This window comes from Streptomyces sp. NPDC029138, assembly GCF_055564375.1.
In genome coordinates, this window is record NZ_JBVHWM010000027.1 from 56716 (window position 1) to 103964 (window position 47249).

The 47249-nt window shown below is 72.9% G+C and carries 46 protein-coding genes and 3 pseudogenes (1 of these 49 running past the window's edge); 18 read left to right on the top strand and 31 right to left on the bottom strand.

What is annotated here, in order from left to right:
• Positions 1-1023, top strand: the 3' portion of a protein-coding gene (locus ACZ4WH_RS21695; protein ID WP_468182792.1) for a cholesterol oxidase substrate-binding domain-containing protein. Its footprint begins 672 nt before the window's first position; the window shows 1023 of its 1695 coding nt (coding positions 673-1695); its start codon lies off the left edge, out of view; it ends in the stop codon at positions 1021-1023.
• 15 nt (positions 1024-1038) lie between these two features.
• Here the strand turns inward: ACZ4WH_RS21695 and ACZ4WH_RS21700 are convergent, their stop codons facing one another.
• The 4 genes from ACZ4WH_RS21700 to ACZ4WH_RS21715 all read right to left on the bottom strand — a co-directional run bounded on the left by ACZ4WH_RS21700 (position 1039) and on the right by ACZ4WH_RS21715 (position 5456).
• Complete coding sequence (locus tag ACZ4WH_RS21700) at positions 1039-1623, bottom strand: TetR/AcrR family transcriptional regulator (RefSeq protein WP_468182794.1); 585 nt, start codon at positions 1621-1623, stop codon at positions 1039-1041.
• Between the two features lie 94 nt (positions 1624-1717).
• Positions 1718-3190, bottom strand: a complete 1473-nt coding sequence (locus tag ACZ4WH_RS21705) for an MFS transporter (RefSeq protein WP_468182796.1) — start codon at positions 3188-3190, stop codon at positions 1718-1720.
• 128 nt (positions 3191-3318) lie between these two features.
• Entirely contained in the window at positions 3319-4140 is an 822-nt protein-coding gene (locus ACZ4WH_RS21710; RefSeq protein WP_468182798.1) for a lipase family protein, read from the bottom strand.
• A gap of 113 nt (positions 4141-4253) precedes the next feature.
• Positions 4254-5456: an FAD-dependent monooxygenase gene (locus ACZ4WH_RS21715; protein WP_468182800.1), complete on the bottom strand. Its 1203-nt coding sequence runs from the start codon at positions 5454-5456 to the stop codon at positions 4254-4256.
• Between the two features lie 333 nt (positions 5457-5789).
• On the opposite strand from ACZ4WH_RS21715, the gene melC1 reads away from it, so the two are divergent.
• Together melC1 and melC2 are read left to right on the top strand one after the other, a co-directional pair.
• Positions 5790-6167, top strand: a complete 378-nt coding sequence (gene melC1, locus ACZ4WH_RS21720; protein ID WP_468182802.1) for an apotyrosinase chaperone MelC1 — start codon at positions 5790-5792, stop codon at positions 6165-6167.
• Between the two features lie 35 nt (positions 6168-6202).
• The gene (gene melC2 / locus ACZ4WH_RS21725; protein ID WP_468182804.1) at positions 6203-7024 is read left to right on the top strand and encodes a tyrosinase MelC2; all 822 of its coding nucleotides are present in this window, start codon (positions 6203-6205) and stop codon (positions 7022-7024) included.
• Here melC2 and ACZ4WH_RS21730 read toward each other — a convergent pair whose 3' ends face one another.
• Together ACZ4WH_RS21730 and ACZ4WH_RS21735 are read right to left on the bottom strand one after the other, a co-directional pair.
• Complete coding sequence (locus tag ACZ4WH_RS21730) at positions 7025-7744, bottom strand: ribonuclease H family protein (RefSeq protein ID WP_468182806.1); 720 nt, start codon at positions 7742-7744, stop codon at positions 7025-7027.
• Between the two features lie 34 nt (positions 7745-7778).
• Positions 7779-8573: a VOC family protein gene (locus tag ACZ4WH_RS21735; RefSeq protein WP_468182808.1), complete on the bottom strand. Its 795-nt coding sequence runs from the start codon at positions 8571-8573 to the stop codon at positions 7779-7781.
• 127 nt (positions 8574-8700) lie between these two features.
• Between ACZ4WH_RS21735 and ACZ4WH_RS21740 the strand changes: the two genes are divergently transcribed.
• The gene (locus ACZ4WH_RS21740) at positions 8701-9606 is read left to right on the top strand and encodes an aminoglycoside phosphotransferase family protein (protein WP_468182810.1); all 906 of its coding nucleotides are present in this window, start codon (positions 8701-8703) and stop codon (positions 9604-9606) included.
• A gap of 22 nt (positions 9607-9628) precedes the next feature.
• Here ACZ4WH_RS21740 and ACZ4WH_RS21745 read toward each other — a convergent pair whose 3' ends face one another.
• A complete protein-coding gene (locus ACZ4WH_RS21745; RefSeq protein ID WP_468182812.1) occupies positions 9629-10111 on the bottom strand; it encodes a VOC family protein in 483 nt (160 codons plus the stop codon).
• A gap of 268 nt (positions 10112-10379) precedes the next feature.
• Here ACZ4WH_RS21745 and ACZ4WH_RS21750 point away from each other — a divergent pair.
• Positions 10380-10581, top strand: a pseudogene (locus ACZ4WH_RS21750) (epoxide hydrolase); the annotation flags it as partial.
• 71 nt (positions 10582-10652) lie between these two features.
• Here the strand turns inward: ACZ4WH_RS21750 and ACZ4WH_RS21755 are convergent.
• The gene (locus tag ACZ4WH_RS21755; protein WP_468182814.1) at positions 10653-11045 is read right to left on the bottom strand and encodes a helix-turn-helix domain-containing protein; all 393 of its coding nucleotides are present in this window, start codon (positions 11043-11045) and stop codon (positions 10653-10655) included.
• 263 nt (positions 11046-11308) lie between these two features.
• Between ACZ4WH_RS21755 and ACZ4WH_RS21760 the strand changes: the two genes are divergently transcribed.
• On the top strand, positions 11309-12199 hold the full coding sequence (locus tag ACZ4WH_RS21760; protein WP_468182875.1) for an RNA polymerase sigma factor SigF: 891 nt from the start codon (positions 11309-11311) through the stop codon (positions 12197-12199).
• Positions 12200-12222: 23 nt separating this feature from the next.
• On the opposite strand, the gene ACZ4WH_RS21765 is transcribed toward ACZ4WH_RS21760, so the two are convergent.
• Both ACZ4WH_RS21765 and ACZ4WH_RS21770 read right to left on the bottom strand, forming a co-directional pair.
• The gene (locus ACZ4WH_RS21765; RefSeq protein WP_468182816.1) at positions 12223-12702 is read right to left on the bottom strand and encodes an ATP-binding protein; all 480 of its coding nucleotides are present in this window, start codon (positions 12700-12702) and stop codon (positions 12223-12225) included.
• A 594-nt stretch (positions 12703-13296) separates the two neighbouring features.
• Positions 13297-13707, bottom strand: coding sequence for a hypothetical protein (locus ACZ4WH_RS21770; RefSeq protein ID WP_468182818.1), 411 nt, complete (start codon positions 13705-13707; stop codon positions 13297-13299).
• Between the two features lie 346 nt (positions 13708-14053).
• Between ACZ4WH_RS21770 and ACZ4WH_RS21775 the strand changes: the two genes are divergently transcribed.
• The gene (locus tag ACZ4WH_RS21775) at positions 14054-14437 is read left to right on the top strand and encodes a nuclear transport factor 2 family protein (protein WP_468182820.1); all 384 of its coding nucleotides are present in this window, start codon (positions 14054-14056) and stop codon (positions 14435-14437) included.
• Between the two features lie 115 nt (positions 14438-14552).
• Here ACZ4WH_RS21775 and mgrA read toward each other — a convergent pair whose 3' ends face one another.
• On the bottom strand, positions 14553-15545 hold the full coding sequence (gene mgrA, locus ACZ4WH_RS21780; protein WP_468182822.1) for an L-glyceraldehyde 3-phosphate reductase: 993 nt from the start codon (positions 15543-15545) through the stop codon (positions 14553-14555).
• A 111-nt stretch (positions 15546-15656) separates the two neighbouring features.
• On the opposite strand from mgrA, the gene ACZ4WH_RS21785 reads away from it, so the two are divergent.
• Both ACZ4WH_RS21785 and ACZ4WH_RS21790 read left to right on the top strand, forming a co-directional pair.
• Positions 15657-16571, top strand: a complete 915-nt coding sequence (locus tag ACZ4WH_RS21785; protein WP_468182824.1) for a LysR family transcriptional regulator — start codon at positions 15657-15659, stop codon at positions 16569-16571.
• A gap of 182 nt (positions 16572-16753) precedes the next feature.
• A complete protein-coding gene (locus tag ACZ4WH_RS21790) occupies positions 16754-17269 on the top strand; it encodes a mycothiol transferase (RefSeq protein WP_468182825.1) in 516 nt (171 codons plus the stop codon).
• On the opposite strand, the gene ACZ4WH_RS21795 is transcribed toward ACZ4WH_RS21790, so the two are convergent.
• The 9 genes from ACZ4WH_RS21795 to ACZ4WH_RS21835 form a co-directional block, all read right to left on the bottom strand.
• Positions 17251-18321 carry an adenosine deaminase gene (locus tag ACZ4WH_RS21795; protein ID WP_468182827.1) on the bottom strand — a complete coding sequence of 357 codons (1071 nt, stop codon included), beginning with the start codon at positions 18319-18321 and terminating at the stop codon, positions 17251-17253. The genes ACZ4WH_RS21790 and ACZ4WH_RS21795 overlap by 19 nt on opposite strands.
• Before the next feature lie 46 nt (positions 18322-18367).
• The gene (locus tag ACZ4WH_RS21800; RefSeq protein ID WP_468182828.1) at positions 18368-18757 is read right to left on the bottom strand and encodes a VOC family protein; all 390 of its coding nucleotides are present in this window, start codon (positions 18755-18757) and stop codon (positions 18368-18370) included.
• Positions 18758-19506: 749 nt separating this feature from the next.
• Complete coding sequence (locus tag ACZ4WH_RS21805) at positions 19507-20445, bottom strand: M48 family metalloprotease (RefSeq protein WP_468182830.1); 939 nt, start codon at positions 20443-20445, stop codon at positions 19507-19509.
• The gene (locus ACZ4WH_RS21810) at positions 20442-20822 is read right to left on the bottom strand and encodes a BlaI/MecI/CopY family transcriptional regulator (RefSeq protein WP_132790437.1); all 381 of its coding nucleotides are present in this window, start codon (positions 20820-20822) and stop codon (positions 20442-20444) included. The genes ACZ4WH_RS21805 and ACZ4WH_RS21810 overlap by 4 nt, the downstream gene beginning before the upstream one ends.
• Positions 20823-21157: 335 nt before the next feature.
• Entirely contained in the window at positions 21158-22063 is a 906-nt protein-coding gene (locus tag ACZ4WH_RS21815; protein WP_468182833.1) for an aldo/keto reductase, read from the bottom strand.
• 33 nt (positions 22064-22096) lie between these two features.
• Complete coding sequence (locus tag ACZ4WH_RS21820; protein ID WP_468182835.1) at positions 22097-22807, bottom strand: chitinase; 711 nt, start codon at positions 22805-22807, stop codon at positions 22097-22099.
• Positions 22808-23027: 220 nt separating this feature from the next.
• Positions 23028-24350 carry an aldehyde dehydrogenase family protein gene (locus tag ACZ4WH_RS21825; RefSeq protein WP_468182837.1) on the bottom strand — a complete coding sequence of 441 codons (1323 nt, stop codon included), beginning with the start codon at positions 24348-24350 and terminating at the stop codon, positions 23028-23030.
• 121 nt (positions 24351-24471) lie between these two features.
• A complete protein-coding gene (locus ACZ4WH_RS21830) occupies positions 24472-25689 on the bottom strand; it encodes an RNA polymerase sigma factor (protein WP_468182839.1) in 1218 nt (405 codons plus the stop codon).
• A 16-nt stretch (positions 25690-25705) separates the two neighbouring features.
• Positions 25706-26056 carry a YciI family protein gene (locus ACZ4WH_RS21835; protein WP_468182841.1) on the bottom strand — a complete coding sequence of 117 codons (351 nt, stop codon included), beginning with the start codon at positions 26054-26056 and terminating at the stop codon, positions 25706-25708.
• Positions 26057-26294: 238 nt separating this feature from the next.
• Here ACZ4WH_RS21835 and ACZ4WH_RS21840 point away from each other — a divergent pair.
• Positions 26295-27116, top strand: a pseudogene (locus ACZ4WH_RS21840) (acyl-CoA dehydrogenase family protein); the annotation flags it as partial.
• Between the two features lie 496 nt (positions 27117-27612).
• A pseudogene (locus ACZ4WH_RS21845) lies at positions 27613-27807 on the top strand (acyl-CoA dehydrogenase); the annotation flags it as partial.
• 435 nt (positions 27808-28242) lie between these two features.
• Here the strand turns inward: ACZ4WH_RS21845 and ACZ4WH_RS21850 are convergent.
• The 4 genes from ACZ4WH_RS21850 to ACZ4WH_RS21865 form a co-directional block, all read right to left on the bottom strand.
• Positions 28243-29382, bottom strand: coding sequence for an LLM class flavin-dependent oxidoreductase (locus ACZ4WH_RS21850; RefSeq protein ID WP_468182843.1), 1140 nt, complete (start codon positions 29380-29382; stop codon positions 28243-28245).
• Positions 29383-29493: 111 nt separating this feature from the next.
• Positions 29494-30048, bottom strand: a complete 555-nt coding sequence (ssuE, locus tag ACZ4WH_RS21855) for an NADPH-dependent FMN reductase (protein ID WP_468182845.1) — start codon at positions 30046-30048, stop codon at positions 29494-29496.
• A 407-nt stretch (positions 30049-30455) separates the two neighbouring features.
• Positions 30456-30539, bottom strand: coding sequence for a putative leader peptide (locus ACZ4WH_RS21860; RefSeq protein WP_468182877.1), 84 nt, complete (start codon positions 30537-30539; stop codon positions 30456-30458).
• Positions 30540-30664: 125 nt separating this feature from the next.
• Complete coding sequence (locus ACZ4WH_RS21865; RefSeq protein WP_468182847.1) at positions 30665-30841, bottom strand: hypothetical protein; 177 nt, start codon at positions 30839-30841, stop codon at positions 30665-30667.
• Between the two features lie 256 nt (positions 30842-31097).
• Between ACZ4WH_RS21865 and ACZ4WH_RS21870 the strand changes: the two genes are divergently transcribed.
• Both ACZ4WH_RS21870 and ACZ4WH_RS21875 read left to right on the top strand, forming a co-directional pair.
• On the top strand, positions 31098-32474 hold the full coding sequence (locus ACZ4WH_RS21870) for a cryptochrome/photolyase family protein (RefSeq protein WP_468182849.1): 1377 nt from the start codon (positions 31098-31100) through the stop codon (positions 32472-32474).
• A 118-nt stretch (positions 32475-32592) separates the two neighbouring features.
• Positions 32593-33027 (top strand): SPW repeat protein, encoded by a 435-nt coding sequence (locus tag ACZ4WH_RS21875; protein ID WP_468182850.1) that lies wholly within the window; start codon positions 32593-32595, stop codon positions 33025-33027.
• Positions 33028-33183: 156 nt separating this feature from the next.
• Here the strand turns inward: ACZ4WH_RS21875 and ACZ4WH_RS21880 are convergent, their stop codons facing one another.
• The 3 genes from ACZ4WH_RS21880 to ACZ4WH_RS21890 all read right to left on the bottom strand — a co-directional run bounded on the left by ACZ4WH_RS21880 (position 33184) and on the right by ACZ4WH_RS21890 (position 36106).
• Complete coding sequence (locus ACZ4WH_RS21880) at positions 33184-33951, bottom strand: ArsR/SmtB family transcription factor (RefSeq protein ID WP_468182879.1); 768 nt, start codon at positions 33949-33951, stop codon at positions 33184-33186.
• Between the two features lie 116 nt (positions 33952-34067).
• The gene (locus ACZ4WH_RS21885) at positions 34068-34580 is read right to left on the bottom strand and encodes a GNAT family N-acetyltransferase (protein ID WP_468182852.1); all 513 of its coding nucleotides are present in this window, start codon (positions 34578-34580) and stop codon (positions 34068-34070) included.
• 68 nt (positions 34581-34648) lie between these two features.
• Positions 34649-36106 (bottom strand): APC family permease, encoded by a 1458-nt coding sequence (locus ACZ4WH_RS21890; protein WP_468182854.1) that lies wholly within the window; start codon positions 36104-36106, stop codon positions 34649-34651.
• Positions 36107-36222: 116 nt separating this feature from the next.
• On the opposite strand from ACZ4WH_RS21890, the gene ACZ4WH_RS21895 reads away from it, so the two are divergent.
• Together ACZ4WH_RS21895 and ACZ4WH_RS21900 are read left to right on the top strand one after the other, a co-directional pair.
• Positions 36223-37407: an ROK family protein gene (locus ACZ4WH_RS21895; RefSeq protein WP_468182856.1), complete on the top strand. Its 1185-nt coding sequence runs from the start codon at positions 36223-36225 to the stop codon at positions 37405-37407.
• A 106-nt stretch (positions 37408-37513) separates the two neighbouring features.
• Positions 37514-40228: a glycoside hydrolase family 2 protein gene (locus tag ACZ4WH_RS21900; RefSeq protein ID WP_468182858.1), complete on the top strand. Its 2715-nt coding sequence runs from the start codon at positions 37514-37516 to the stop codon at positions 40226-40228.
• Positions 40229-40274: 46 nt separating this feature from the next.
• Here ACZ4WH_RS21900 and ACZ4WH_RS21905 read toward each other — a convergent pair whose 3' ends face one another.
• Entirely contained in the window at positions 40275-41717 is a 1443-nt protein-coding gene (locus ACZ4WH_RS21905; RefSeq protein ID WP_468182860.1) for a hydrolase, read from the bottom strand.
• Between the two features lie 228 nt (positions 41718-41945).
• Here ACZ4WH_RS21905 and ACZ4WH_RS21910 point away from each other — a divergent pair, with 228 nt between their 5' ends.
• Entirely contained in the window at positions 41946-42209 is a 264-nt protein-coding gene (locus ACZ4WH_RS21910) for a GlsB/YeaQ/YmgE family stress response membrane protein (RefSeq protein ID WP_468182862.1), read from the top strand.
• A 1-nt stretch (position 42210) separates the two neighbouring features.
• Here ACZ4WH_RS21910 and ACZ4WH_RS21915 read toward each other — a convergent pair whose 3' ends face one another.
• Positions 42211-42987 (bottom strand): GNAT family N-acetyltransferase, encoded by a 777-nt coding sequence (locus ACZ4WH_RS21915; RefSeq protein ID WP_468182864.1) that lies wholly within the window; start codon positions 42985-42987, stop codon positions 42211-42213.
• Between the two features lie 74 nt (positions 42988-43061).
• Positions 43062-43433: a MerR family transcriptional regulator gene (locus ACZ4WH_RS21920; protein ID WP_468182866.1), complete on the bottom strand. Its 372-nt coding sequence runs from the start codon at positions 43431-43433 to the stop codon at positions 43062-43064.
• Between the two features lie 60 nt (positions 43434-43493).
• Between ACZ4WH_RS21920 and ACZ4WH_RS21925 the strand changes: the two genes are divergently transcribed.
• Together ACZ4WH_RS21925 and ACZ4WH_RS21930 are read left to right on the top strand one after the other, a co-directional pair.
• Positions 43494-44780 carry an MFS transporter gene (locus ACZ4WH_RS21925; protein ID WP_468182868.1) on the top strand — a complete coding sequence of 429 codons (1287 nt, stop codon included), beginning with the start codon at positions 43494-43496 and terminating at the stop codon, positions 44778-44780.
• Positions 44764-45255: a nucleoside deaminase gene (locus ACZ4WH_RS21930; protein ID WP_468182870.1), complete on the top strand. Its 492-nt coding sequence runs from the start codon at positions 44764-44766 to the stop codon at positions 45253-45255. Before ACZ4WH_RS21925 ends, ACZ4WH_RS21930 begins: the two co-directional genes overlap by 17 nt.
• 2 nt (positions 45256-45257) lie before the next feature.
• On the opposite strand, the gene ACZ4WH_RS21935 is transcribed toward ACZ4WH_RS21930, so the two are convergent.
• Entirely contained in the window at positions 45258-46112 is an 855-nt protein-coding gene (locus ACZ4WH_RS21935; protein ID WP_468182872.1) for a GNAT family N-acetyltransferase, read from the bottom strand.
• Positions 46113-47249 lie beyond the last annotated feature (1137 nt).

The window sequence follows — 47249 nt, forward strand, 5'->3', positions numbered from 1 at the left end:
GCCGCGCTGCTGACCCATCTCGGCCGGTCCCTGGTCACCGAGGTGGTGCTGCGGATCGGCCCGGACATCCCCCTGCGCTGTGTCAGCCGTACCGACGTCCCGGCCCGCGAGCTGTTCGCGGCGCCCGGCTCCGGCGGGCGCACCCTGGAGTCCTTCCTGCGGCGTTCGGGCCGGGTGGAGGCGATCTGGTTCGCCTTCACCGAGTTCCCGTGGCTGAAGGAGTGGAGCGTGGCTCCGGTCCGGCCGCCCGGCTCCCGGCACGTCACCTCGCCGTACAACTACCCGTTCTCCGACAGCGTCCCGGAGCCGGTGGCCGACCTGGTGGGGCGGCTCGTCGGCGACGGGGCCTGGTATCTGGCGCCGGCGCTCGGCGCGGCCCAGCTGGAAGCGGCCTCCCTGGGGCTCGCCGCGACGGCGTCGGCCGATCTGTGGGGGCCGTCGAAGAACACGCTGCTGTACCTGCGGCCGACCACCCTGCGGGTGACGGCGAACGGGTACGCGGTGCTCACCTCGCGGGCGGGGGTGCAGCGGGTGGTGCACGAGTTCACGGCGTACTACCGGGAGCGGCTCGCCGCCTACGCCGCACGCGGCCGTTTCCCGGTCAACGGCTCGGTGGAGATCCGGGTGACGGGCCTGGACGACCCCGCCGACAGCGGGGTCCCGGGCGCCCACGCCCCGCTGCTGTCCGCGCTGCGGCCGAACGCGGAGCACCCCGAGTGGGACACCGCGGTCTGGCTGGACGTGCTGACCCTGCCGGGCACGCCGTACGCCGAGGCGTTCCTGGACGAGCTGGAGGACTTCCTGCTCGGCGGGTACGCCGGCGGGTACGCCCTCACGCGCGTGGAGTGGTCCAAGGGCTGGGGCTACACCGAGGACGGCGTCTGGCGCGACGAGCGGGTGCTCGGCACGGTCGTGCCGGACTCCTTCGGCGCGGAGGTGTGGGGGCGGGCGGTCGCGGCCCTGGACCGGCTGGACCCGCACCGGGTGTTCGGGAACGGCTTCCTCGACCGGCTGCTGCGCTGACGCGTGCCCGGTGGCTCAGGGGCCGGGTGTCAGCTGCGCCTGTACGGCGGGCCCGTAGCGGTCGGCGAGGGCGTCGGCGTCGGTTTCGCGCAGGTGGGGGCCGCGGGCGATGCCGTACATGACGCCGAGGCCGACCAGGGCGGCGACGGCGAGTTCGGCGCGCACACCCGCGTCGGGGCCGGTGAGCCGGGCGGCGAGGCGTTCGGTCACCTGGGCGCGGAAGTTGGCGCGCAGGACGTCGCCGTGGTCGCCGTGCAGCGGGGCGAAGGCGATGCGCAGCAGCGGGTCGGCGCCCCGCTCGCGCTGGCTGGAGACGACGTGCCGGACCATGTGCCGGCCGAGGTCGTCCAGCGGGGCGTCCAGCAGGGCGTCGGCGTCGGTGTCGAAGGACATCACGCGGGCGAAGAGGGCGTCCTTGTTGCCGAAGTACTTCAGGATCAGCGGCGGGCTCACCCCGGCCCGCTCGGCGACGGCCTTGAGGGTGATGTCGGCGTGCGCGTGCCGGGCCAGGAGGTGGCGGGCGGCCTTCAGGATGGCGGCCTTGGTGGCCTCGGCGTCCCGGCGTGCGGGGGCGGGCGCCTGACCGGGTGACGTGGTCATGATCCTCCTGCTCCCTCCGGGGCCGTGGTCGTCATGCTCCCTCCGGGACCGTGGTCGTCGTGCTCCCTCGGCGCTGCCTCCGTGGCCGTGGCCCTCATGCTCCCTCCATCGCCTCGTCGCGGGCGCCCCGGGTGCCGTCCCGGGCCCGCCGGGCGCCTGCCGTGGGGCCGTCGCCGGGGATGGAGAGGGCCGCCGCGCAGGCCGCGAGGGCGATGGTGCCCGCCATGGCGAAGGCGAGCTGGTAGCCGTGCAGGCTGGGCACGGGGACGCCGCCGAGGGGGCTGCTGTGGTGGACGAGGACGGCGGCGACGGCCGCGCTGGAGACGGCCTGGCCGATGGTGCGCATGAGGACGTTGACGCCGTTGGCGGAGGCGGTCTGGGCGGCCGGTACGGCGCGCAGGATCAGGGTCGGCAGCGCCGAGTAGGCGAGCGTGGTGCCGGTGGCCACCACGGTGGCGCCCAGGATGATCATCCACAGGTCGCGGCTGTCGACGATGCGGAGCGCGTACCCGCAGGCGATGACGGCGGCGCCCAGCGCGAGCGTGATCCGGGGGCCGCGCGCGGCCGAGATCCGGGCCGACAGCGGGGAGAACAGGAGCATGGTGACGCCGCCGGGCAGCAGGCAGAGCCCGGTGGCGACGATGGACAGCCCGAGGCCGTACCCGGTGGCCTTCGGCGCCTGCACCAGCTGGGCGGTGACCAGGGAGTTGGCGTAGAAGGCGAACCCGGTCAGCAGGGCCGCCACATGGGACAGGCCCACCCGTGGCCGGGTGACCAGCCGCAGGTCGACCAGCGGCCGCGCGGTGCGCAGCTGCTGCCGGCACCACAGGGCGAGGACGACGACGGCCCCGAGGAACAGTCCGAGGACCCGGGCGCTCCCCCAGCCCCAGGTGCCGCCCTGGGAGACGCCGAGCAGCAGGCAGACCAGCCCGGCGGCGAGGCCGAGGGCGCCGGGGACGTCGAACCGGCCGGGCTCCCGCAGCGGCGACTCCTTCACGGCCCACCAGGTCGCCGTGACGCCGGCCGCGCCGAGGGCGCTGGTCAGCCAGAACATGGTGTGCCAGTCGGCGTACTGCACGACCAGCGCGGCGAGCGGCAGACCGAGCGCGGCGCCGATGCCGACGGTGGAACTCATCAGCGCCACCGCCGAGCCCCGGCGCTCCGGCGGGAGTTCGTCGCGCAGGATGCTGATGGACAGCGGGACCACGGAGGCGGCGGCGCCCTGGAGCGCGCGGGCGGCGATGAGCACGCGGATGTCGGAGGAGAGCGCGCACATCACGGAGCCGACGGTCATCAGGGCGAGCGCGGCGGTGAGCACCCGGCGCTTGCCGTACATGTCGCCGGCCCGGCCCAGCACGGGGGTGAGGACGGCGCCGGAGAGCAGGGTCGCGGTGACCGTCCAGGAGACGGTGGCGGCCGACGCGCCGGTGAGCCGGGGCAGGTCGGGCAGGAGCGGGACGACCACGGTCTGCATGACCGCCATGAGGATGCCGCCCGACGCCAGCACCGGGATGGTGAGCCGGTCGCGCAGCCGGGGCGGCGGGGATATCGGGGCTCGCTGGTCCATCGGCGCTCCTGAGGGCGGCACGGTGACGAGGTGAATACTCATTCACCTTATCGAGTGAATAGGCATTCACCAACGTTTGTTCGCCCGAATGGGGAGGGTGCGACGATCAGCCGCGGGGAGGCCGCGGCTCAGCCCAGGTTCTGTTCCAGGACCGCCAGATAGGTGCGCATGGAGTGGTCGCGGACGCCGTCGGAGGCGGGCGCGAACGGGTCCGCGGTCAGGCCCTTGGCCCGGTCGCCCAGCACCGAGAGCATCGGCATCGACTCGTGCAGCCGCCCCTTGGAGTCGAAGTAGCGCAGCGCCCGGACGTGGGTGTAGGCGGGTTCCGGCGGGAGTTGGGCGACGATGTCGTTGTTGTTGACGAAGCGGTACATCCGGCCGCCGAAGCCCTCGTGGAACGCCTCGGCCAGCAGCCGGTCGCAGGTGCGGGGCTGGCCGTAGGTGTAGACGCCGTCCGCGGCCAGGTGCGGCTCCTCCAGGTACAGCCGGGCGCCGGCCAGCATGGCGAGCGCTCCGCCGAGGCTGTGCCCGGTGAAGTAGACGGCCTGGCCGTCGGTGCGCAGCTCGGTGAGGGTGTCGTGGACGCCCGGGTAGACCGATTCCAGGGCCTGGGCGAAGCCGTGGTGGACGTAGCCGTGGCCGCCGGGGCCGGGACAGGCCGGGGTGGTGGCGTCGGAGAGCCAGTCCTTGATCCGGCCGGGCTCGGTGCCGCGGAAGGCGGTGACGATCATCCGGTCGCTCGCCAGAGTGCAGGCCTGGGCGTCCTGGAGCGGGAAGGGCGGGGTGAACCGGGTGTGGTGGTGCCGCACCTCCTCGAACCCCCACCGGGCGGCCTGTTCCTCGATGGCGGCCCGGTCCTGGTAGGCCAGGTCGGCCGCGCGGGCCAGCCAGTAGGCGCGCTGGAGGCTGTAGCCGGAGGAGGTGTGGTCGAACGCGACGGGTACGGCCATGCGGGGACTCCTTGGACCGAGGAGGGAGTTGGCTGGGGTCTTTCGTCTGGATCAGGCCGGATCAGGGAGCGGTGTCAGGGCCCCCGAACCCGGCATGATCCAAACGAGAGGCCCTAGCCCCGGCGGGCCGTGGAGCGGGCGTGCAGGGCGCGGGCGGCGCGGGGGCCGAGCCAGCGCTTGAGCCGGCGCAGCGCCTCCAGCTGTCCGGCCGCCTTGTCCAGGCCGTAGTACAGCTGGGGCGGGACGTACGGCAGCAGGGGCGAGTGGCGCTGGCCGAGCAGGGCGAACATCCGGTGCGGGGGCAGGTGGATGTAGCGGGGCAGGTTCTCGTACCACTGGGCGCTGTAGCGGGCCGCGCTCTGCACGGACAGCAGCTCCGCCTGGCGCTGGCGCTCGTAGGCGGCGAGGGCGTCGGACAGGGCGGCGTGTTCGCTCAGGGCGCCGGCGAGGCACAGGGCGTCCTCCAGGGCGAGGGTGGTGCCGGCGCCGATGGAGTAGTGGGTGGTGTGGGCCGCGTCGCCGAGCAGGACCAGGTTGCCGTCGTGCCAGGTCTGGTTGGTGAGCGTGCGGAAGGTCAGCCAGGAGGCGCCGGAGCGGGCGGTCAGGGGGTGGCCGTCGAGGATGCCGGCGAAGAGTTTCTCCAGCAGGGCGAGGCCCTCGCCCACGTCGGCCCGGTCCAGGCCGAGGCCGGTGAAGGTCTCCGGGGAGCACTCGACGACACAGGTGCTGTGGTCGCCGCTGTAGCCGTAGCCGTACGCCCAGATCCAGCCGTGGTCGGTCTCGGTGAAGGCGAAGGTGAAGGCGTCGAAGACCTTGCTGGTGCCGAGCCAGATGTAGGGGTTGCGGCCGGAGGTGACCCGGGTGCCGAAGTGACCGGCCCGGCGGGTGCGCAGGGCGCTGTGCACGCCGTCGGCCGCGACGACGAGGTCCGCGTCGGCGGGCGGTTCGGTGAGTTCGCTCTCGTACTCCAGGCGGACGCCGAGGGCGCGGGCCCGGGCGGCGAGCAGGTCGAGCAGGCGGTGCCGGCCGATGCCGAAGCCCTCGTCGCCGTGGTTCCGGGTCGTCAGGTCCCGTACGTGGGCGACGCCGTCGCTCCAGCGGACCGAGTGCTTCTCGATCGCCCGCGCCGATGCCGGGTCGTGAGCCCGCAGCCTGTCGAGGAGGCCGCGCCAGTACGTCACGCCCCAGCCGTAGGTGGAGCCCTCCGGGTTGCGTTCGTGGACGGTGATGTCATGGGAGGGGTCCTGCCGCTTGAGCAGGATGGCGAGGTACAGGCCGGCGGGCCCGCCTCCGACACAGACGACCTTCACACGCACACCCCTGCCAGTCACCGGACGTGGTCGAACGGCACCGGAGGGTAGCAGGACGGGGGGCCCGCCCGATCGCGCCAGTCTGGCGCGGTGAGCCGCACCACTCGGACGGGCGGCAGCCGGAAGGGATCACCGGAAAGCCGGCCGGCCCGGCAAGGAATTCCCCGTTCCGGGGCGGATCGGGCCACCGTCACAGCAAGATCATCTTGGTTCAATTCTGTACCGCATAGAGCCGATTGTCCGGATCACAGCCAACCGGTTCCGACTGATTTCTTCCACTCCCTGACATCCCGATAGGCATGCGTCGTCACCACCGGACCACTCCTCAGGAGGACCCGCATGCCCGACATCACCCGGCGGCGCGCGCTCACCGCGGCAACCGCCGTCGCCGCGACGGCCTCGGCCGCCACCCTCGCCGCGCCCACCGCGACGGCCGCCGGCCACCACGCGCCCGCCACTCCCGATTCCTTCGACGAGGTCTACAAGGGCCGCCGGATACAGGGCCGTCCGGCGAGCGACGGCGGACACCACCACGAACACGGCGGCGGCTACGCGGTGTTCGTCGACGGCGTGCGGCTGCACGTGATGCGGAACGCCGACGGCAGCTGGATCAGCGTCGTCAGCCACTACGACCCGGTGGCCACCCCGCGCGCCGCCGCGCGTGCCGCGGTGGACGAGCTGCAAGGCGCGCCGCTGCTGCCGTTCCCCGCCAACTGACCGCCCCCGCAAGGACTTCCGGAGCACCGCGCACCATGACCGTACGCAAGAACCAGGCCACCCTGACCGCCGACGAGAAGCGCCGGTTCGTCGCCGCCGTCCTCGAACTCAAGCGCAGCGGGCGCTACGACGACTTCGTCCGCACGCACAACGAGTTCATCATGGCGGACACCGACAGCGGCGAGCGGACCGGCCACCGCTCCCCCTCCTTCCTGCCCTGGCACCGCAGATTCCTGCTCGACTTCGAGCAGGCGCTCCAGTCCGTGGACTCCTCGGTCGCGCTGCCCTACTGGGACTGGAGCACCGACCGCACGGTGCGGGCCCCGCTGTGGGCGCCGGACTTCCTCGGCGGCACCGGGCGCAGCACCGACGGCCGGGTGATGGACGGCCCGTTCGCCGCGTCCACCGGCAACTGGCCGGTCAACGTGCGCGTCGACGGCCGTACGTTCCTGCGCCGCTCGCTCGGCACGAGCGTGCGTGAGCTGCCGACACGCGCCGAGGTGGAGTCGGTGCTGTCGATCGCGACGTACGACATGGCGCCGTACAACAGCGCCTCGGACGGATTCCGCAACCACCTGGAGGGCTGGCGCGGGGTCAACCTGCACAACCGGGTGCACGTGTGGGTCGGCGGGCAGATGGCCACCGGCGTGTCCCCGAACGATCCGGTGTTCTGGCTGCACCACGCCTATGTCGACAAGCTGTGGTCGGAGTGGCAGCGGCGGCATCCGGGCGCCGGCTACGCGCCGACGGTCGGCACGCCGGACGTGGTGGACCTGAACGACACCATGAAGCCGTGGAACACCGTGCGCCCGGCGGACCTGCTGGACCACACCCGCTACTACACGTTCGACGCCTGATCAGGCCTCGGCGGTACGGCACTCCGGGTGGCCCCAGCCCTGCGCGTTCTTGGCGATCTTCTCGCCGGCCGCGTAGGACCGGCCGCACAGGCAGCGGCCGGGGAACTTCGCCTTGATGGTGCGGGCGGAGGCGGTCCCACCGGTGCGCGAGGACGCGGCGCCACCGGTGCGGCGGGGTGCCTTCTTGCGCGGTGCGCCGGCCGCCGGGGTGTCGGGCGACGGCGGGGGCGACGGCGAGCCGAGCGCGCTGCCCGCCGCTTCCTGGACGGAGGCCGCCTGGCTGGCGGCGCGGTCGGCGAAGTCGTTCAGCGGGTCGCCGTCGACCTGGTGGGCGGGGACATAGCGGAACTCGACGGACCGGCCGCCGAGCAGTTCGTCGATGCGGACCACCAGGTCCTGGTTGGCGACGGGCTTGCCCGCGGCGGTCTTCCAGCCGTTGCGTTTCCAGCCGGGCAGCCAGGTGGTGACGGCCTTCATCGCGTACTGGGAGTCCATCCGGATCTCCAGCGGCACGTCCGGGTCGACGGCCGAGAGCAGCCGTTCCAGGGCCGTCAGTTCGGCGACGTTGTTGGTGGCCCGGCCGAGCGGACCCGCCGCCCAGCGGGCGGGAGTCCGCTCGTCGTCGTCCGAGACCACCCACGCCCATCCGGCCGGTCCGGGGTTTCCCTTCGAAGCCCCGTCGCACGCGGCCACCACACGTTCACGCATGTGCCCGATCATGCCATGGCCGCGCGGAGCGCTGTTCCGGGACCGGTCAGACCTCCTTGATCTTCGGCATCTCTCCCTCGGTGGTCGTGATGTCGATCACCGAGAAGTTCGCACCCTGCGGGTCGCTGAGCGCCGCGAACCGGCCGAAGGGGCTGCTCATCGGTCCGAAGCGGAGGATGCCGCCGAGCTTGACGGCCCGGTCGACGGCCGCGTCGCAGTCGTCGACGGAGAAGTAGACGTTGATGTACGACGGCACCTCGGGCGGGAAGTCGTCAGTCATCCGCATCCGGCCGAGGACGGTGTCCTCCCCGACGTCGAACATCCGGAAGTCCACCGCGTCGTCCTCGATCTCCTTCATCCGGTACGGGAAGACAGCGGAGAGGAAGGAGTCCGCCTGCTCCGGCTCCCTGGTGAAGACCTCGGCCCAGCAGTAGGCGCCGGGCGTGGCCGTCGCCTCGAAGCCCTCGTGGTTGCCCGCCTGCCACACGCCGAACACGGCTCCGCTGGGCTCCCGGGCCAGGCACATCGTGCCGAAATCACCGACCCGCATCGGCTCCATCAGCACCTCGCCGCCGTTCTCCCGGATCTTCTCCGCGGTGGCCGCGGCGTCCGGCGAGGCGAAGTACAGGCACCACTGCGACTGGCCCTCCTGGCCGGGCATGGGCGGGACGACCGCCGCCACGGCCTTGCCGTCCACGTAGGCCTGGGTGTAGTTGCCGTACTCCGACGACGACTCGCCGAAGGTCCAGCCGAGGACGTCGCCGTAGAACCGCTTGGCTCCCTCGACATCGCTGAACATCGCATCGGCCCAACAGGGCGTTCCTTCGGGTTGCACGGCCATGTTGGCGGCCCTCCTGGTGTGGTGTGTCCCGTTTGTTCACGCTAGCCATCCGGGGTCCGGGTCGCGCGCCGAGCCGGACCAGGAAACCGGTCGACAGCGAGGCCCTCGCCCCGCTGTGATGAGTCCGATGAACACGGTCAAGATGCGTGAGGGCGAGGTCGGCATCGACCCGCCGCTGGTCGGCCGGCTGATCGCCCGGCAGTTCCCCGAGTGGGCGGCGCTGCCCGTACGGCGCCTGGACTCCTCCGGCACGGAGAACGCCATGTTCCGGCTGGGCACCGGCCTGGTGGTGCGGCTGCCCCGGCATCCCGGTGCCGTCGCCGACGTGACGCACGAGCAGCGCTGGCTGCCCCGCCTCAACCCGCTGCTGCCGGTGGCCACCCCGGAGCCGGCCGGGCTCGGCGCGCCCGGCGAGGACTTCCCCTGGCCCTGGTCGGTGTACCGCTGGCTGGACGGGCGGAACCCGGTCGCCGGTGCCGTCGCGGAGCCGGAGCGCCTCGCCGAGCGGCTCGGGGCGTTCGTGGCGGCGCTGCGCCGGATCGACCCGCACGACGGGCCGCCCGCCTCCCGGGGCGTGCCGCTCGCCACCCGTGACGAGCCGACCCGGGCCGCGCTGGCACGGCTCACCGGTCTCACCGACCGGATCGACACGGCGGCCGTGACGGCCCTGTGGGAGGAGGCGCTGCGGGCGCCGGCCCACTGCGGTCCCCCGGCCTGGGCGCACGGGGACCTCTCCCCGGGGAACGTACTGGTCGACGGGGACCGGCTGAGCGCGGTCATCGACTTCGGCTGTGCCGGCGTCGGCGACCCGGCCGTGGACCTGATCGTGGCCTGGAACCTGCTGCCCGCGTCCGCCCGGGACACCTTCCGCAAGGCCGTCGGTGCCGACGAGGCCCAGTGGGCACGCGGGCGCGGCTGGGCCCTGTCGATCTCGCTGATCCAGCTTCCGTACTACTGGCACACCAACCCGGCCCTGGCGGAGAACTCCCGGCATGTGATCGCCGAGATCCTCGCCGAGGCCGGGCGACGGTGAAAAAGGCCGGCCGGACATCCCGCTACTCGCCCGCGTACGCCTTCTCCAGCGCGGCGGCGTCCAGCTTGCCCATGCCCATCATGGCCTTCGTGGCGCGCGCGGCCTTCTCCGGGTCGGGGTCGGCGACCATGTCGAGCAGCGGGGCGTAGACGACCTGCCAGGAGACGCCGTACTTGTCCTTGAGCCAGCCGCAGGGGCCGCCCTCGCCGCCGTTCTCGGTGAGCTTCGTCCAGTAGTGGTCGATCTCCTCCTGGTCGGAGCAGAGGATCTGGAAGGAGATCGCCTCGTTGAAGGTGAACTCGGGGCCGCCGTTGAGCGCGACGAACTTCTGGCCGTTGGCCGTGAACTCCGCCGTCAGCACCGAGCCGGCCGGACCGGGCCCGCCCTCGGGCCAGCGGACGACGCGCCCGATGCCGGCGTCCTTGAAGACGGACACGTAGTGGTGCGCGGCCTCCTCCGCCTGGCCGTCGAACCAGAGACACGTGGTGAATCCGTCGGTGGTCATGAGCGCCTCCCGGGGCGTGAACGTGGGTGTGGAACCGGGCGTGGAACGCCGTCATGTATGTCGACCGCTCCCCGAGGCGAAACTCATCGGTCCGCCCGCCTCGTCATCCGAACGGGCGAGGGGCGTCCCGCCCAGCATCCGGATCACGACCTCTGCACCGGACGAGGGCATCCGGCCCTCCGCCTCTCCGTCCCGCAGAGCGACCTCGACGACATGTACGACCGCCTCGACCGCACCCGCCGGCCCGCCGAACCGCCCGGCGCGGGCCGGCACGGCCGCCTCCTCCGCCCGGATCTACTACGAGCGGCCTACGCCACCGGCCGTACCGCCCGCCCGGCCGAGCCGTCGACGGTCCCGACCGCGCTCGCTGGAGGGAGTTCGACCAGGGCGGCCACTTCGCGGCCATGGAGCAGCCGAACCTGCTGGTCGGCGACGTCCGGGCGTTCTTCCGGCAGCTGGAGGAGAGGTGACCGCGGGCAGCGGGGTGGGCGGACCATCCGGGCGCCCGGTCAGGCGGGCAGCCGGTCGGGCGGGCAGTTGGTCAGGCGGCCAGGCACAGTCCCTGGTACGGCCGGTGCGGTGCGGCGGTGGGCCGGTGTCGCTCGGCCGTGCGGCGGGTCAGCTCGCCGTGCGCCAGCGACAGCAGGTCCCCGAGGCCCAGGCCGAGCGCGTGGGCCGCGGCGGCCAGCACCTCGGACGAGGCCTCCTTGCGGCCCCGCTCGACCTCCGACAGATAGGGCAGCGAGATCCGGGCCGCGTCGGCCACCTCTTTCAGCGTGCGCTCCTGCGCCCGCCGCTCCCGGCGCAGCACCTCGCCGACCAGATCCCGCCACAGGGGCTCCCTTGGCGCGGGCTCGCCGTCCGGCGTGTCCGGGCGGGCGGGCGCCGGTCGCAGGGGGATCACTCGGGCTTCCTCGCTCAGCGGGTTACTCATCCCGTCAGCCTAGGAGCGGTGCCGTTCCGGACAAGGGCGCGGCGTTCCGCCGTCAGGGAAACCCGGGCCGGACCGGCCGTTTCCCGCCACTGCGGCGCGGCGGATGCATGCGGGCCGTCACCGGGGGTACTCGCGCCGTGAGCGGCTCCGCGGGACGCATGGCCCGCCGCAGAACGGGTATCCGCAGGGCACGCGACCTGTATTCGGGGCCGACAGCCTGCCGTACGGGGAGACGTCGAACCGTGACTTTCGTGGGAGAGGTAATGAACACCGCCGCCGGGATCCGGTCGGAAGCAGAGGTCGTCGAGCAGACCGAGCAGGACAGGACGGGCGAGGGATCACTGCCTGGCATCGCGGACCCCGCGTCCGTCGCCCCACGGGACGCACGGGAGCTGTCCCGCCAGTTCTTCCGCCGGCTGACCGAGCTGGAGGAGGGGACGCACGAATACCAGTACGCGCGCAACACGCTCATCGAGATGAACATGTCGCTGGTGCGGTTCGCGGCCGGACGGTTCCGGGGCCGTGGCGACGACATGGAGGACATCGTCCAGACCGGCATGATCGGCCTGATCAAGGCCATCGACCGGTTCGAACTGGCGCGCGAGGTCGAGTTCACCTCCTTCGCCCTGCCGTACATCGTCGGCGAGATCAAGCGGTTCTTCCGGGACACCACCTGGGCCGTCCATGTGCCGCGCCGGCTCCAGGAGCTGCGGGTGGAGCTGGCCAAGGCGCGTGAGGAGCTGTCCAGCCGGTTGGACCGGGACCCGACCGTCGCCGAGCTGGCCACGCTGATGAACATCTCCGAGGACGAGGTGATCGAGGCCCAGCTCGCCTCCAACGGCTACAACTCCGCCTCCCTGGACGCCGCGCTCACCGGTGACGGCCCCGAGGACGGCGAGGCGGTGCTGGCCGACTTCATCGGTGTGGAGGAGGAGGGGCTGCGGCTCGTCGAGGACTTCCACGCGCTCGCCCCGCTGATGGCGGAGCTGAGCGACCGTGACCGACAGATCATCCACCTGCGGTTCGTGGAGGAGGCCACCCAGGCGGAGATCGGGGAGCGGCTGGGGTGCTCCCAGATGCACGTCTCCCGGCTGATCAAGCGGATCATCGCCCGGCTGCGGCAGGGGATGCTCGGCGAACTCGGCTGCGCCTGACGTCTCAGTCGGTCCGTGGCGGGTCAGTCGGTCTGTGGCGGGCCGTCCCCGTTCCGGCTGAGCGGGAAGACGGCCCGCACCCGCTTGCCCACGGGCACCCGCTCGACGGTGACCTCCGAGGCCAGGGCGTTCACGATCTCCAGCCCGTGCCTTCCGACGCGCTCGGGGTCCTTCGGGTAGCGGCGGGGCAGGGCCGTGCTGCTGTCGTACACGGACACCGCGACCGAGGTGTCCGTGCCCTCCAGCTCCAGGATGTAGGGGCCGTTGCTGTGCCGGTCGGCGTTGGTGACCAGTTCGCTCACCATCAGAAGCAGCTCGCCGTCGGCCCGGCCGTCGGCGGTCGCGCACCATTCGGTGCGCAGCTGTTGGAGGAACTGGGCCGCGAAGGCGCGTGCCTCGGCGATGCATCCGGCTTCGCCGGTGTAGTGCGCCGCGCGCCGCAGCGGCTCCACGGGTACGTCGAAACCAGTCGGTATCACTGCCCCGCCCAGGTGCTCGGTCATGCTGTCTCTCTCGGAAAACCCGGTCCGGCCGGTCGCTGTTGCACCAGTCCTCGTACCCCGAGCCTGGCCCACCAGTCCACCGGATCCGTTCGCCGACCGCGCACAGTGGCGAGGGTCACGGCGTACGCCGGTCACGGCAGGCCGGCAGGGACCGGGGCGACGGTTCACGACCCGGCCGAGCCCGGCACCTGAGGCTGCTCACCGGCCTGCTCCGGCTGCTGACCGGTCCACTCCGGCTGCCGGCCGGTCCGCTCCAGCTGCCGGCCGGGCGGGCGGGCGGCCCGGTACTCGGCCGGCGCCTGCTCGGTACGGCCCGGCAGAGGTCAGAGGCCGCGGATCGGCGGTGCCGTCGGTCTCGCGGCGGTGGGCGGGTCCTGGGGGACGGCGACGAGGAGGCGGCCGTCGACCGTCCGGGGCCTCCCAGGCGGGCATGCCGCGCGGCGGGACGACCTGCGGGGGCCGGAATCCGGGAGCGCTCATCGCCTGCCCGCTTCCCCCGCGCGGACGGCGCAACCAGCGCACGCACGCCCGAATTCCATCGATTCGCTCACCTGCGCGCCCCGCGCGACGGGCGAGGCGGAGTGGGGCGGCCGGTCAGGCGACGGGTACGACCAGGGCCGGGATGGTCCGCTGCATGCGCAGGGCGTCGACGGACTCGGCGAGCAGCTCGTACTCGGTGGTGTCGTCGCCGGTCGCGATGCGCACCAGCCTCCCCGCGGCCAGCTCGTCGGCGACCAGCTCCTGCTGGGCCGGGTCGCCGCACCAGGAGCGCAGGACGGCGGGCACGTCGGGCACGGTGTCCGCGACCGGGACGAGCGCGCCCGGCGGGAAGTGCCCGGCCTCGGGTCGCGGGTCGAGGCGGTCGGCGATCCAGTTGGCGCGGTCGCGCAGCCACCACAGGGCCAGGGCCAGGGTGGGCGCCCGATAGGTGCCCAGGGGCACTCCGATGCGCTGTCCGCCGCAGGTGCCGTACGCGGTGACATGGCACAGGAACTCGTCGTGCATGCGCACTCCCCCGTCGCGTCGTTCGCCTGCCGGCTGGCCTCGCTTTCGGTGCGGCTCATCTGCGGTGCGGCCGTGTGCGGTGCGTGATCGGAACCTCGCTGGAAGTGAAGTCCTCACAGTCGAGTATGTTCACTACTGAACCACTGTCACCATGGCTTTCCGGCCAGTCTCTTGGCATATTCAGCGCCGGTTCTGGCCGAAATGAGGCGGCCTACGGCCCCAGGCCATGACCCCGGAGGTAATCGACCCGGCCCCCGCTCCTCCCGCATGGTGGTCACACCGGATCGGCGAACCCCGGATCCGGGACCTGACCAGCAGAAACGACCTCGATGGAGGATGCTTCGCCATGGCCGTGCACACCGACCGTCACGAGAACGCCGCCGCTCGTTACTTCGAGGCCTGGAACGCCACCCGGCCGGAGGACATCGCGAAGGCCGTCGCCGCCGCCTGGACGGAGGACGGCGGCTACACCGACCCGCTCGTGGAGGTCCACGGGCACGAGCAGATCGCGGCCGTGATCGCGGCGGCCCACGAGCAGTTCCCCGGCTTCGTGTTCCGCCCGCTCGGCGCGGTCGACGGCCACCACGACACCGCGCGCTTCGGCTGGGAGCTGGTGAACGAGCAGGACGGCTCGGCGCCGGTGGCCGGGTTCGACGTGGTCACGCTGGACGACGAGGGCCGCATCCGGCAGGTGCTGGGATTCCTCGACCGGGTACCTGCGGGCGCCTGACCAACACCGGCGCCGTCGCCTTCGGGGAGGGCGACGGAGTGAGGGTACGGCTGAGGGAGCGGCCACGGTCGTCGCGGCCGCTCCCCCGAACCGTCGGTGCTGCGGTGCTGCGGTGTTACGGCCGGACGATCGCGTCGATCCGCGCCAGTTCGTCGGCGTCGAAGTCGAGGTTGCCGATGGCCGCGACGCTGTCCTCGATCTGCCGCGCGCTGCTCGCGCCGACCAGGGCGGACGTCACCCGGCCGCCGCGCAGCACCCAGGCGAGGGCGAGCTGGGCCAGGGTCTGGCCGCGGGACTTGGCGATCTCGTCCAGCGCGCGCAGCCGGGCGACCAGGTCCTCGGTGACCGCGTCCGAGTTCAGGAACGGGCTGTCGCTCGCGGCCCGGGAGTCCTCGGGGATGCCGTCGAGGTAGCGGCCGGTGAGCAGACCCTGCTCCAGCGGGGAGTACACGATGGAGCCGACCTGGAGCTCGTCCAGGGCGTCGAGCAGGCCCTCGTCCTCGGGGCGCCGGTCGAGCATCGAGTAGCGCGGCTGGTGGATGAGGAGTGGCGTGCCCAGCTCGCCGAGGATGCGGGCGGCCTCGCGGGTCTGCTCGGCGGAGTAGTTCGAGACACCGACGTAGAGGGCCTTGCCCTGCTGCACCGCCGTGTGCAGGGCACCCATCGTCTCCTCCAGGGGAGTGTCCGGGTCGAAGCGGTGCGAGTAGAAGATGTCGACGTAGTCCAGGCCCATCCGCGTGAGGCTCTGGTCGAGCGAGGACAGCAGGTACTTGCGCGAGCCCCACTCGCCGTACGGGCCGGGCCACATCAGATAGCCGGCCTTGGTGGAGATCACCAGCTCGTCGCGGTATCCGGCGAAGTCCGCCTTCATCGCCTCGCCGAAGGCCGACTCGGCGGCGCCGGGCGGCGGGCCGTAGTTGTTCGCGAGGTCGAAGTGCGTCACGCCGAGGTCGAAGGCGCGGCGGAGGATGGCCCGCTGGGTCTCGACGGGCCGGTCGGGCCCGAAGTTGTGCCACAGGCCGAGCGACAGGGCGGGAAGCTTCAGGCCGCTGCGTCCGGTGCGCCGGTAGGGCATGTCGGCGTAGCGGTCGGGGTGTGCGGTGTACAACGCGACTCCAGAGGGGTTGGCACACGATCTACCGGTGCCACTCTTCCCCGAGCGGCGGACAGCGGTCCAACAGAAGAATCCGATGGAATTCAGCGGCTAGGCTTCTCAATCATGGAACTGCGCCATCTCCAGCACTTCGTCGCGGTCGCCGAGGACCAGCACTTCACCCGGGCCGCCGAACGCCTGATGGTGTCCCAGTCGGGCCTGTCGGCGTCCATCCGGGCGCTGGAACGGGAGCTGCGGGCGCCACTGTTCGTGCGGACCACCCGCAGGGTGACGCTCACCGAGGCGGGGCGCGCGCTGCTGGTGGAGGCCGAGCGGATCCTGGCGCAGGTGCGCTCCGCGCACGAGGCGGTGGCGGCGGTGCAGGGCGTGCTGCGGGGCACTCTGGCCGTCGGCACCGAGCAGTGCATCGCCGGGGTGCACGTGGCCCGGCTGCTGGCGGCCTTCCGGCGCCGGCACCCGGACGTCGAGATCCGGCTGCGGCAGGCCGGCTCGGGCGCGCTGGCCGAGGAGGTCGCGGCCGGGCGGCTCGACCTGGCCTTCGCCTACCGCACCCAGGCCGACACCGACCAGCTGCGCTCGGTGGCGCTGACCAGCGAGCCGATGACGGTGCTGTGCCACCCGAGCCACCGTCTGGCCTCCGCCCCTGCCGTGCTCGGCCCGGCGGACCTCGCCACGGAGGTCTTCGTCGACTTCCACCCCGACTGGGGTCCGCGCCGCAGCACCGACGCCGCGTTCGACACGGCCGGCGTCCGGCGCACCGTCGCGCTGGAGGTCAACGACGTGCACAGCCTGCTGGACCTGGTGGACGAGAACCTGGGGATCGCCGTCGTACCCCGGCACTTCCGGCACAAGCGGCCGACGCTCGCGGCGCTCCCGCTGAAGGGCGCGGGCGAGACCGCGTACGAGACGGTCGCCCTGCTGCCGCCGGAACGGGCCACGAGCCCGGCCGCGCGAGCGCTGGTCACGCTGCTCGAAACAGGGGGCCTGGCCGCGCCCCAGGACGGCGTGCGGCCGTCCTGATCGGCGGCCGGCCGCCGCGGATTCCCGCCCGTCAACCACGGCGACGACGGTCGGGAGTCGCTCACGACAGCCGACGAGGCGTCATCTCCCGGAGGCCTGCGGCCGGTGGACAGCACGGCTCCGCCTCTACGGAACCCTGGTTCCGGGCGCATGAGCGGCGGCGATTTGCGATGGTGGACGGTATGCATGCAAAGGACATCCTCATCGACGGCTACGGCCGCATCCAGGAAGAAGTCCATGCCGCCCTCGACGGCCTCGGCCCGGACGAACTGCACCACCGCCCGGCCGCCGACGCCAACTCCATCGCCTGGCTGGTCTGGCATCTCACGCGGGTGCAGGACGACCACCTCGCCGACGCCTTCGACCTGGACCAGGTGTGGCTCGCGCAGGGCTGGGAGAAGCGTTTCGGCCTCGACCTGCCCCGGCACGACACCGGTTACGCGCACACCCCCGCCAAGGTCGCGAAGGTGCGGGTGGCGTCGGCGGACCTGCTGACCGGGTACTACGACGCCGTCCACGAACAGACCCTCGGCTGCCTGCGCGGGCTGGCCGCCAAGGATCTGGAACGCGTCGTGGACGAGCGCTGGGACCCCCCGGTGTCGCTGGGGGTCCGCCTGGTGAGCGTCCTGTCCGACGACCTTCAGCACATCGGACAGGCCGCCTACCTCAGGGGGCTGGTTCAGAGCGCGGCCGCGTAACCCGGCAGGACGACGTCCTCGATGAGGGCCTTGCGCTCGTCGAACGGGGCGAACGCGCTCTTGAGGGCGTTCACCGTGACCGTGCGCAGGTCCTCCACGGTCCAGCCCGCCTGCTCCACCAGCAGGGACATCTCCCGGGTCATCGTCGTACCGGACACCAGACGGTTGTCGGTGTTCAGGGTGACCCGGAAGCCCAGGTCCTTCAGGACGGTGATCGGGTGCTCGGCGATCGAGGTCGCGCAGCCCGTCTGGAGGTTGGAGGTGGGGCACATCTCCAGGGCGATGCGGCGGTCGCGCACCCAGGAGGCGAGGCGGCCGAGCTTGCCGTCCACGATGTCCTCGGTGATGCGGACGCCGTGGCCGATGCGCTGGGCGCCGCAGACCTGGACGGCCTGGTGGATGCTGGGCAGGCCGTGCGCCTCGCCGGCGTGGATGGTGAAGGGCACGCTCTCGCGGCGCAGGTGCTCGAAGGCGTCGAGGTGGTCGGCGGGCGGGAAGCCGTCCTCGGCGCCGGCGATGTCGAAGCCGACGACGCCCGCGTCGCGGTAGGCGACGGCCAGGTCGGCGGCCTCGCGAACGCGGTCGAACATGCGCATGCCGCACAGCAGGGTGCCGACACGGACGGGTGTACCGGCGGCGGCGGCCTTGGCCATACCGGCGGCGAGACCTTCCTGCACGGTCTCCACGACCTCGCTCGTCGTGAGCCCGCCGCTCGTGTTCAGTTCGGGGGCGTAGCGGACCTCGGCGTAGACGACGCCGTCGGCGGCGAGGTCGAGGACGTACTCCTCGGCCGTGCGCAGCAGGCCCTCGCGGGTCTGCATGACGGCGAGGGTGTGCTCGAAGGTGGCTATGTAGCGGACCAGGTCGCCGGAGTTGGCGGCCTCGAAGTACCAGGCGGCCAGCTCGTCGGGGTCGGTGGTGGGCAGGGTGTGGCCGACCGCGGCCGCGAGCTCGACGACGGTGGCGGGGCGCAGGCCGCCGTCGAGGTGGTCGTGCAGGACGGCCTTGGGGAGCCGGCGGAGGGTCTCGGTGTCGATGCGGGACGCGGTCATGGGCGTGTCGTTTCCTCGGGTCTTCGGGCAGGTGGTGCGGTGTGGGTCAGTGGCCGGCGGGCTGGAGCAGATCCCAGCGGTTGCCGTACAGGTCCTGGAAGACGGCGACCGTGCCGTACGGCTCGTGGCGCGGCTCCTCCAGGAAGGTCACGCCGGCGGCGGCCATCCGGGCGTGGTCGCGGGCGAAGTCGTCGGTGTGCAGGAAGAAGCCGACGCGCCCGCCGGTCTGGTCGCCGACGCGGGCCCGCTGCTCCTCGTCCTTCGCCCGGGCCAGCAGCAGGCCGGGGCCGTCACCCCCGGGCTCCACGACGACCCAGCGCGAGCCGTCGGGACGCGGGGCGTCCTCGACGAGACGGAACCCGAGAGCTTCGGTGTAGAAGCGGATGGCCTCGTCGTAGTCCAGCACGACGAGGGCGACCAGGGCGACGCGACGCATGGCGACCTTCCGGTGGGGGTGGTTAGCCGGTGAGGTTATACGTAAAACTTCCGGGGCGCCAGTCCGGTTCTACGCGCGTTGCGGGGTGGGGTTGGCGGGGCGCCCGGCGAGGATGGCGGGTGTCGCCGGGCGGAGTTGGCTGGGGTCGCCGGGCGAGGGTGGCTGGGATCGCCGAGCGGGTTGGCGGGGGCGCCCGGCGAGGATGGCGGGGTCGCCGGCTGGGTGTTCCGGGGCGCCGGGTCGGGGGCGCACGGGCGTGCCCGGGCAGGTTGGGACGGAGGTCGTCGGGCGGGTTCGCACGGGCGTCGTCGGGGCGGGTTCGCAGGCGCGTCGTCGTACTGCGTCCAGCGGGCGGGCCTGGCGGGTTCGCACGCGCGCCGTGGGCGGTTTCGGCGCGGGCGGCCCGAGCGCTTTCACGTGCGTCACCGGGCGATTTGTGATGCGCCTCGGCGAACCGTTCGGCACGCGTGCCGCCGGACGGTTCCCGGCGCGCGTCGCCGGGCGGGATTCCCGTACGTCGTCGAGCGATTTCCCGCCCACGTCGCCAGGCGGTGTCACCGCCGGTCGCCAGGCCGTTTCGTGCGGGCGTCGGTGACGGGGTGCGCGCGCGTTGCTGGGCGTTTTTCTCGTGGGCGGGTCGGCGGTCCCCTGTGGGGCGGACGGGCGGTGGTCGCCTGGTGGCGCCCGGGGGCGTCTTCTGCCTGCTCTCCGTGCTTCCACATCGCCACGCGGAGCGGGGAAGCTTCGTGTCAGGGGGTTTCGTCGCCCTGGGCGATCTCCACGCGGTGGTGGACGTCGGCCGTTCCGGTGGCCGAGGCCACGCAGGACAGGGCGGTGCAGGCTACGAGGAGCGCGGAGATCGCGCGGGCGGGGCGGGGGCGGGGTGCGCGTGGGGTGGTCAGCAGGGCCTGGACGCGCCGCGGGACGGGGCCCGTGGTCGCGCCGGGCGCGAAGCCGGGGCGCGCGGAGCGGGCGGCCTGCCCGGCGAGGGCGGCCCGGGCGATGGCGCGGGCGACGAGGCGCCGGTCACCGACCGAGGAGGCGGCGGCCTCGTCGGCGGCGCGCTCGGCGGCCAGCCGGATCGTCACGCGGACCGGACGCAGCGCGGGGTGGCAGTGCGCCGCGAGTTCGGCGGCGGCGAGGGCGTAGTGGTGGCGGCCCGCGTTGTGCGCCCGCTCGTGCGCGAGCAACGCCTCCCGCTCGGGACCGTCCAGGCTGCGCAGCATGGCCGTGGTGACGACGACCCGGTGCGGGCGGCCCGGCAGGGCGTAGGCGTCGGGGCGCGTCGAGTCGACCACGCGCAGGTCACCGGCGGCGGCTGCGCCCGCGGCCTCCGCACGGGCCGCCCGGAAGGCACGGGCCTGGCCCAGGCCCGAGCGGACGAGACTCCACCCGCACACGGCGAGCGCGCCGGCCGAGGCGAGGGCGGCCGGGACGACGAAGGCGTCGGAGGCGGTCCGCAGCGGATGGACCAGTTCGCCGAGCGTGGCGAAGACCGGCAGCTTGAGCAGCCCGGTCAGGACGAACGTGCCGAGCGCCAGCGCCGAGCAGCCGGCGAGGAGCACCGCGCAACCGGTGACCGACCAGAGCGCGGCGACGGGGGTCAGCCGGTCCAGGGCCCGGCGGGCCAGGGGCGGCAGCGCGCACGGCAGCAGCAGCGGCAGGAGCAGCAGGAGCAGGGCGGTCATCGGCCGTCGGATTCGAGCAGGTCCCGCAGGATGCGTTCGTCGTCCGGGCTGAGCTGGGCGACGAAGCGGGCGAGGACCGTCTCGCGGTCGCTGTCCCGGTCCAGCTCGCTGTGCATCCGGCGGGCGGTGAGGCCGTGGGCGTCCTGGACGTCCTGGGCGGGGAAGTAGGCGTACCCGCGGCCCTGGCGCCGCCGGTGGACGACGCCCTTGTCGTGCAGGCGGGTGAGGATCGTCGTCACCGTCGTACGGGCGAGGTCCGCACCCAGGCTCAGCTGGACCTGGCCGGGGGTCTGGGGTGCGCCGGCGGCCCAGAGCGCGGCCAGGACGCTCGCTTCGAGCTCACCGGCCGGCCGGCGTTCGTCCTTGGCGTCGGTCATGGGGAGGTTCTTCACCGTCTTCGTGTGCGGTCCCGGCAGGGCGTCTACGCCATCGTAGTCAGCCTGACGCCGCCCCCACCGCCCGCCGGCATGATCATGCGCCGGTGTCCGGCAGGCCCGAGGCGGCGCCCCACCGCCTTCCTCGGCGCGGTCGTCCGGTCACCGTACGGCTCGCGGACGGCACCGAGGCCGAGGCGGACCCGCCCGCACCGCCGACCCGTTCACGGACAGGACCCGCCGGGACCCGCACAAGGGCCCCGGACGGTCCGGCGTACACCTGTTCCGTCGTTTCTGCGCGACGCCTTCCTCAGGTGCTCCGTGACGCCGACCGCCGGTCACCCCGCCTGCGCTCGGCCCTCGTCGAGCCGCGCGACCTCCTCCTCGCTCAGCCGCAGCGCGCCGGCCGCGACGTTCTCCACCAGGTGGCCGGGGTCGCCGGTGCCGGGAATGGCGAGGACGTGCGGGCCCTGGTGCAGTGTCCAGGCGATGCGCACCTGCGCGGGGCTCGCGCCGTGGGCCCGGGCGACGGAGAGCACCGCGTCGTCGTGAGCGGTCGTCGCACCGCTCTCTCCGGTCGCTCCGGCCACGGCGTAGAAGGGGACGAAGGCGATGCCTTGCTCGCCGCACAGCCGCAGCACCTCGTCGTCCACGGGATCGGGCCGGTCCACGGCGTACCGGTTCTGCACGGACACCACCGGCGCGATGGCCAGGGCCTCGGCGAGATGCCGGGGTTCTACGGCGGAGATCCCGAGGTGCCGGATCAGACCGGCCTCGCGCAGTTCGGCCAGGGCACCGAAGTGTTCGGCGATGGAGTCCTGGCGCATCCGGCGGAGATAGACGATGTCCAGATGGTCCCGCCCGAGCTGGCGCAGGTTCTCCTCGACGTGCCCGCGCAGCTGGTCGGGCCGGGCGGAGGTGCCCCACTCGCCGTGGTAGTCGCGGTAGGGGCCGACCTTGGTGGCGATGACCAGGTCGTCGGGGTACGGGGACAGCGCGGTGTTGATGAGTTCGTTGGCGGAACGCAGCGACGAGAAGTAGAAGGCCGCCGTGTCGATGTGGTTCACACCCAGCTCGACCGCCGTGCGCAGGACCGCGAGGGACCGATCCCGGTCGCTCGGGGTGCCGAGGTGGAAGGCGGCGCTGCCCGTCAGCCGCATCGCGCCGAAGCCGATGCGGTGGACGGGCAGGTCGCCGAGTCTCCAGGTGCCGGAGGCGTCCGCGGTGATCGTTTCTGCTGTCATCGGCGGAGTCTCGCACACGCCCCCGGCCGGTCGTCAGCAGTACAGGTTGGCGCCCGGTGAGACCCCGAGGACCTGGGCGAAGCGCTGGTAGGCGGAGACCCGGCTCTGCACCTGGGCGGGGTTCTTGCCGTCGCACTCCAGGGAGCCGTTGATGCTGCGTATGGTCTGCCCGAAGCCGGCACCGTTCACCATGGCGTTGTGCGGGGTCATCGTGCCGGGCCCGGTCTGCGTGTTCCAGTACCACAGGCCGGTCTTCCAGGCCACGGAGGCGTTGTTCTGCACCAGCGAGGGGTTGTTGAGCAGGTCGATGCCGAGCGCGTCACCGGCGGCCTTGTAGTTGAAGTTCCAGGAGAGCTGGATGGGGCCGCGCCCGTAGTAGGCGGCCTGGCCCGCCGGACAGCCGTACGGCTGGCTCCAGTCGCAGTAGTGCGGATAGTTGGCGGTGTTCTGCTCGACCACATACACCAGACCGCCGGTCTCGTGGCTGACGTTCGCGAGGAAGGCGGCGGCCTCCTGCTTCTTCACGGTGTCGCTGCCGGTGTTCGCGAAGGCCGGGTAGGCGCTGAGGGCGGCGGTCAGACCGCTGTAGGTGTAGAAGGAATTCCGGTTCGGGAACATCTGGTTGAACTGCGCCTCGCTGACCACGAAGCCGGCGGCGGAGGCCGTGGGAGCCGCCTGGAGCACCAGGGCGGAGGTGCCCAGGGCGAGCGAGGTCAGGAGCGCGGCGATGCGGTGCCTCAACATGGACCAACTCCTTTGCGCGGCACGGCCGCACCCACGGAGGTGGGGGCGGCCGTGGTGGGGGGTTGGGCCTACTCAACCGCGTTGGTCTGTACCAGTCAAGGGTGTAGACCAGTCAATCGCCGACCGGTTGCTTCGGTGAACAGCGGTGGGGCGCGGGGAAGTTGGGCACAGATGTCGGGCCCGGCCGCGCAGGCGGCCGCGCCCGGACCCACGGAGGGCGTCAGCTCAGCGGCTTGACCAGGACCGCCTTGCGGTGGCTGAACGTCTCGACGGAGTAGCGGCCGTGGTAGTTGCCCATGCCGCTCTCCCCCACCCCGCCGAACGGCAGGTCGGAGACGGTGAGATGAGCGAGGGGCAGGCCGTGGCCGAGTCCGCCCGAGGAGGTCTCGGCGGCGATGCGCTCACGGGTCTCGTCCGACTCGCTGAAGACGTACAGGGCGAGCGGCTTGTCGCGGTCGTTGATGAAGTCGATCGCCTCGTCCAGGCCGGGCACGGTGACGATCGGCAGGATGGGACCGAAGATCTCCTCTCGCATGACGGGCGACTTCGGGTCGACGTCCGCGAGGACGGTGGGCGCGATGTACTTCGTCGCCCGGTCGCCGACGCCGCCGACGGCGACACGGCCCGAGTCGAGCAGGGCGGACAGCCGGTCGAAATGGCGCTCGTTGACGATCCGGCCGTACTCCGCGCAGGGCTGCGGGTCGGCGCCGAACAGGCCCTGGATCGCGCGGACCAGCGCGGCCTCCAGGCCGACCGCGGTCTCCGGGTCGGTCAGGACGTAGTCCGGGGCCACACAGGTCTGGCCCGCGTTGAGGAACTTGCCGCGGGCGAGCCGGTCCGCGACCGTGTCCAGGTCGGTGCCGCGGTCCACGAACACCGGTGACTTGCCGCCCAGTTCGAGGGTGACCGGGGTGAGGTGCTCGGCGGCGGCCCGCATGACGACGCGGCCGACGGCGCCGTTCCCGGTGTAGAAGATGTGGTCGAAGCGCTCGGCCAGCAGGGCGGTGGTCTCCGGGACGCCGCCCTCGACGACGGCGACCGCGTCGGTGTCCAGGTAGGCCGGGATCAGCTCGGCCAGGGCGGCGGAGGTGGCGGGGGCCAGCTCGCTCGGCTTGGCGACGACCGCGTTGCCGGAGGCCAGCGCGCCGACCATGGGGGCGAGCAGCAACTGCGCCGGGTAGTTCCAGGGGGCGACGACGAGGACGACACCCAGCGGGTCGTACTGCGTCCAGGCCGTGGCGTCGGCGCCCAGGTGCGCCGGCACGGGCGCGGGCTCGGGGCGCAGCCAGTCCGCCAGGTGCTCCAGGGTGTGGTCGATCTCCCGGACCGTGAAGTCGATCTCGGTGCGATAGGCCTCGGTGCTGCTCTTGCCGAGGTCGGCGTGGAGGGCGGCGGCGAGGTCGGCGCCGCGTTCCGTGAGCATCGCGCGCAGCCGACGCAGCTGGCCGGTGCGCCACTCGACCGGCTTGGTGCGGCCGGTGCCGAAGGTGGCGCGCAGCCGCGCCACGACGTCGGCGGGCTGCTCGGGGAGGGAGTCGTTCACGGGTGCCTCGCTGGGGTGCGCCGGCCGCTTCGGGCCGGGCCTCGGATTCCGGTCAGTCAGATGTAAAGGCCAACCTTTCATGTTCTCAAGTTAATTCCGAGTCGCGTGGGGGTGAGGAGGGTCACGTCGCCGTACGACCCGTCTCCCACCGTCCCGTCTCCCGCCTTCGGCGCTCCAGGTACGCCCGTTCGGCCTCGCTCGGAGCCAGTTCGGCGGCGTGGCAGTACTCCGCTGCCGCCTCGGCGGTGCGGCCCAGTCGGCGCAGCAGGTCGGCGCGGACGGCGTGCAGCACGTGATACCGGCCGAGGCCGAGCGCGTCGACCAGCTCCAGGGCCGTCGCCGGCCCCTCGGTCTCCGCGACCGCGACGGCCCGGTTCAGGGCGACGACCGGGGACGGCGCCACGGCCATCAACTGGTCGTACAGGGCGAGGATCTGGCGCCAGTCGGTGGCGGCGGCGGTGGGCGCGTCACTGTGCACCGCGTTGACGGCGGCCTGGATCTGGTACGGCCCCGGCCGGTTACGGCGCAGGCAGCGGCGGACCAGTTCCTGGCCCTCGGCGATCAGCGCCCGGTCCCAGCGGGCGCGGTCCTGCTCGGGCAGCGGGACGAGGACGCCGTCCGCGTCCTGCCGGGCCGGCCGCCGGGCCTCCACGAGCAGCATCAGCGCCAGCAGACCGGTGACCTCGGGTTCGTCCGGCATCAGCTCGGTGAGCAGCCGGCCGAGGCGCAGCGCCTCGGCGCACAGCGCGGGATCGCCGGTGTAGCCCTCGTTGAAGATCAGGTAGACGACGGCGAGGACGGCGGAGAGCCGGCCGGGCAGGTCGGCGTCCCGGGGCACGCGGTACGGGACGCCCGCGTCCCGGATCTTGGCCTTCGCCCGCACCAGTCGCTGGGCCAGGGTGGCCTCGGGCACCAGGAAGGCGCGGGCGATCTGCGCGGTGCTCAGACCGCCGAGCAGGCGCAGGGTGAGCGCGACCCGGGACTGCGGGGCGAGCGCGGGGTGACAGCAGGTGAAGATCAGCCGGAGCCGGTCGTCGCGCACGGGGCCCTCCTCGGGCGGTGCGTCGGGGGCGTGCAGCCGGGCGGCCTCGGCGTGCCGGGCGTCCCGGGAGGATTCCCGGCGCAGCCGGTCGACGGCCCGGTTGCGGGCGGTCGTGATGATCCAGCCGGCCGGGCTCGGCGGCACCCCGGTCGCCGGCCACCGGGTCACAGCCGTGGCGAAGGCGTCCTGGACCGCCTCCTCGGCGAGGCCGATGTCGCCGAGGAAGCGGACGAGGACGGCGACCGCGCGCCCGTACTCGGCGCGGAAGACGGCCTCGATGTCGGGGGTCTCGGCCATCGGTGCCGCTCCGCCGTCAGTGCTGGTCCACGAAGGGCCGTACCTCGATGGGCAGGGTGGTCGCGAGGGCGGCCTTACGACCCCACTCCAGGGCCTCGTCCAGGTCGGCGGCCCGGATGAGGCACAGGCCGCCCAGGTACTCCTTGCCCTCGGCGTACGGGCCGTCGGTGACGAGCACGTCACCGTCCTTCGGGCGGAGCATGGTCGCGGTCTCCGGGCCGTGCAGACCGCCGGCGAAGACCCAGGCGCCGGCGGCGCGCAGTTCGTCGTTGAAGGCCTCGACGTTGCGCATGATCTCGGCGAGGGCTTCGGGACCGGGCGGGGTGCCGCCGGCCGGCTGGACCACGCTGAGCAGGTAGTGCTTCATGACGTCCTCCAAGGCGTCGGGCCCGGGGCGGGCTCTGTGTCACCTCCTACACGAACGACCGGGCCCCGGATCGACACCGCGCGCCACGGTCGCGGAAAAAAATCTCCGGACCACCGGTTCCGGAAGACGGGAAGCCCGGTGGGCGGCAGGCGGCAGGCGGCAGGCGGGACGGCCGGGGGGCCAGCGGGTGGGACGGCCGGGCGGCCAGAGGGTGGGAAAGAACGGAAGAATCTCCCGTATGGACCTCACCTCGCATCCGCTCGTCGTCCGCGCCCGCCGGCTCGCCACGGACCTGCTGGTCCCCGAGGCCGAGCGGGTCGACCAGGAGTGGGTGCCCGCGAGCCATATCGAGGCGGTGAAGCGGTCGGGGCTGCTCGGGGTGGCCGCACCGGCGGAGTACGGCGGCGCGGGGGCGCCGTCGGCGGTGCAGCGGGAGATCGCGGAGATCCTGGCCGGGGCGTGCTGCGCGACCTGGTTCGTGCAGACCCAGCACCACACCCCCGTGCAGACGCTGGCGCGCAGCGAACTCCCGGTCCGCGAGCGGCTGTTGGGCCCGCTGGCCCGTGGGGAACTGCTGTCCGGGGTGGCGTACGCGCACCTGCGGTCGTATCCGCGCCGCCCGGTACGGGTCCGCCGGGAGGGCACCGGCTGGCGGTTCGACGGAACCGTCCCCTGGTACACCGGGTGGGGCCTGAACGACGTCATGCTGCTGGCCGGGGTGACCGACTCCGACGAGGTGCTGTTCGCCTTCACCGAGGCACGCGAACAGCCGGGGCTGCGGGCCTCGCCGCCGATGCGGCTGGCGGCCCTCACCGCCACGCGCACGGTGTCGCTGGAACTGGACGGCCTGTGGCTGCCCTCGGACGCGGTTGCTCTGCACACGCCGTACGACACGTGGGCCGCCGGCGACCGGGTCAAGACCCTGACCACCAGCCCGGCGGTCTTCGGCGTGGCGGAGGCCGCCCTGTCCCTCCTGGACGACGACACGGCGACCCCACTCCGCTCCCACCTGACGGACGTCCGCCAACGGGCCTACGCATTGACCGACGCACCGGTGCCTGAGGCCTGGGGAGGGGGCCTGGGGGCAGCGGGGGGCGAGGGGGCTGGGGAAGGGCTGACGGTGCGGGGAGAAGGGGCCGGGGAAGGCCTGGCGGTGCGGGGAGAAGGGGCCGGGTATGGGCTGACGGCGGGGGCCCGGGAAGGCCTGGGGGCGCGGGGAGAGGGCGCTGGGGACGGCCGGGCAGTGCGGGACGTGAGGGGCAGTGAAGAGGTGAGCGGGCGTGGGGGCCGGGGTGGGGAGCGGACGGCCGGAGCCGACCACCGGGGCGGGGAACCGGCAGCCGGAGGTGACCACCCAGGCGGGACATGGGCACCCGGAGCCGACCACCGGCGGGGGGGCACCGGCAGTCACACCGAAGCACCGAGCGGCGGAAGGGCCGACGGCACCCGACCACCCGGGCGGGGCACGACCGACCGAACCCGACCACCAGCCCTGGGCACCGCCGACCGGAACCGACCAACAGGCTGGAGCACAGCCGACCGGGTGGGACGACTGGGTCGCCGAGCGGCTGGCCGTGCGCGCGGAGGCGTACGACGTGCTGCGTGCGGCCACCACCGCGGCGGTGGTGGCCGGCGGCGGCCGCGCGATGGCCCTGACGAACCGCGCCCAACGCCTGGCCCGCGAGGGGCTGTTCCTGCTGGTGCAGGGCCAGACGGCGGAATCGCGCGCGGCGCATCTCCGGGCGCTGAGCGGGGTACCGACCGCCACGGGAGAACGTGGCCGGGCCGAAGAACGGCACCGAGCCGAAGAACTCGGCCTGACCCGAGAGCGGGACCGGACCGAAGAACGCGACCGGGCCCGAGAGCGGGACCGATAGGAGCAGCCGCTTCCGGCCGTCCGCTTACGCCCCGACACTCCTCTCCCCACCGCTCCCGCCAGCTTGCGCGCCCACCCCTCCCCGACCAGCACCCCCCGGCCTGCACCCCGGCTCTCCTCCACCGCTCCCGCCAGCCGGCGCGCCGCCCCTCCCCGACCAGCACCCCCGCCAGCCTGCACCCCGACACTCGCCCGACCACCCCGCTCGCCGGCCTGCACCCCGGCCCTCCGCCGCCCCACACACAGGCCTGTGCCCCTGACAGTCGGCCTGTGCCCGGCCCGGTTGGCCGGGCAGCTGTCGGCGACCTGTTCAGCCCGCGAACGGCACCTTTGCCGAAGCGGCAGACCTGCCGTCAGGATGGGCCCACAGCCCCTGCGCGGCGAGCCGGGGCAGGACGCCCTCGCCGAACCAGTAGGCCTCCTCCAGGTGCGGGTAGCCGGAGAGGACGAACTCGTCGATGCCGAGGGCGTGGTACTCCTCGATGCGCTCGGCGACCTCGTCGTGGCTGCCCACCAGGGCCGTGCCCGCGCCGCCGCGCACCAGCCCGATGCCGGCCCACAGGTTGGGGTGGATCTCCAGGCTCTCGCGGCTGCCGCCGTGCAGCGCGAGCATCCGCCGCTGGCCCTCCGACTCGCTGCGGGCGAGGCCCGTCTGGACGGCCCGTACGGTCTCCGGGTCGAAGCCGTCGAGCAGCCGGTCCGCCTCCGCCCAGGCCTGTGCCGAGGTGTCCCGGGTGATGACGTGCAGCCGGATTCCGAAGCGCGGGTTACGGCCGTACCGCGCGGCGAGCTTCCGGATCCAGGCGATCTTCTCGGCCACCTGTGCGGGCGGTTCCCCCCAGGTGAGGTACACGTCGGCGTACCGGGCCGCGACCTCGCCGGCGGCGGGCGAGGAGCCACCGAAGTACACCTCGGGGACCGGGTCGGGCAACCGGCTCAGCCTCGCCTCCTCCACCCGCAGATGCTCGCCGTGCAGGTCGACGCTCTTGCCGTCCCACAACTGCCGCACGATGTGCAGGAATTCGCCGGTACGGCGGTACCGGGCGTCCTTGTCTAGGAAGTCGCCGTAGGCCCGCTGCTCGTGGCTCTCGCCGCCGGTGACGACGTTGAGCAGCAGCCGTCCGCCGGTCTGCCGCTGGAAGGTGGACGCCATCTGGGCGGCGAGCGTCGGTGAGAGGAAGCCGGGCCGGAAAGCGACCAGGAACTTCAGTCGCTCGGTGTGCCGGCTGACCATCGCGGTCGTCAGCCACGCGTCCTCGCACCATGCGCCGGTCGGGGTGAGCGCGCCGGCGAAGCCCAGGTCTTCGGCGGCCCCGGCGATCTGGCTCAGGTAGGCGACGGTCGGCGGCCGGTCCCGGCCGGAGGCGGTCGCCGGGGTGCCGTGGCCGCCGCCGACGACATGGCGGCTGTCGCCGTTGGTGGGCAGGAACCAGTGGAAGGTGAGGGACACGTGGGGTCTCCGATCAGGGCAGGCCGTGCCGGGGCGGCCGGGGCGAGCGGTGCGGCGCGAAGCGCCTCGTCGGGGGTGTCGGTGGACGCGGGCACTCGGCGGCCAGGGCCGTCAGCTCGCGGCCGCCAGCAGCGGGGTGCGGTTCAGGGCGGCGGCGAAGTGGTCCACCACGTGCCCCAGGGCCTCGGCGGTGGTGGGCGCCAGGGTCACCGAGCCGTCCTCCCGCACGGTGATGTCCTTGTCGAGGGTGAACCAGCCCTGGACTATGTGCGCGGCACCCATGGAGTTCAGCACCGGGCGCAGGGCGTAATCGATGGCGAGGACATGGGCGGTGGAGCCGCCGGTGGCGAGCGGCAGCACGGTCTTGCCGGTCAGCGCGTACTGCGGGAGCAGGTCCAGGAGCGCCTTGAGGACACCGGAGTACGACGCCTTGTAGACGGGGGTGCCGACCACGACGCCGTCGGCGCGGGCGAACAGCTCGGTGGCCTCGACCACGGCGGGATGCCGGAAGTCCGCGCCGAGCAGGGCCTCGGCCGGGACGGTGCGGACGTCGAGCGGGATCACCTCGTGGCCCTGGGCGGTGAGCCGCTGGTCCAGGTGGCGCAGCAGACGGCCGGTGCGCGAGGAGGCGGAGGGGCTGCCGGAGACGGACAGGACGGTGGCCATGGGTGCCTCGTTTCTGGGGTGCGCCGGGCACGCGCGTACGGCGACGGGTGCCCGGTGAAGTCGGAGGGGAGCGGATTCCGGCTCGGCGGTCAGGCGTGGCCGGGGGCGGAGGCGGAGGCGGGGACGGATTCCGCTCCGGTGCCGGCTCCGGCGGGGATGTCGGCGTCGGGGACCCGGCAGGCGGATTTCACGGATGCTCCGGGCATGCGGAACTCAACGCACTCCACCGACTCGAAAAACCCCAGAACTCCAGGAATTCCAGGGACTCAAGGGACTCCAGGAACTCCTGCCGCGGGTTTGTCCGGCGGCAATTTCGGGCACGCCGAATTCCGGCCCGGACAGGGTGCAAAGGGCAGGCGAGCCAGGAGTGTGGGGAGGCCCGACGGGACCGGCGGGGAGAGTGCGGATCAGACCGTGGGCCAACAGGAGGCGCTGGAGACGCGCGCGAGGTCGACATGGCGTCGCCGCGTGAGGTCCAGTCGCATCGTCATGCCATGATCGTGGCAGCAGTCGGCGACGGCCGTCAAGGAAATCCCGACCGGTCTCGTATAGCGGACCCTGGAATTACATGAAGGCGTGGCAGGAAAACCGGGAAATCGCCTGCGGGACCGGCGCCTCAGGCGCGGTCGTCCTCCTCATGGCGCTCGACCACGACGAGGAAGGCGTCCGACTTCAGGTCCATCACCACGGTGGCCGGTTCGCCCTCGGCGCGTCGGGCGGCGGCGTACTCCTCCGCCGGCCACGATCCACGCGGAGCCCCTGCGGGGAATCGCTCCAGAACCTTGGCGCTCATGGTGGCGGACACCTCCGGTACGGTCGAAGGAAACGTACATCCTGTACTGCTCCGCCTGCCCCGAACCGCTGCGGACATGTCACCTCACCGACGGCTCTGCCAACGGCCCGCCGGGCCCCCGGCACCCGGCACCCGCACGCTGGTTCCCGCACCCGCCCGCCTGGTCCCCCCGCCCGCCCGCCGGAGCCGCCAAGGTCGGCCGGAGCCACCGCGCCGGAAGCGCCGACCGCCCCGCCCCTCCCCCAGGAGCCGCACCATGGCTGTCTCGGTCGTCCTCTTCACCGCCGACCTGCGTCTGCACGACCACCCGCCCCTGCGGGCCGCGCTGACCGGCTCCCGCCAGGTCGTGCCGCTGTTCGTGCGCGACCGGGGGGTGGCCGCCGCCGGGTTCGCGGCGCCCAACCGGCTGGCGTTCCTCGCCGACTGCCTCCGGGACCTGGACGCGGGACTGCGGGAGCGCGGCGGGCGGTTGGTGGTGCGCTCCGGCGACGCCGTCGAGGAGGTGTGCGCGGTGGCCGCGGCGGCGGACGCCGACGAGGTGCACATGGCGGCCGACGCGAGCGGCTACGCCCAGCTGCGGGAGCGGCGGCTGCGGCGCGCCCTGGAGGTCGGCGGGCGGCGGCTGCACGTCCACGAGTCCGTGACCACGGCGGTGGCGCCTGGTGCGGTGACCCCGGCCGCCTCGGACCACTTCGCGGTGTTCACGCCGTACTTCCGGCACTGGTCGGGGCAGCGGTTGCGGGGCGTCCTCGACGCGCCTCGCTCGGTCCGGGTGCCGCCGGGCATCGGCTCGGAGGAACTGCCGTCCCGGGCCGCGGGCCCGGGGGTCTCGCCGGGTCTGGCCGAGGGCGGCGAGGCGGCCGGCCGGAATCGGCTCGCCGCCTGGCTCCGCTCCGGCGTCGCCGCCTACGCGGACCGGCACGACGACCTGGCCGGGGACGCGACCTCCCGGCTCTCGCCGCACCTGCACTTCGGCACGCTGTCTCCCGTCGAACTGGTCCACCGGGCGCGCCGGGCGGGCGGTCCGGGAGCGGAGGCGTTCGTACGGCAGATCGCCTGGCGGGACTTCCACCGCCAGGTGCTGGCGGCCCGGCCGGGCGCGGCCGCCGCCGACTACCGCACCCGGCACGACCGCTGGCGCTCCGAGCGGACGGCCCGGGAGGACATCGAGGCGTGGCGGGAGGGCAGTACCGGCTATCCGGTGATCGACGCGGCGATGCGCCAGTTGCGGCACGAGGGATGGATGCACAACCGGGCCCGTCTGCTCACCGCGAGCTTCCTGACGAAGACGCTGTACGTCGACTGGCGCGTCGGCGCCCGGTACTTCCTGGAGCTGCTGGTGGACGGGGACGTGGCCAACAACCAGCTGAACTGGCAGTGGGTCGCGGGCACCGGCACGGACACCCGTCCGAACCGGGTCCTCAACCCGGTCGCCCAGGCCAGGCGGCACGACCCCGACGGTGTCTACGTGCGGCGCTGGGTGGCCGAGCTGGCGGACGTCCCGGGCGCGGCGGTCCATGAGCCGTGGAAGCTGCGGGACGCGGACGGGACGCGCGTCGGCGCGTACCCGGCCCCGATCATCGGCCTCGCGGACGGACTGACCCGCTTCACGCGAGCCCGGAGCCGCGACTGAGCGGCACACTTCGTCCACCTCTACACATAAAGAAGAAATAAGGGCAAACTGGAGTATGCGGCGCTTAACGCTGCCGCACCAGACGCGGTCTGGCCTGCAAAGTCAAAGGAGACGACTCATGGCCAACTTGCACAGGGGTGACATAACGAGCCACCCCGATGTCTCCGAAATGCGGGACCGCTACGCCCGCATGCTCGGCGGTCGTGATGTGGCGCTCGTGGACGGGCCGGTCTTCCTGCTCGGCCTCTACTGCGCCGCGTCCCCGTGGATCCTGCACTACACCGCGAGCCAGCCGGCGCTCGTGACCCACAACCTCATCGTGGGCATCGCCATAGGCCTGCTGGCACTGGGATTCACCCGGGCACCCGAGCGCATGTACGGCCTCAGCTGGGCCATGTGCGCCCTGGGCATCTGGATGATCATCGCTCCGTGGATCGTGGGCAGCGGCCCGGACACGGGCGTCATCGTCAACAACATCGTCATCGGAGCCCTGGCCCTCGTCCTCGGACTGATTTGCGCCGGTACGGCGGCGAAGAGCACCACCAGGCCGTAGAAGAGCCGTAGAAAAGCCGTAGAAGAGGAGATCGAGGAAAGGAAGGAAAGAACGCGGGCCGGTCCGCCCCCGGGCGGACCGGCCTCCGCGTGCCCGCGTCCGCTCAGCGGACGGCACCGGCCACGACTGTCAGCGGGACGGCACGAGCCACGGCTGTCAGCGGGACGGCACCAGCCACGGCTCCTGCGGCAGGGTCCGGCCGGTCTCCAGCAGCGACTTCAGGTTGGACAGGACGGCCGGCCAGCCGGACGCGACGTCGGCTCGCTCGCCCTCGTCGTTGAGATCCTCATGGGTGACGGTCAGCCGCACGATGTCCTCGTGCGGCCGGATCTCGAAGGTGACCCGGGAGTGCCGGTCCTCCTGCCCCTCCTGGTCGGGCGCGGCCCAGGTGGTCACCAGCCGGGTCGGCGGCTCGCTCTCCACGACCCGGCCGACCACGTCGGCGATGCCGGAGCCGTCGGTGCGCATGTGCTCCCAGCGGGAACCGGGCCGCCAGTCGGAGACGTTGCGATGCCCCCAGTAGGCGGCCGTCAGGTCGGCGTCGGTGAGTGCCTCCCAGACCTTCTCGGGCGTGCTCGCGATGTAGGTGACGTACACGAAACGGGGCTTGTCGGTCATGGCTTCCTCGGCTCGTCGCTTCACGGCGCCGAGCGCGGCGAGGCGCGGGCGCTCGAACTTGTCGATCCACCGCTCCTGGATCTCGTGGAGCGGCACGGGGTTGAGGTAGTGCAGCTTCTCCCGCCCCCGCCGCACCGTGCTGATCAGGTTGGCGGCCTCCAGGACGGCCAGGTGCTGGGTGACCGACTGGCGCGTCATGGCGATGCGCTCGCACAGCTCGCCCAGGGTCTGGCCGTTGTTCTCATGGAGCCGGTCGAGCAGGCGCCTGCGCGTGTCGTCGGCCAGCGCCTTGAAGACGTTGTCCATCCGGGTGTCGTCCTCCGATCGCACACTCCACGTTATGCAGGCAGTTGCCTGCACGTCAAGGAGGCCCCGCCCGGACCGCCAGGTCAGCCGGTTCGCCGGGTCGCCGGGTCGCCGGGTCAGCCGGTCACAGTGAGGGAGATCCACACGTCGGGAGGCAGATCCGGCCGGCCCGGCACCGGCCGTGGCTCCTGTGTCCACGCGTCACCGGCCAGGCCCTCGGCGACCCGCGGCCAGAAGCCGACAGCCGCCGGGTTGTCCTGCTGGAAGGCGATCTCCCACGGCCCGGGGTGCCGGGTGAGCACCTCGCGCACGGCCCGCAGCCCGATGCCCCGGCGCCGGGCGCCGCGCACCACGAAGAAGCTGTTCAGCACGCGGACCGGGCCGTCCAGCCCCCGGACGAAGGCGAACCCGGCGGGGCGCTCCTCGCAGGTCAGCAGGTACGGCGCCCAGCCCGGCTCCGTGAAGGCGTATGCCACGCGTTCACTGCGGAAGGTGCCGTCGGCGGCGGGCAGGAGGCCCGTGAACTCGGACAGATCGTGGCGGAACATCAGCCACAGCCGCTCCACGGCGGGCCGGTCCTCGGGGGTCGCGGGGCGGACGGTGACGTCCGCGGTCATGATGTCGGTCATGAACCAAAGCCTCCCCGGCGGACTGAGGCCCGGCCGGGGAGGTGCGCTTCGATGTCGGTAACTCTAGCTCACGCCAAGGGCGTTGCGGTGACCGCCCCCGCGGGCTCCGCGCCGGTCTCCTCGCTGATCTCCTTCGGGCCGAACGGCCACACCTTCTCCAGCCGCGCCCAGATCAGGAAGGCCACGCCACCGAGGGCCAGCCAGGCGAGGGACCACTCGATGGGATGGCGGCCCGGGGAGTTCTTGTCGGCGTAGCCGTAGATCACGCACCAGCCGACGAAGGCGAGGACGCTGGGCAGGGGGTACAGCCACATCCGGTACGGACGGGGCAGGTCCGGCCGGCGTCGGCGCAGGACCGTCAGCGCGACGATCTGGGCCAGTGCCTGGACGATGACCATCACCGTGGTGAGCAGTTGGATCAGGGTCGCGAGATCGGTGTGGCGGCCGATCAGGAAGCCGATGCCGGTGATCACGCCCATGGTGGCGAGGCCGAGCATGGGGAAGCGGTGCCTCGGGTGCAGCTTCGCGTACGGGCGGAAGAAGACCCGGTCGCGAGCGGCGTCGTAGGGCACCCGGGAGCCGCCGAGCAGGCCGGCGAAGACGGAGGCGAACGCGGTGATCAGGATGAGCACGGTCACCGTGTCGGCCGCGCCCTTGCCCCAGGTCTCCTCCAGCACGGCGGAGGCGACCGAGGAGGAGGCGATGTCGTCCGGGTCGGTCATCCGGTGCCAGTCGACGACACCGAGGGTGCCGATCTGGAGCAGCAGGTAGATCGCCATGATGCCGAGGATCGAGAAGAGGATGGAGCGCGGGAGCGTACGGCCGGGCTCCTTGATCTCGGCACCCATGTAGGCGGTGGTGTTGTAGCCGAGGTAGTCGTAGATGCCGATGGTCAGGCCCGCGGCGAAGCCGAGCCAGAAGTGGTTGCTCGTCACATTGAAAGCCCCCGCCGGGTAGGTGAAGGCCATGTGTGGGCTGAAGTGGGTGGCGGCGGCGACGATCACCAGCAGCACCGAGGCGATCATCACCATCCACATCACGGCGGTGATCCGGGCGATGTGCTCGATGCCCCGCCAGAGCAGGATCACCACCAGGGCGATGACGCCGAGCCCGATCAGGTCGCCGGCGGTCTGTCCGAGGCCGGGGGCGAGATAGCCCAGGTACTGGACGAAGCCGACCACGCCCGTGGACATGATCAGCGGGATGAAGAGCATCGCCGTCCACACGAACAGGAACGGCATCAGGCGGCCGGTGCGGTACTGGAAGGCCTGGCGCAGATAGACGTAACTGCCGCCGGAGCCGGGCAGCGAGGCGCCCAGCTCGGCCCAGACCAGGCCGTCGCACAGCGCCAGGACCGCCCCGGCGACGAACCCGATGACCGCCTGGGGGCCGCCGAACGCGGCGACCATCAGCGGGATCGTCACGAACGGCCCGATGCCGCACATCTGGCTCATGTTGATCGCCGTGGCCTGGAACAGGCCGACACGGCGGACGAAACCACCCGGGGGTGGCGGGCTACCGGACATGGGGGACTCCTGACGCGACGGGCGCGCGACGCCCGGCGGAGGCTGACTGGCGGATAAAGTTAAGGAGCCTTACTAGGGGCGTCAAGTGTGCGACAGGAATGCACGAGAATGGTGCGATGCCCGCCAGCGACGTCGTAGAGCAGCCGGAACAGCCCTGGAGCCGCCGGCGTCTGCGCAGTACCAACGAGCGGCTGCTGCTGCACCGGCTGCGCACGCTCGGCGCCGCCTCGCGCGCCCAACTGGCACGGGAAACGGGCCTGTCGAAGCCGACGGTCTCCAGCGCGCTGGCCTCGCTGGCGGCGGCCGGCCTGGTGCACGAGGTCGGCACGCAGGCCCCGGAGCGCGGGCGCACCGCCGTGCTCTACGCCCCCGATCCGGCCGCCGGGTACGCGCTCGGCGTGGACATCGGCCGGGGCTGGCTGCGCGTGGCGGTGGTCGACCTGGACGGCACGGTCGTCGCCCGAGCCGACATACGCAACCGGGCCCGCGCCTCCGCCGCCCTGACCGACCTGGTCGTGACCACCGCCCGCCAGGTGATCGCCAACTCGGGCGTGGACCCGGCGGAGGTGGTGCACGGGGTGGTGGGCACGCCGGGGGTGTACGACGAGAAGCAGCGGCGGGTGCGCTACGCGATGCATCTGCCGGGCTGGGGGCGGGCCGGGCTCATGGACCGCATACGCACGGAGCTGGGTGTGCCGCTGGAGGTGCACAACGACGCCAATCTGGCGGCGCTCGGCGAGTACACGTACGGGGTCGGCGCGGGCAGCCGGCTCTTCGCGTACATCCTGATCGGCACCGGTCTCGGCATGGGGGTGGTCAGCGAGGGGCGGCTGTTCACGGGGGCGCGCGGGCTGGCCGGGGAGATCGGCTTCCTGCCGTGGCACGGCCGGCAGAAGCCGGAGCGGCTGGAGGACGCGGTGTCGGGGGTGGCGGTCGTGGAGTCGGCCCGGCAGTTCGGGATGCGCGGGCAGCTCACGGCGAAGGCCGTGTTCGACGCGGCCCGGCAGGGGCATCCGGGCGCCGTGCGGGCGGTGGAGCTGGAGGGCGAGCGGATAGCGCACACGGTGGCGGCGGCCGCCGCCGTGCTCGACCCGGACCTCGTGGTGCTCGGCGGCGGTGTGGGTCACAGCGTCGACCTGTTGCTGGGGCCCGTGCGGGAGCGGCTGCGTGCGCTGACCCCGCTGCGGCCCCGTATCGCGCCGAGCGGGCTCGGCGAGGACGCGGTCCTGCTGGGCGCGGTGGCCACGGCGCTGGACACGGCCCGCGACCTGGTGTTCGAACGCCGTACGGCCGGAACCTGACCCGTTCAACGGCCACCACGGCGAGGGTCGTTGACACGGCCCATGGCGCCCCCTAGCGTGGCCCAGGTTAGTAAAGTTTCCTAACTTTACGAGGCTGGAGACCGCCGTGTTCCCTCGCCCCGCCCGCCGGCTCCCCATGACCGCCGCGCTCCTCGCTCTGGTCGGCTCCCTCACCACCGGCGCCTGGGCCGGCCACCGGGACACGGCGGAAACGCACCGGCCCGCCCGGATCACCCACGTGCCGTCCGCCGCCGGCACCAGCACCCCGCTGTCCGGCTACGCCCTCCAGTCCACGGCGAAGGTGGGCGACTCCGCGGCGGCCGTGTCCTCCCCCGGCTATCCGGCGAAGGGCTGGTATCCGGCGGGCCCCCGCTCCACGGTGCTGGCCGCGCTGCTGGCGAACGGCGTGTACACCGACCCGTTCCACTCCACCGACCAGCAGAAGATCCCCCGGGCCGACTTCGAGGTGCCCTGGTGGTACCGCGCCGACTTCACCGTCGGGGACACCCGGCGGCGCACCTCTCTCGACTTCAGCGGGGTCGTCTCGGCGGCGGACGTCTATGTGAACGGCCACCAGGTGGCCGGGGCCGCAGATGTGACCGGCGCCTACACCCGCCACGAGCTGGACATCACCTCGCTGGTCAGGTCCGGCACGAACACCGTCGCCTTCCGGGTCCGGCCGAATGACCCGCTCAAGGATCTGACCATGGGCTGGATCGACTGGATCCAGCCGCCGCCCGACCAGAACATGGGGCTGGTCCGGGACGTCCTGGTCCGCAGGGGCGGCCCGGTCGCGCTGCGCGACGCGCACGTGGTCACCCGGCTGGCGGTGCCGTCGCTCGCCACGGCCGACCTGACCGTCAAGGCCCAGGCCCGCAACGAGACGGACGCGCCGGTCACGGCGGAGGTCACCGGCAGCGTCGACGGGACGGAGTTCCGTACGACGGTGAAGCTCGCCGCGCACGAGACGAAGACCGTCACCTTCTCCCCCGCCGACACCCCCGGCCTGCACCTCACCGACCCGAAGGTGTGGTGGCCGGCCGGCATGGGCGGACAGCCGCTGTACGACCTCGACCTCACCGCCACCGTGGCCGGCACGACGTCGGACACCGCGCACGAGACCTTCGGCATCCGGGACGTGCGGGCCCCGCTGAACTCCGACGGCGCCCGGCAGTACCGGATCAACGGCCGCAAGCTGCTGATCAAGGGCGGCGGCTGGTCCCCGGACGAGTTCCTGCGCTGGGACCCCACCTATGTCGAGGACCGTCTGAAGTACGCCCTCGACCTGGGCCTGAACACCCTCCGTCTGGAAGGCCACCTGGAACCGGACGAGTTCTTCGACCTGGCCGACCGCTACGGCGTGCTCACCCTGCCGGGCTGGGAGTGCTGCGACAAATGGGAGGGCGAGTTCAACGGCGACGAGAAGGGCAACCGGTGGACCGACGCCGACTATCCGGTCGCCAAGGCGTCCATGGCCGCCGAGGCCGCCCGGCTGCGTGACCACCCGAGCGTCATCTCCTTCCTGATCGGCAGCGACTTCGCCCCCGACGCCACGATCGAGAAGAGCTACCTGGACGCCCTGAAGTCCGCCGACTGGCCCACCCCGGTCGTCTCCTCCGCCTCCGACCGCTCCTCCCCACGCCTGGGCAGCTCGGGCATGAAGATGACCGGCCCCTACGACTGGGTGCCGCCCGGCTACTGGTACGCCAAGCGGGAGGGCGGGGCCACCGGCTTCAACTCCGAGACCAGCGCGGGCCCGAGCATCCCCACCCTCGGCACCCTGCGCCGGATGATGACGCCCGCCGAACTCGACACCCTGTGGAAGGACCCGGACGCCAGGCAGTACCACCGCTCGCCGTCCCCCGTCTTCGGCACGCTGAAGATCTACGACGACGCCCTCGCCGGCCGTTACGGCGCCCCGACGGGTCTCACCGACTACGTCCGCAAGGCACAGCTGGCCCAGTACGAGAACGTCCGCGCCCAGTTCGAGGCGTACGGACGCAACGCGGCCGATCAGGACCGGCCCGCCACCGGGGTGATCCACTGGATGTTCAACAGCGGCTGGACCTCCCTGCACTGGCAGCTGACGGACCGCTACCTCGACCAGAACGGCTCCTACTTCGGCGCGAAGAAGGCGAACGAGCCGCTGCACATCCAGTACTCCTACGACGACCGCTCGGTCGTGGTGGTGAACAACCGGCCCGCTGCCGCGAAGGGCCTCACCGCCCGGGCCACGCTGTACAACCCCGACGGCACGCAGAAGTACGACAAGACCGTCACCGGTGTGGCGGTGAACGGGGAAGGGGCTCACGGCACACCGCTGACCCTGCCGTCCTCGGTGAGCGGTCTGTCGCGGACGTACCTGCTCCGGCTGACGCTGACGGACGCGGACGGCACGGAGGTGAGCCGGAACGTGTACTGGCTCTCCACCCGGCCCGACACCCTCGACTGGAACGGCACCACCTGGTACCACACGCCGACGACGAGCTACGCCGACATGAAGGGGCTCACCTCGATGGCGCAGGCGCCGGTGGCGGCGACCGCGGCCACACGTTCGTCGGACGGCATGTCGACCACGACCGTGACCCTGCGCCACAGCGGGAGCGGGAAGACCCCGGCGCTGCTGACGGACGTGCACCTCGTGGACGAGCGGGGCAAGCCCGTGCTGCCGGTGCGCTGGTCGGACAACGAGGTGAGCCTGTGGCCGGGCGAGTCGGTGACGCTGACCGCCACCTACCGGACGGCCGATCTGCACGGCTCGGCACCGGGGGTGCGGGTCTCCGGGTGGAACACGCCGGAGCGGACGGTGCCGGCGGCCTGACGCCCCAGGGGGTGGGCCCTTTGGAAGGCCCACCCCCTGTCCCGGCTCAGCTGACGTTGAGCGCGGTGTCGTCGAGGACGAACGACGTCTGGAGGGTGGAACCCTCGGTGCCGGTGAACTTGATCGTCACGGTCTGGCCCGCGTAGCTCGCCAGGTTGAAGCCGCGTTGGGTGTAGCCGCTCGCCGCGTTCAGGTTCGAGTAGGTCGCGAGGGTCGACAGCACCGTTCCGCTGCTGTTGAGCACCTGCGCCTTCAGGGTGTCGTAGGCCGTCGAGGTGGTCGTCTCGGCGGTGTCGACGTGGAGGTAGAAGCTCAGGGTGGCGCTCGTGCACCCGGCGGGGATGGTCACCGACTGCGCGAGGGTGTCGGTGTGGGCCGAGCCGTAGCCGTTCAGCCAGGCCTTGTAGGAGCCGGAGCGGGCGGCCTCGCCGGTGTCGTTGGTGATCACACCGCTGGAGGCGGTCCAGGCGGTGGCGCCGGACTCGAAGCCGGGGTTGGCCAGCAGCTGGGCGGCCGTGCAGGTGCCGCCACCGCCCCCGCTGCTGCCGCTCGCGCCGGACAGCCACTCGGTGGCGTTGAGCGCGAGGGGCGCGTTGGTGGCGGTGGAGTCGTTCCAGCCGTCGTACAGGGTGTTGCCGGACTGGCCGGTGCCATCGTCGATCGGGGAGCTGTCGCCCCAGAACGCCACCCGGCCGCTGCCGAAGGTGCTGGTGGCGAAGAAGGCTCCGGTGTTGCCGGAGTAACCGGTGCGGTAGAGCAGGCCCTTGACGGCGGCGTTGTCGGCGGGCTTGAGGGTGGCCGTCGTACCGCTGGCGATCAGGCTCTTGCTGACGGTGCCGAACGAGCCGTGCAGCACCGGGTCGGTGCTGTCGCTGATCGCGGACGGGTGGTCGGAGCTGATGCTCAGCGAGTCGACGGAGAAGCCGAACGGGTCGGTGGAGTCGACGCTGTTGTTCGTCATCAGGTCGTTGAAGACCTCGACCGCGTCGTAGCCGTCGTTGTTGCGGTCGGCGCCCGTGTGGTCGGAGATCATGAACAGCCCGCCGCCGTTCTTCACGAAGTTCATGATCGCCGTCTTCTCGGCGCTGGTGAACAGCGTGTTGGGTTCCGGCAGGACCAGCGTGTCGAAGTTCGACAGGTCGGTCGCGGACGTGCCGCCGTAGCTGAGACCGGCCCCCGACGGCAGTGTCTTCAGGCTGTAGTTGCCGGTCTTCTGGAGCGCCACGCCCCAGGAGGACAGGGCACCGGTCCAGTCGGTCTCGGCGGACGGCGTGGAGTCCTGGCCGAGCGGGTCGGGCTGGCTGGTGGAGATGATCCAGTCGGCGTTGCCGGCCGTCTCGGCGTGGGCGTTGTCGAACAGGACGCGGTGCGTGGTCGCCGCGTGGGCGGGGGTGCCGGCGCCGACCTGGAGGGCGGCTCCCGTGACGAACAGGCCCAGGCCGGCCAGGGCGGTCGTGAATCTGCGGCGGGATCTGCCGGATCCGAGCATCCGTCGAACCTCCATGAGGGGTGGGGAAGAGCGCGGTGCGGGCGCCAAGTCTGCGCGCGTAGAACCCGCTTGAGGTTTCTACACGCGTCGATTGGTTGAAAGGTACATGGCATGACGGGGCGGTGAACAGAGGCTCCCGGGGGCAACCGGAGCGGAGTGGCTCCGCTTACAGCGGGCACATGCCACATCAGCGGGGATCGCGAACAAGACCGCCAAGGAAGGTCGGCCATGGAGATCTCAGGGGTCATCAGCGCCATCGTCATCGGACTCGTCATCGGTGTGCTGGGCCGGCTCGTCGTCCCCGGACGGCAGCACATCGGGGTCCTGTGGACCATCGTCGTCGGCATCGTGGCCGCGCTGCTGGGCTCGGCGATCGCCGCCGGGCTGGGGGTCGCCGACACGAACGGGCCCGACTGGATCGAGTGGCTCATCCAGATAGCCCTGGCGGCCGTCGGGGTGGCCGCGCTGGACCGGGGCCGGGCCCGGCGCTGAGTCAGTTCTCGTAGAGGTAGGGCGTCGTGGTGCTCAGCGCGTGAAAGCCGAGACGGGCCAGGATCGGGCTGCTCATGGACGAGGCGTCGACATGGACGTAGCGATAGCCCTGGGCGGCGGCGACGCGGACGCGGTGGGCGATCAGGGCGCGGTAGATGCCCCGGCCCCGCCAGGCCTCGACCGTGCCGCCGCCCCACAGCCCGGCGAACCGGGTGCCGGGCACCAGCTCCATGCGGGCGGCGGCGACGGGTTCGTCGCCGGCGACGGCGGCCACGGCGACGACCGTGCCGGGGTCGGCGGCCAGGCGGGCCAGCAACTGGTGCCGCAGCCGGGTGCCGTCCGTCCCGAAGACCCTCTCGTGCACGTCCACGACGAGGTCGACGCCGGCCGGATCGATGGCCTCCAGGAGGCGGACGCCGGCCGGCGGCGCGGTGTCCAGCGCGAGCCCGGCCACCTCGGCGACCATCAGCGTCTCCGCGGGCTCGGCCCGGAACCCGGCGGCGAGCAGCCGGTCGCCGAGATCGGCCGGCTCGTCATGGGCGTAGAGCTTCCACTCGAAGTCCCGGCCTAGGCGGGTGAAGTAGGCGATCTGGTCGCGGACGGCCCGGTCCGCGTCCGCCGCGTCCAGACCGGACCACAGCACGCCGTTCCAGCCGTGCGCGTCCGCGACCTGACGCACCACCCCGCCGGCCCGCTCGATCCGGGCCCCGGGCCCGTCGGGCCGGGCACCCTCGCGCAGGTCCCGGTCGTACACAGCGAGCACTGAGGCATGATCCATGGCCTCACTTCAGCACGACGACCCCGGCGGACACAAAGGATTTGACGGGCGGAAGCGAAGGATGTGACAGGGCGTCAGCGGCCGTCCGGCCGTACCGCCTCCAGGTAGGCGGTGAGCCGGTCGCGGTTGCGGGCCAGGCAGTCGATGCGGGCCTGGATGCGGTCGATGTGCCCCCGGAGCAGGGCGGCCGTCTCGGCCGGCACGTCCTCGGGAGCCGGCACGAGATGGTCCGGGCCGCAGAGGTACGGCAGGATCGCGCGGATCATCTCGGTGGTCAGACCCGAGTCCAGCAGGCCGCGGATCTGCCCCACCCGCGCGACCGCGGACTCCGGGTAGCTGCGGTAGCCGTTGCCGGTGCGTTCCGGGTGGAGCAGGTGCTGTTCCTCGTAGTACCGCAGCAGCCGGGTGGGGACCCCCGTACGGCGGGACAGCTCACCGATCCGCATGCCGGCCTCCCGGATCCGCGCTTGACCTTCACACTGATGTGAGGCTTCGACCATGGTCGCATGACCCTGTCCTCCCAGGTCAAGGGCGGTCACCTGCCATGGTCGGGGCTGCTCGCCCTGTCCTGCGCCGCGTTCACCGCCGTACTGACCGAACTCCTCCCGGCGGGCCTGCTGCCCGCGATGGCACCCCCGCTGGGGGTGGCCGAGTCCCGGATCGGATTCCTCGTCACCGCGTACGCCGCCGCCTCCTTCGTGGCCGCGGTCCCGGTCACCGGAGCGCTGCGCGGACTGCCCCGGCGGCCGGTGCTGTGCGGCGCGCTGCTGGGGTTCGCCGTGAGCAACGCGCTGGTCGCGCTGTCGTCGTCGTACCCGCTGACCGTCGCGGCCCGGCTGCTCGCCGGGGCGATGGGTGGCACGCTCTGGGCGATGCTCGCCGGGTACGCGGCCCGGATGGTGCCGGCCGAGCGGCGCGGCCGGGCCATCGCGGTGGTGCTGGCCGGGATCACCCTGGCCCTGGCGCTGGGCGTGCCCGCCGGTGCCGCGCTGGCCGCCGCGGTGGGCTGGCGGGCCGCGTTCGGGGCCCTCGCCGCGCTCGCCGTGCTGCTGGTGTGCTGGGTACGGCTGCGGGTGCCCGGCTTCCCGGGCGAGCCGCCGCACGCGCGCGTGCCCTTGGTCCGGGTCGCCGTACGCCGCGGCATCCGCCCGGTGCTGTCCGTGACGCTGTTCCTGCTGCTGGGGCATCAGGTGATGTACACGTACGTCGCCCCGTTCGCCGCGCGGGCCGGGTACGGCCGTACGGGCGTGCTGCTCGCGGTGTTCGGGTCCGCCACGGTGGCCGGGATCTGGCTCACCGGTGTGCTGGTCGACCGGAATCTCCGCCCCACTCTGCTCACGGCGCTCGCCCTGGTCGCGGCCGTGCTGCTGACGCTGGGCCTGGGTGGTCACGTGCACGGGCTGCTGGTCGGCGCGGTGGCGCTGTGGGGTGTGGCCTTCGGCGGGGCGCCCACGCTGATCCAGACCGCGCTGGTCGACGCGTCGGGGCCGGGCGACGCGGATGTGGCGACCTCGTTGCAGACCACGGTGTACAACGCCGGCATCGCCGCCGGTTCGCTCACCGGCGGTCTGGCGCTGGACGCGGCGGGCGCCGGGGCGCTGCCCTGGACCGCGCTGCCGCCGGTCCTGGTGGCGCTCGCGACGGTCGCGGCCGGGCGCCGGTACGCCTTCCCGGCCCGGCGGTCCTCCGTCGCCCCCGAGGCACATGCGCCGGCCGGGTCTGCCGCGGTGGCCGTAGCCTGTCCCGCCGGAGATCATGCCGTGAGGAGGTGGGCCGATGGTACGGGACAGTGAGCTGCGGTATCTGCGCCGCTGTGTGGAGCTGGCGACGGAGGCGCTGGACGCCGGTGACGAGCCCTTCGGGTCGGTGCTCGTGTCCGGGGACGGGACCGTGCTGGCGGAGGACCGCAACCGGGTCGCGGACGGGGACCGCACCCGGCATCCCGAGTTCGAGCTGGCCCGCTGGTCGGCCGCGCACCTGACACCCGAGGAGCGGGCGGCGGCGACCGTCTACACCTCGGGCGAGCACTGCCCGATGTGCGCGGCGGCGCACGCCTGGGTGGGGCTCGGCCGGATCGTGTACATCGTCTCCTCCGTCCAACTCTCGGGCTTGCTCGCCGAGTTGGGCGTGCCCGCACCGCCGGTGCGCACGCTGCCCGTGCGGGACATCGCGCCTGACGTGGCCGTGGAGGGGCCGGTGCCGGAACTGGTGGACGAGGTACGGGAACTGCACCGCCGCTTCCACACCGGGCGCGCCCGTCCCGTCTGAAGTCAGCCGAGTTCGAGCGTGGTGACGCCGAACACCCGCTCCCGGGCGTACGCGCGCACCGGGCCCGTGTACATGCGGGCGGTCTCGAACGAGGGGCGCAGGCCCGCCTCTTCGGCCAGGGCGACGCCGGCCGCGTTCGGCTCGGGCACGTCGATCGCCACCTCGCGGCCGGCCACGTCGGCGGTGAGGGCGGCGAACAGGGCCCGGGCGTCGTCGGCGGTGTCCGCGAAGAGAGGGCCGATGCGCAGGGTGTCGTGGCCGGGGCGGAGCACGCCGTAGCCGGCCACCGTGCCGCCGTCCTCGCGGACGACGGCACGGTGGCCGGGTGTGCTGAGCCACTCGGCGAGGAAGCGGGGGCGGTCGGCGGGGTGGCAGGCGCTGTCGTAGGTGGTGAGCGCGGCCAGGTCGGCGGGCCCGGCCGGGCGGACCCCGGCGGGCGTGCCGCTCTCGGGGGCGGTGCCGGTGAAGCGGATGGTGCGGTGGGCGAAACGGAAGCCGGACTGGCGGTAGTTGTCCTGCTGGGCGACGACTCCGTCCAGGCCGACGGTCCGGTTCCCGGCGTGGGCCAGCGCGGTCTTCCACGTGGTGAGCCCGTGTCCCTGGCCGCGCAGGTCCGGGCGGACCAGATAGCAACCGAGGAAGGCGTAGTCGGGGCCGTGGTTGACGACGGAGATGGCCGACACCGGCTCCCCGTCGATCCGCCCGAGGAAGAACCCCTCGGAATCCTGCGCGAAGAACGCGGGCCCGTCGGACAGCCCCGGATTCCACCCCTCCGCCGCCGCCCACCCGCTGATCACCGGCCAGTCGCCAAGGGTGGCCTGCGTGACGACGAGGTCGTGGGGGGCCGCAGAGGTCATCGATGCGCTCCGTCTCGGTCGGGCTGGGGCTGTCGCACGGCACGGCCGTCCACCGGGCCGCCCGCAGCATCCTTCCGGATCAACCGGGGCTGCGCCATGGGCAGATCGGCCGATGCGGCTGGATGCCGACCGCGGGGCAAGGGAGTTGGGGGGCGCTTGGATACGGGATGTCGGCCACCTTGTGGGAGGAGGCCTGGGGGCGCGGGGATCGACCGGGTCGGGCTCGCGATGGCGTCGGGCCGTTCTGCGGGGAGGTGCGGCACCAGGGGGCGTTCTGCGGGAGGTACGGCACCGGGGGCCGTTCTGCGGGAGGGGCGGCACCGGACGAAGAGCGCACGTCATGGCCGGGTCCCGGTCACCATGCAGTCGGCCCTGCCCGGTGACGCATCGCCCCGGACGGCAGACGCGCCATCACCGGGTCACGGTCGCCGTGTCACCGGCCCTTCCCGGTGACGCATCGAGCCGGACGGCAGGCGCGCCATGACCGGGTCGCGGTCGCCGTGTCACCGGCCCTTCCCGGTGACGCGCGGCACCGGGCGATGGGCGCTCTCACGGCTGGGGCGCGAGCCCTGTGCCACCGGCCGTCCCCGTGCCGCGTGGCACCGAGCGGTAGGCGCACATCACAGACCGGGGCGCAGTCGCCGTACCGTCGACCCTCCCCCGTGCCACGCGCCACCGCGCGGCAGGCGCGCGCGGCCGGTCCGCCGCGTGCGGGGGCCGGTCGGTGATCATGCGCGGCTCTTCGCGCTCGTCGCCCTCGTCGACGGGCGGGGTCGATCGGCTCGCCCGGGCCGGGGTCCATCGGCTCGCCCGGGCCGGGGTTGCCTGCGCCGGGCCGGGAACCGGTGGAGTGCGGTCCGCCTTGCCGCCCGCCTTCGCACACAGCGCCTGGCGGCGTTTGTGCCAGCCCGGCCCGGCGGGCACCGCCCACCGGGCTGGCATCCGGTGAGGCCGCGCGCGCCGGACCGGAAACCGACAGGTGCGGCCCCTCCTTGCTGCGCGGCCCCCCATGCGGCGCCTACCGCGGCTTCCGCCGGGCCCCCGATCGCCCCGGGGGGGGGGGGGGGGGGGGGGGGAGAGGGGGGGGGGGGGGGGGGGGGGGGGGGGGGGGGGGGGGGGGGGGGGGGGGGGGGGGGA

Coding starts and splice junctions, on each gene's coding strand:
- ACZ4WH_RS21735 (WP_468182808.1), bottom strand. CDS start 8,573: ATGGCCGTGCAACCCGAAGGAACGCCCTGTTGGGCCGATGCGATGTTC.
- ACZ4WH_RS21860 (WP_468182877.1), bottom strand. CDS start 30,539: ATGACGATGCGACTGGACCTCACGCGGCGACGCCATGTCGACCTCGCG.
- ACZ4WH_RS21795 (WP_468182827.1), bottom strand. CDS start 18,321: ATGACCGCGTCCCGCATCGACACCGAGACCCTCCGCCGGCTCCCCAAG.
- ACZ4WH_RS21925 (WP_468182868.1), top strand. CDS start 43,494: ATGACCCTGTCCTCCCAGGTCAAGGGCGGTCACCTGCCATGGTCGGGG.
- ACZ4WH_RS21770 (WP_468182818.1), bottom strand. CDS start 13,707: ATGCACGACGAGTTCCTGTGCCATGTCACCGCGTACGGCACCTGCGGC.
- ACZ4WH_RS21875 (WP_468182850.1), top strand. CDS start 32,593: ATGGCCAACTTGCACAGGGGTGACATAACGAGCCACCCCGATGTCTCC.
- ACZ4WH_RS21815 (WP_468182833.1), bottom strand. CDS start 22,063: ATGACAGCAGAAACGATCACCGCGGACGCCTCCGGCACCTGGAGACTC.
- ACZ4WH_RS21865 (WP_468182847.1), bottom strand. CDS start 30,841: ATGAGCGCCAAGGTTCTGGAGCGATTCCCCGCAGGGGCTCCGCGTGGA.
- ACZ4WH_RS21835 (WP_468182841.1), bottom strand. CDS start 26,056: ATGAAGCACTACCTGCTCAGCGTGGTCCAGCCGGCCGGCGGCACCCCG.
- ACZ4WH_RS21705 (WP_468182796.1), bottom strand. CDS start 3,190: ATGGACCAGCGAGCCCCGATATCCCCGCCGCCCCGGCTGCGCGACCGG.
- ssuE (WP_468182845.1), bottom strand. CDS start 30,048: ATGGCCACCGTCCTGTCCGTCTCCGGCAGCCCCTCCGCCTCCTCGCGC.
- ACZ4WH_RS21755 (WP_468182814.1), bottom strand. CDS start 11,045: ATGAGTAACCCGCTGAGCGAGGAAGCCCGAGTGATCCCCCTGCGACCG.
- ACZ4WH_RS21710 (WP_468182798.1), bottom strand. CDS start 4,140: ATGGCCGTACCCGTCGCGTTCGACCACACCTCCTCCGGCTACAGCCTC.
- ACZ4WH_RS21910 (WP_468182862.1), top strand. CDS start 41,946: ATGGAGATCTCAGGGGTCATCAGCGCCATCGTCATCGGACTCGTCATC.
- ACZ4WH_RS21935 (WP_468182872.1), bottom strand. CDS start 46,112: ATGACCTCTGCGGCCCCCCACGACCTCGTCGTCACGCAGGCCACCCTT.
- ACZ4WH_RS21775 (WP_468182820.1), top strand. CDS start 14,054: ATGGCCGTGCACACCGACCGTCACGAGAACGCCGCCGCTCGTTACTTC.
- melC2 (WP_468182804.1), top strand. CDS start 6,203: ATGACCGTACGCAAGAACCAGGCCACCCTGACCGCCGACGAGAAGCGC.
- ACZ4WH_RS21810 (WP_132790437.1), bottom strand. CDS start 20,822: ATGACCGACGCCAAGGACGAACGCCGGCCGGCCGGTGAGCTCGAAGCG.
- ACZ4WH_RS21745 (WP_468182812.1), bottom strand. CDS start 10,111: ATGACCACCGACGGATTCACCACGTGTCTCTGGTTCGACGGCCAGGCG.
- ACZ4WH_RS21830 (WP_468182839.1), bottom strand. CDS start 25,689: ATGGCCGAGACCCCCGACATCGAGGCCGTCTTCCGCGCCGAGTACGGG.
- ACZ4WH_RS21800 (WP_468182828.1), bottom strand. CDS start 18,757: ATGCGTCGCGTCGCCCTGGTCGCCCTCGTCGTGCTGGACTACGACGAG.
- ACZ4WH_RS21905 (WP_468182860.1), bottom strand. CDS start 41,717: ATGCTCGGATCCGGCAGATCCCGCCGCAGATTCACGACCGCCCTGGCC.
- ACZ4WH_RS21880 (WP_468182879.1), bottom strand. CDS start 33,951: ATGGACAACGTCTTCAAGGCGCTGGCCGACGACACGCGCAGGCGCCTG.
- ACZ4WH_RS21760 (WP_468182875.1), top strand. CDS start 11,309: ATGAACACCGCCGCCGGGATCCGGTCGGAAGCAGAGGTCGTCGAGCAG.
- melC1 (WP_468182802.1), top strand. CDS start 5,790: ATGCCCGACATCACCCGGCGGCGCGCGCTCACCGCGGCAACCGCCGTC.
- ACZ4WH_RS21920 (WP_468182866.1), bottom strand. CDS start 43,433: ATGCGGATCGGTGAGCTGTCCCGCCGTACGGGGGTCCCCACCCGGCTG.
- ACZ4WH_RS21820 (WP_468182835.1), bottom strand. CDS start 22,807: ATGTTGAGGCACCGCATCGCCGCGCTCCTGACCTCGCTCGCCCTGGGC.
- ACZ4WH_RS21700 (WP_468182794.1), bottom strand. CDS start 1,623: ATGACCACGTCACCCGGTCAGGCGCCCGCCCCCGCACGCCGGGACGCC.
- ACZ4WH_RS21885 (WP_468182852.1), bottom strand. CDS start 34,580: ATGACCGACATCATGACCGCGGACGTCACCGTCCGCCCCGCGACCCCC.
- ACZ4WH_RS21785 (WP_468182824.1), top strand. CDS start 15,657: ATGGAACTGCGCCATCTCCAGCACTTCGTCGCGGTCGCCGAGGACCAG.
- ACZ4WH_RS21740 (WP_468182810.1), top strand. CDS start 8,701: ATGAACACGGTCAAGATGCGTGAGGGCGAGGTCGGCATCGACCCGCCG.
- ACZ4WH_RS21805 (WP_468182830.1), bottom strand. CDS start 20,445: ATGACCGCCCTGCTCCTGCTGCTCCTGCCGCTGCTGCTGCCGTGCGCG.
- ACZ4WH_RS21915 (WP_468182864.1), bottom strand. CDS start 42,987: ATGGATCATGCCTCAGTGCTCGCTGTGTACGACCGGGACCTGCGCGAG.
- ACZ4WH_RS21890 (WP_468182854.1), bottom strand. CDS start 36,106: ATGTCCGGTAGCCCGCCACCCCCGGGTGGTTTCGTCCGCCGTGTCGGC.
- ACZ4WH_RS21870 (WP_468182849.1), top strand. CDS start 31,098: ATGGCTGTCTCGGTCGTCCTCTTCACCGCCGACCTGCGTCTGCACGAC.
- ACZ4WH_RS21790 (WP_468182825.1), top strand. CDS start 16,754: ATGCATGCAAAGGACATCCTCATCGACGGCTACGGCCGCATCCAGGAA.
- ACZ4WH_RS21895 (WP_468182856.1), top strand. CDS start 36,223: ATGCCCGCCAGCGACGTCGTAGAGCAGCCGGAACAGCCCTGGAGCCGC.
- ACZ4WH_RS21730 (WP_468182806.1), bottom strand. CDS start 7,744: ATGATCGGGCACATGCGTGAACGTGTGGTGGCCGCGTGCGACGGGGCT.
- ACZ4WH_RS21765 (WP_468182816.1), bottom strand. CDS start 12,702: ATGACCGAGCACCTGGGCGGGGCAGTGATACCGACTGGTTTCGACGTA.
- ACZ4WH_RS21930 (WP_468182870.1), top strand. CDS start 44,764: ATGGTACGGGACAGTGAGCTGCGGTATCTGCGCCGCTGTGTGGAGCTG.